General features: G+C 75.6%; 37 protein-coding genes (1 of these 37 running past the window's edge). 15 read left to right on the forward strand and 22 right to left on the reverse strand.

What is annotated here, in order from left to right; all coding sequences use genetic code 11:
• The first annotated feature begins 184 nt into the window (after positions 1–184).
• From AB0O91_RS20700 to AB0O91_RS20710, 3 genes are read left to right on the forward strand one after another with little or no spacing between them, the layout of a single operon-like run.
• Positions 185–1,075, forward strand: coding sequence for a MoxR family ATPase (locus tag AB0O91_RS20700; RefSeq protein WP_363435155.1), 891 nt, complete (start codon positions 185–187; stop codon positions 1,073–1,075).
• The gene (locus tag AB0O91_RS20705) at positions 1,072–2,496 is read left to right on the forward strand and encodes a VWA domain-containing protein (RefSeq protein ID WP_363435157.1); all 1,425 of its coding nucleotides are present in this window, start codon (positions 1,072–1,074) and stop codon (positions 2,494–2,496) included. The genes AB0O91_RS20700 and AB0O91_RS20705 overlap by 4 nt, the downstream gene beginning before the upstream one ends.
• A gap of 57 nt (positions 2,497–2,553) precedes the next feature.
• Entirely contained in the window at positions 2,554–2,931 is a 378-nt protein-coding gene (locus AB0O91_RS20710; protein WP_363435159.1) for a nuclear transport factor 2 family protein, read from the forward strand.
• A 141-nt stretch (positions 2,932–3,072) separates the two neighbouring features.
• Here AB0O91_RS20710 and AB0O91_RS20715 read toward each other — a convergent pair whose 3' ends face one another.
• Positions 3,073–5,286 carry an MMPL family transporter gene (locus AB0O91_RS20715; RefSeq protein WP_363435162.1) on the reverse strand — a complete coding sequence of 738 codons (2,214 nt, stop codon included), beginning with the start codon at positions 5,284–5,286 and terminating at the stop codon, positions 3,073–3,075.
• A gap of 258 nt (positions 5,287–5,544) precedes the next feature.
• Between AB0O91_RS20715 and AB0O91_RS20720 the strand changes: the two genes are divergently transcribed.
• Together AB0O91_RS20720 and AB0O91_RS20725 are read left to right on the forward strand one after the other, a co-directional pair.
• The gene (locus AB0O91_RS20720; protein WP_363435165.1) at positions 5,545–6,768 is read left to right on the forward strand and encodes a sensor histidine kinase; all 1,224 of its coding nucleotides are present in this window, start codon (positions 5,545–5,547) and stop codon (positions 6,766–6,768) included.
• On the forward strand, positions 6,765–7,550 hold the full coding sequence (locus AB0O91_RS20725) for a response regulator transcription factor (RefSeq protein ID WP_363435168.1): 786 nt from the start codon (positions 6,765–6,767) through the stop codon (positions 7,548–7,550). Before AB0O91_RS20720 ends, AB0O91_RS20725 begins: the two co-directional genes overlap by 4 nt.
• 3 nt (positions 7,551–7,553) lie before the next feature.
• On the opposite strand, the gene AB0O91_RS20730 is transcribed toward AB0O91_RS20725, so the two are convergent.
• The 3 genes from AB0O91_RS20730 to AB0O91_RS20740 all read right to left on the reverse strand — a co-directional run bounded on the left by AB0O91_RS20730 (position 7,554) and on the right by AB0O91_RS20740 (position 13,493).
• Positions 7,554–8,522, reverse strand: coding sequence for an alpha/beta hydrolase (locus tag AB0O91_RS20730; protein ID WP_363435171.1), 969 nt, complete (start codon positions 8,520–8,522; stop codon positions 7,554–7,556).
• Positions 8,523–8,685: 163 nt separating this feature from the next.
• Positions 8,686–12,171: a S8 family serine peptidase gene (locus AB0O91_RS20735; protein WP_363435174.1), complete on the reverse strand. Its 3,486-nt coding sequence runs from the start codon at positions 12,169–12,171 to the stop codon at positions 8,686–8,688.
• A gap of 467 nt (positions 12,172–12,638) precedes the next feature.
• The gene (locus AB0O91_RS20740; protein ID WP_363435177.1) at positions 12,639–13,493 is read right to left on the reverse strand and encodes a siderophore-interacting protein; all 855 of its coding nucleotides are present in this window, start codon (positions 13,491–13,493) and stop codon (positions 12,639–12,641) included.
• Positions 13,494–13,583: 90 nt separating this feature from the next.
• Between AB0O91_RS20740 and AB0O91_RS20745 the strand changes: the two genes are divergently transcribed.
• Positions 13,584–14,405: a TetR/AcrR family transcriptional regulator gene (locus AB0O91_RS20745; RefSeq protein ID WP_363435180.1), complete on the forward strand. Its 822-nt coding sequence runs from the start codon at positions 13,584–13,586 to the stop codon at positions 14,403–14,405.
• A gap of 16 nt (positions 14,406–14,421) precedes the next feature.
• On the opposite strand, the gene AB0O91_RS20750 is transcribed toward AB0O91_RS20745, so the two are convergent.
• Positions 14,422–14,619: a hypothetical protein gene (locus AB0O91_RS20750; RefSeq protein WP_363435183.1), complete on the reverse strand. Its 198-nt coding sequence runs from the start codon at positions 14,617–14,619 to the stop codon at positions 14,422–14,424.
• Between the two features lie 283 nt (positions 14,620–14,902).
• Between AB0O91_RS20750 and AB0O91_RS20755 the strand changes: the two genes are divergently transcribed.
• Together AB0O91_RS20755 and AB0O91_RS20760 are read left to right on the forward strand one after the other, a co-directional pair.
• Positions 14,903–16,195 carry a D-alanyl-D-alanine carboxypeptidase gene (locus AB0O91_RS20755; protein ID WP_363435264.1) on the forward strand — a complete coding sequence of 431 codons (1,293 nt, stop codon included), beginning with the start codon at positions 14,903–14,905 and terminating at the stop codon, positions 16,193–16,195.
• Positions 16,196–16,239: 44 nt separating this feature from the next.
• Positions 16,240–16,650 (forward strand): PPOX class F420-dependent oxidoreductase, encoded by a 411-nt coding sequence (locus AB0O91_RS20760; protein ID WP_363435185.1) that lies wholly within the window; start codon positions 16,240–16,242, stop codon positions 16,648–16,650.
• Positions 16,651–16,713: 63 nt separating this feature from the next.
• Here the strand turns inward: AB0O91_RS20760 and AB0O91_RS20765 are convergent, their stop codons facing one another.
• Entirely contained in the window at positions 16,714–17,664 is a 951-nt protein-coding gene (locus AB0O91_RS20765; protein ID WP_363435186.1) for a DJ-1/PfpI family protein, read from the reverse strand.
• Between the two features lie 103 nt (positions 17,665–17,767).
• On the opposite strand from AB0O91_RS20765, the gene AB0O91_RS20770 reads away from it, so the two are divergent.
• Positions 17,768–18,454 (forward strand): HD domain-containing protein, encoded by a 687-nt coding sequence (locus AB0O91_RS20770; protein ID WP_363435188.1) that lies wholly within the window; start codon positions 17,768–17,770, stop codon positions 18,452–18,454.
• 39 nt (positions 18,455–18,493) lie between these two features.
• Positions 18,494–18,895: an NTP pyrophosphohydrolase gene (locus AB0O91_RS20775; RefSeq protein ID WP_363435191.1), complete on the forward strand. Its 402-nt coding sequence runs from the start codon at positions 18,494–18,496 to the stop codon at positions 18,893–18,895.
• A gap of 22 nt (positions 18,896–18,917) precedes the next feature.
• On the opposite strand, the gene AB0O91_RS20780 is transcribed toward AB0O91_RS20775, so the two are convergent.
• Positions 18,918–19,403 (reverse strand): hypothetical protein, encoded by a 486-nt coding sequence (locus tag AB0O91_RS20780; RefSeq protein WP_363435193.1) that lies wholly within the window; start codon positions 19,401–19,403, stop codon positions 18,918–18,920.
• Positions 19,404–19,585: 182 nt separating this feature from the next.
• Here AB0O91_RS20780 and AB0O91_RS20785 point away from each other — a divergent pair, with 182 nt between their 5' ends.
• The 3 genes from AB0O91_RS20785 (at position 19,586) to AB0O91_RS20795 (ending at position 22,556) form a co-directional block, all read left to right on the forward strand.
• The gene (locus tag AB0O91_RS20785; protein WP_363435196.1) at positions 19,586–19,747 is read left to right on the forward strand and encodes a hypothetical protein; all 162 of its coding nucleotides are present in this window, start codon (positions 19,586–19,588) and stop codon (positions 19,745–19,747) included.
• Positions 19,744–21,993 (forward strand): heavy metal translocating P-type ATPase, encoded by a 2,250-nt coding sequence (locus tag AB0O91_RS20790; protein ID WP_363435199.1) that lies wholly within the window; start codon positions 19,744–19,746, stop codon positions 21,991–21,993. Before AB0O91_RS20785 ends, AB0O91_RS20790 begins: the two co-directional genes overlap by 4 nt.
• A 101-nt stretch (positions 21,994–22,094) precedes the next feature.
• Positions 22,095–22,556 carry a copper chaperone PCu(A)C gene (locus AB0O91_RS20795; protein ID WP_363435201.1) on the forward strand — a complete coding sequence of 154 codons (462 nt, stop codon included), beginning with the start codon at positions 22,095–22,097 and terminating at the stop codon, positions 22,554–22,556.
• 93 nt (positions 22,557–22,649) lie between these two features.
• Here AB0O91_RS20795 and AB0O91_RS20800 read toward each other — a convergent pair whose 3' ends face one another.
• Positions 22,650–23,501 (reverse strand): universal stress protein, encoded by an 852-nt coding sequence (locus tag AB0O91_RS20800; protein ID WP_363435203.1) that lies wholly within the window; start codon positions 23,499–23,501, stop codon positions 22,650–22,652.
• 329 nt (positions 23,502–23,830) lie between these two features.
• On the opposite strand from AB0O91_RS20800, the gene AB0O91_RS20805 reads away from it, so the two are divergent.
• Both AB0O91_RS20805 and AB0O91_RS20810 read left to right on the forward strand, forming a co-directional pair.
• Positions 23,831–25,534 carry a GAF domain-containing sensor histidine kinase gene (locus tag AB0O91_RS20805; RefSeq protein WP_363435267.1) on the forward strand — a complete coding sequence of 568 codons (1,704 nt, stop codon included), beginning with the start codon at positions 23,831–23,833 and terminating at the stop codon, positions 25,532–25,534.
• Positions 25,535–25,744: 210 nt separating this feature from the next.
• Positions 25,745–27,019, forward strand: a complete 1,275-nt coding sequence (locus AB0O91_RS20810) for a hypothetical protein (RefSeq protein ID WP_363435206.1) — start codon at positions 25,745–25,747, stop codon at positions 27,017–27,019.
• A 37-nt stretch (positions 27,020–27,056) separates the two neighbouring features.
• Here the strand turns inward: AB0O91_RS20810 and AB0O91_RS20815 are convergent, their stop codons facing one another.
• The 14 genes from AB0O91_RS20815 to AB0O91_RS20880 form a co-directional block, all read right to left on the reverse strand.
• The gene (locus AB0O91_RS20815) at positions 27,057–27,971 is read right to left on the reverse strand and encodes a hypothetical protein (RefSeq protein WP_363435209.1); all 915 of its coding nucleotides are present in this window, start codon (positions 27,969–27,971) and stop codon (positions 27,057–27,059) included.
• 80 nt (positions 27,972–28,051) lie between these two features.
• Positions 28,052–28,924 (reverse strand): 4'-phosphopantetheinyl transferase superfamily protein, encoded by an 873-nt coding sequence (locus tag AB0O91_RS20820; protein ID WP_363435212.1) that lies wholly within the window; start codon positions 28,922–28,924, stop codon positions 28,052–28,054.
• A 53-nt stretch (positions 28,925–28,977) separates the two neighbouring features.
• Positions 28,978–29,847, reverse strand: a complete 870-nt coding sequence (gene ddaH / locus AB0O91_RS20825; protein WP_363435214.1) for a dimethylargininase — start codon at positions 29,845–29,847, stop codon at positions 28,978–28,980.
• 66 nt (positions 29,848–29,913) lie between these two features.
• Positions 29,914–31,245, reverse strand: coding sequence for an MFS transporter (locus AB0O91_RS20830; protein ID WP_363435217.1), 1,332 nt, complete (start codon positions 31,243–31,245; stop codon positions 29,914–29,916).
• Complete coding sequence (locus AB0O91_RS20835) at positions 31,242–41,522, reverse strand: amino acid adenylation domain-containing protein (RefSeq protein WP_363435220.1); 10,281 nt, start codon at positions 41,520–41,522, stop codon at positions 31,242–31,244. Before AB0O91_RS20835 ends, AB0O91_RS20830 begins: the two co-directional genes overlap by 4 nt.
• 32 nt (positions 41,523–41,554) lie before the next feature.
• Positions 41,555–42,586 carry a TauD/TfdA family dioxygenase gene (locus AB0O91_RS20840; protein ID WP_363435222.1) on the reverse strand — a complete coding sequence of 344 codons (1,032 nt, stop codon included), beginning with the start codon at positions 42,584–42,586 and terminating at the stop codon, positions 41,555–41,557.
• A gap of 12 nt (positions 42,587–42,598) precedes the next feature.
• Positions 42,599–42,808: an MbtH family protein gene (locus tag AB0O91_RS20845; RefSeq protein WP_363435225.1), complete on the reverse strand. Its 210-nt coding sequence runs from the start codon at positions 42,806–42,808 to the stop codon at positions 42,599–42,601.
• A gap of 172 nt (positions 42,809–42,980) precedes the next feature.
• A complete protein-coding gene (locus AB0O91_RS20850) occupies positions 42,981–44,198 on the reverse strand; it encodes a cytochrome P450 (protein WP_363435228.1) in 1,218 nt (405 codons plus the stop codon).
• Positions 44,174–44,962 (reverse strand): thioesterase domain-containing protein, encoded by a 789-nt coding sequence (locus tag AB0O91_RS20855; RefSeq protein WP_363435231.1) that lies wholly within the window; start codon positions 44,960–44,962, stop codon positions 44,174–44,176. Before AB0O91_RS20855 ends, AB0O91_RS20850 begins: the two co-directional genes overlap by 25 nt.
• Positions 44,959–46,734 (reverse strand): non-ribosomal peptide synthetase, encoded by a 1,776-nt coding sequence (locus AB0O91_RS20860; protein ID WP_363435233.1) that lies wholly within the window; start codon positions 46,732–46,734, stop codon positions 44,959–44,961. Before AB0O91_RS20860 ends, AB0O91_RS20855 begins: the two co-directional genes overlap by 4 nt.
• 74 nt (positions 46,735–46,808) lie before the next feature.
• Positions 46,809–51,305: an amino acid adenylation domain-containing protein gene (locus AB0O91_RS20865; RefSeq protein WP_363435235.1), complete on the reverse strand. Its 4,497-nt coding sequence runs from the start codon at positions 51,303–51,305 to the stop codon at positions 46,809–46,811.
• A 40-nt stretch (positions 51,306–51,345) separates the two neighbouring features.
• The gene (locus AB0O91_RS20870; protein WP_363435237.1) at positions 51,346–56,073 is read right to left on the reverse strand and encodes an amino acid adenylation domain-containing protein; all 4,728 of its coding nucleotides are present in this window, start codon (positions 56,071–56,073) and stop codon (positions 51,346–51,348) included.
• Positions 56,074–56,238: 165 nt separating this feature from the next.
• The gene (locus AB0O91_RS20875) at positions 56,239–57,558 is read right to left on the reverse strand and encodes a glutamate synthase-related protein (RefSeq protein WP_363435240.1); all 1,320 of its coding nucleotides are present in this window, start codon (positions 57,556–57,558) and stop codon (positions 56,239–56,241) included.
• Positions 57,555–57,671, reverse strand: partial view of an asparagine synthetase A gene (locus AB0O91_RS20880; protein WP_363435243.1) — the final stretch only. Its footprint extends 876 nt past the window's final position; only the last 117 of its 993 coding nucleotides appear in the window; the start codon falls outside the window, past its right edge — the gene reads right to left on this strand; its stop codon occupies positions 57,555–57,557. The genes AB0O91_RS20875 and AB0O91_RS20880 overlap by 4 nt, the downstream gene beginning before the upstream one ends.

Raw genomic sequence — 57,671 nt, forward strand, 5'->3', positions numbered from 1 at the left:
GCCCCGGCCCGCCGCACGCCGCTCCACCGCGCCCACCGGAACCGCCGGGACCGCCACCACGAACCCCGCCAGGCAGCCCCATCCACCGCCCCGCCGGTCCCGCGACAAGCAAGTGACCGGCCGGTAGGGTGGCGCCGCACGGGCCCGACGGAACGGGCCCGGCGAACCGGAACGGGGCGGTCGGATGGCCAGCGGCAGCGACACCAACGGCGAGGGCACGGGCTTCTTCACCTCGGTGGCGGACACCGCCGAGCGACTCGCCGCGACCGGCTACCTGGCCTCCACCGCCGTGGCCACCACCGTCTTCCTGGCCGACCGGCTCGGCAAACCGCTGCTGGTCGAGGGCCCCGCCGGAGTCGGCAAGACCGAACTCGCCAAGGCCGTCGCCGAACTGGGCGCCGCCCGGCTGGTCCGGCTCCAGTGCTACGAGGGCATCGACGAGGCCCGCGCGCTCTACGAGTGGAACCACGCCAAGCAGTTGCTGCGGATCACGGCCGGCCGCGACGAGGGCTGGGACCAGGCCCGCGGCGACATCTTCGGCGAGGAGTTCCTGCTCACCCGCCCGCTGCTCACCGCCATCCGCGGCGAGGAGCCCACCGTCCTGCTGATCGACGAGATGGACAAGGCCGACGTCGAGGTGGAGGCGCTGCTGCTGGAGGTGCTCAGCGACTTCCAGGTGACCGTCCCCGAACTCGGCACCATCACCGCGACCCGCCGTCCCTTCGTGCTGCTCACCTCCAACGCCACCCGGGAGCTCTCCGAGGCGCTGCGCCGCCGCTGCCTCTTCCTCCACCTCGACTACCCGGACGCCGAGTTGGAGCGCCGGATCGTCCGGCTCAAGGTGCCCGGCCTGGACGACACCCTGGCCGCCTCGCTGGTCCGGGTGGTCGGCGCGCTGCGCGCCATGGACCTGCGCAAGGCGCCGTCCGTCGCCGAGACCATCGACTGGGCCCGCACCCTGCTGGCGCTCGGCGCCGACACCCTGGACGACGCGGTCGTCCAGGACACCCTCGGGGTGATCCTCAAGCACCAGGACGACGTCCGCAAGGCCGCCCGGAAGCTCACCCCGGCATGACCGCCCCGGGCCCCGCCGACACCGCCGCCCGCCTGACCGGCCTGGTGCGTGCCCTGCGCGGGCACGGCCTGCGGATCGGCCCGGCGGAGACGGTGGACGCCGCGGCCGTGCTCGACGTGCTCGGCTTCGCCGACCGCGAGCAGATGCGGGCCGGGCTGGCCGCCGCCCTGCTCCGCGCGGAGGGCCAACGGCCGGTCTTCGACGCCTCCTTCGACCTGTTCTTCCCCCTCGGAGTCGGCACCCCCGAGGCCGTGCGCCATTCCCCGCCGCCGGTGCCCGCCGACCCCGAGCCACCCCGCTTCGGCCGCCCGGACCCGCTGCGCGACCTGCTGCGTGACCGACTGGCCGCCGCCCTCGCCGCCGACGACCGGGCCGCCCAGGCCCGGCTGGCCGGCGAGGTGGTCGAGGCCTTCGGCCGCTACGGCGCCGGCAGCACCCCCGGCTCGGACGGCTGGTCCGCCCACCAGGCGCTCGGCCGGCTCGCCCCCGAGACACTGCTCGCCCGGATCCTCGCCGCACTGCGGCAGCAGGGCCCGGAGGACCTCTCCGACCGCGTCCTCGCCGACGAGATCCGCCGCCGGATCCGGGACTTCCGCGCCCAGGTCGCCGGCGAGGCCCGCCGCCGGGTGGCCGAACTGCGCGGCCCCGAACGGATCGCGGAGCGCGCCGTCGCCCCCACCGCGGACCGGATCGACTTCCTGGCCGCCGGCCGCGAGCAACTCGCCGAACTCCGCCGCACCGTCCACCCGCTGGCCCGCAAGCTGGCCACCCGGCTGGCCGCCCGGCGCCGCCGCGCCGCCCGCGGCCGGATCGACCTGCGCCGCACCCTGCGCCGCTCGCTCGGCACCGGCGGGGTGCCGCTGCGCCCGGCCCACCGGCTGCGCCGCCCGGCCCGGCCGGAGCTGGTGCTGCTCTGCGACGTGTCCGGTTCGGTGGCGGGCTTCGCCGACTTCACCATGCTGCTGGTCCAGGCGATGAGCGAACAGTTCAGCAAGGTACGGGTGTTCGCCTTCGTCAACCGCACGGCCGAGGTCACCGACCTGCTGCGGCGCGACCGGGACGACCCGGCCCGGCTGGCCGCCCGCATCCTCACCGAGGCCGCGGTGACGGGCTACCACGGCAACAGCGACTACGGCTCGGCGCTCGGCGACTTCGCCGAACACCACCTGGACGCCGTCGGCCCGCGCACCTGCGTGCTGGTCCTCGGCGACGCCCGCAACAACCACCGCGACCCCAACACCCAGGCCCTGCACCGGATCTCCGCCCGGGCCCGCCGGGTCTTCTGGCTCAACCCCGAACGCCCCGAGCTCTGGGGCACCGGCGACTCCGCCGCCCCGGCGTACGCGGAGGCCGTGGAGATGCACTCCTGCCGCAACGCCCGCCGCCTCGGCGAACTGATCGCCCGCCTGCTGCCCGTCTAGGGGACGTCCACCGTGAACCCGGGTCGGGCGCCCGCGAAACGGTGGTACTACTGGGGCATGCAGGAAGAGACCGCACGCTCCGCGATCGACACGTTCATCTCCGCGTTCAACGCCTCGGACGACAGCTATGTGACCGCCCTGCTCCCCCAGGCCCTGACCTCGGACGTGGTCTTCTGGGGGCCGCTGGGCCGCAGCGAGGGAATCGCGGCGGTCGAGCGGTTCGTGCTGGACCTCCGACGCCACCCGGCGGGGACCGGCACGATGGTGCGCTGCTCGGCGGTGGACATGCCCGACGAATGGGCCCGCTACCAGTGGGTCTTCACCACGCCCGACGGCGGCCCCCGTCTGGCCGGAACGGACGTCGTCCACCTGCGGCGGAACCTGATCGACCAGATCATCGTCTTCGCGGGCGAGATCGAGCCGTTCACCCCCTGAGCCGCCCTCCCGAACCGCTGTCCCGGGACACCCGCCGGACATTCGCCGAACACCCGACCGCCCCCGTACCCGGGAGCCGGGTGCGGGGGCGGTCGGGAGGATCACCGTTCGCCGGTGGGGATCACCGGACGCCGGTGGGGGTCACCGGACGCCGATGTGGTCCGGGGCCGGGCCCGGTGCGGCGACGGACGGACGGGCGGCGTGCGCCGGCGGGTTCGCCGGGGTCGGCCGCAGCGGCCACCACAGCGAGCGGCCGAGGAGGGCCGCCAGCGCCGGGACGGTGACCAGCGAGAGCACCAGGGCCGAGAGCAGGATGCCGAGGGTCATCGAGAACGCGACCTGCTCGCTGCCCGGGGTGGTGGCCAGCGTCGCGAAGGAACCGGCCAGGACGAGGCCCGCGGTGGCGACGGCCGGGGTGGTGTGCCGGACGGCGCGGGCCACCGCGCTGCGCACCGAGCCGGGCCCGTGCATCTCCTCGCGGATGCGGTCGGTGATCAGGATGTTGTAGTCGGTGCCGAGGGCCACCACGAACAGGAACAGCACCAGCGGGAGGGTGAACGAGACCCCGGGCTCGCCCAGGCCGTGCTGGAACAGCAGGGTGGCGGCGCCGAGGGTCGCGGCGAACCCGAGGCCGACCGCGATCATCAGGACGACCGGGGCGAGCAGGCTGCGCAGGAGCAGCAGCAGGATCAGCGCGATCAGGCCGGCGGCGACCGGGAAGACCACGCTCAGGTCCCGGTCGACGGCCTTGGAGATGTCGGCGAACACCGCCGCCGTCCCGCCGACGTGCCCGCTCGTCCCGGCCGGGGCGTGCGCGGCGACCGCGGCCCGGACCGGTCCGGAGGCCAGGTCGCGGGCGTGCTGGCTCTGCGGGTCGGCGTTCAGGAAGAGGTCGATCCGGGCGGCCCGGTGGTTGTCGGCGAGCACGGGCCGGCCGACCTGGCCGACGCCCTCGACACCGCCCAGCGCCTTGGCGAGGCCGTCGAAGCGGGCCGCGTCCAGGGTGCCGCCGTCCTTGGCGACGAGGTAGACCGTCGTCGGGTCGGAGACGCCGGCCGGCAGCGCGCGGGCGATCTCGGCGGCGGTGGCGGACGCGGACGTGGTGGTGTCGTTGCCCATGCTGTAGTCCATCCGGAGCCCGACCGTCCCGGCGGCCAGCGTGCCGAGCAGGGCGACGGACGCGAGCAGCAGGGCCAGCGGGCGGCGGGCGACGAGGTCGCCGAAGCGGGCGGCGACACCCGGGCGCGGCGTGTGCCGCACGCTGCGGGAGGGCCAGAAGATCCCGCGGCCGCAGGCGGCGAGCAGGGCCGGCATCAGGGTGAGGCTGCCCAGCAGCATGACCAGCACGGCGACCGCGATGGCCGGGCCGAGCGAGCGGAACTGGCCGAAGCTGGCCACGCCCAGGGTGGCGAAGGCGGCGACGATGGTCAGCGCCGCGGAGGTGATCGCGGTGCCCACCCGGCCGGAGACCTCGGCGGCGGCCTCCCGGGCGGGCTGGTCGGGCCGGGCGCGCAGCTGCTCGCGGAATCGGAACAGCAGGAAGAGCAGGTAGTCGACACCGATGCCGAGCAGCACCACGGCGATCAGGCCGGGGGTGGAGGCGTCCAGCTTGAACCCGGTGAGGGAGGCCGCGCCGGCCACCGCGCCGCCGGCGACGCCACCGACCAGGGCGACCGCGAGCAGCGGCAGCAGGGCGGCCAGCACGCTGCGGAACACCAGCACGTTGAGCAGCACGATCAGCCCGGAGAGCAGGGCGCCGCCCACGGCCGCGGCGGTGCGGTTGGCCTCGGTGGTGTCGGAGGCCTGGGCCAGGCTGCCGGTGAAGCCGGTGCGCATGTCGATCCCGGCGTACTGGGCGCGGGCCTCGTCGCGGAAGGCCCGGTAGACGCTCTGGACGCCCTCCTCCGAGGCGTTGCCCTTCATCTCGACGGTGAGCAGCTCGAACGTCCGGTCGGGCGCCATCGTGGCGGGGGCGATCCGGGGCGTCTGGGAGTGGTCGGGGGTCAGGAAGGCCGGCTCGTCCTTCTTCCGGGGCATGGTGACCCGCTGCTCGGCGAGCTTGGCGGCCCGGGCCTCGATCCGCTGCTGGTCGGCGGGGCTGAGCGCCTTGCCGTCGGTCCGGGCGACCAGCACGGTGACGGTGGTGGCATCGGGCTTGATGCCGAAGTCCTCCTCGGCGATCCGCAGCGCGGCGGCCGAGTCGTAACTGCGGGGCAGGAACTCCCCGGTCTGGGACTGGGTCACCCGGGACATCAGCATCGGGCTCAGGAAGGTCAGTCCCAGGCCCAACACCGCCCACAGGGCGATGACCTTCCACGCATGTCGCGTGGAGAATCCGGTCAGTGCGCGGATCACATTTCCTCCGGTCGGTGGACGCGAACGTCGGCCTCCGGGCCGGCGTTTCCGGCCCAGGTCAAGACCATCAGTCCCGGGGGTGCCCGGGCGTCCGGGCAGCGGACGATCCTCGTGGGGGCCACACTCCCCCCGCCCGGGCCGGGACCGGGACCGTGGTCCTGGTCCCGGCCCGCCCGGCTCGGCCCCGGGGAGCACGAACGGACCGCCGGGCCGATGCCAGAATGGGGACGTCAGCGCTGATCAGCAGGGAGGAACCGGATGAACGGGCGGCAGCGCCCCGAGGCGGCCGCAGGCACCGACGGGCCGCGGGAGGAGCGGTCGGACGGGCTGCCGTGGAACCGCACCGACGCCATGGTGGCCGTCGGAGCCGGCAGCCTCGACCTGATCGCCTGGATGCTCATCGGCAAGGAGCACGGCGCCGACGCCATGAGCGTGCCGGGCTTCGCCTTCTCCGTCCTGGCGGCCCTGCCGCTGCTGGCCCGGCGCACCCGTCCGGTACAGGTGCTGGCGGCCGTGCTGGTGCTCCGGGCGGGGGCCGACTTCTTCGCCCCCGGCGGCCAGCACTTCGGCGCGGCCCTGACCGTGGCCCTGTACTCGGTCGCGGTGGCCCGCTCCGTGCCGGTCACGGCCGCCGCCGCCGCGGTGACGGGCCTGGCCACGACGCTGAGCCAGCTGCGCTTCCAGGCGCCGCTCTGGCAGGAGCTGGTCCCCGGCCCCTCCGCCGCCGCGATGGTCGGTGCGGCGGGCCTGGCGGTGGCCCGCTGGCAGCGCGAGGTGGCCGCCAACCGCCGGCTGCTGGCGGACCGCGCCGTCGCCGACGAACGCCGCCGGATCGCAAGGGAGTTGCACGACATCGTGGCCCACCACATCACCACCATGCAGCTGATGGCCGGCGGCGCCCGCGCCAACCTGGGCGATCAGGAGGTGGTCCGGGACGCCCTGGTCACCCTGGAGTCCTCGGGGCGGCTGGCGCTGCGCGAGATGCGCCAGCTGCTGAACGTGCTGCGGGCCGGTGACGAGCCGGAGGCCGCCGCCCCGCCGCTGCCCCAGCCCGGCGCGGAGGACCTGGAGCGGCTGGTGGCCGAGTCCCGGCTGGCCGGGCTGCCGACCGAGCTCACCGTCGACGGGGCCCCGCGCCCGCTGCCGCCGACCGTCGGGCTGACGGTGTTCCGGATCGTCCAGGAGGGCCTGACCAACGCCCGCAAGTACGCCGGCCCCGCCCGGGCCTCCGTCCACCTGGCCTACCACCCGGACCGGGTGGTCGTCGAGGTGCGGGACGACGGCGTCGGCGGGCCCCCGCCGGAGGCCGCCGGCCGCGCCGGGTACGGCCTGCTCGGCATGCGCGAGCGGGTCGCCCTGCACGGCGGCACCCTGGCGACCGGCCCGCAGCCGGGCGGCGGCTTCGCCGTGACGGCCGAGCTGCCGCTGGCCACCGCCGAGTCGGCCGAGGCGGCCGTCCAGCAGGGGCAGGCGGTCCGATGACCGACCCGACGACCCCCGTGCCGCACACCGCCCACCCGGCGGACCCCGCGCAGGGCACCGCCCACCCGACGGATCCTCCGCAGGACCCCGGCGACCGCGCGATCAGGGTGCTGATCGTGGACGACCAGCCGCTGGTCCGCCGCGGCCTGTCGCTGATCCTCTCCCCCGCCCCGGGCTTCGAGGTGGTCGGCGAGGCCGAGGACGGCGCCCAGGCCGTCACCGCCGCCCTGCGGCTGCGCCCCGACGTCGTGGTGATGGACATCCGGATGCCCGTCCTGGACGGCGTCGGCGCGACGGCGGAGCTGTCCCGGGTGCTGCCCGGCTGCCGGGTCCTGGCGCTCAGCACCTTCGACATGGACGAGTACGTGGTGGCCGCGCTGCGGGCCGGCGCCCACGGGTTCCTGCCCAAGGACGTCTCCCCGGAGGAGCTGGGCTCGGCGATCCGCACGGTGCACGCCGGCGAGGCGGTGGTCGCCCCGCGGCTGCTGACCCGGTTGATCTCGGCCTACGTCCGGGCTCCCGTCACCGCCGTCCCGCCGCCGGTCGCCGAGGGGACGGCCGACCTCACGCCCCGGGAGGTCGAGGTGTGGCGGCTGATCGCCACCGGCCTCGACAACGCGGCGATCTCGCTGGCCCTGGAGATCAGCCAGTCCACCGTGAAGAACTACATCACCAGCATCTTCGGCAAGCTCGACGTCCGGGACCGCGCCCAGGCGGTGATCGCCGCGTACGAGTCCGGCCTGGTCACCGCCGGGACGGGCGGTGACCAGGCCGGCTCCTGAGGGTCAGCCCTCCAGGCCCTTCAGGAACTCCAGGAGCGCCGCGGTCACCTCGGCCGGGCGCTCCTGCTGGGTCCAGTGCCCGGTCTCCGGCAGCCGTACGTGCCCGCGCAGCTCGGGCAGCCGGCCCAGCAGGTAGGCCAGGGCCTCCGGCGGCACCATCGCGTTGACCAGGTCCTGGTCGCCCGCGATGTACAGGGCCGGCACCTCGACCGTGACCCCGGTGAAGGCGGCGAGCAGTTCGGCGTTGCGGTCCAGGTTGCGGTACCAGTTGAGCCCGCCGGTGAAGGCCCGCCCGCCGTGCGGCGCGTAGTCGGCCGTGAAGGCGTCGAGGTCGGCGTCGGTGAGCCAGTCCGGCAGCCGCTCGGGCTCGGGGACGGTGTCCAGCAGGGCCTGGCCCTCGGGGATGATCCACGGACGCGGCTTGCCGTCCGGCTGGAGGCCGCACAGGATGCGCCGCAGGCTGGACTTGATGTCGGCGGCCAGCTCGGCGTCGGCCCGGCCGGGCTCCTGGAAGTAGAGCTGGTAGAAGCCGTCACCGAAGTTCTCCCGGGCGGCGGTCAGCGGCGGCGGCCCGCCCACCGGCAGCGGCGGGACGCTCAGCCCGACGACCCCGCGCACCAGGTCCGGCCGCAGCGCGGCGGTGGCCCAGGCGACCGGCGCGCCCCAGTCGTGGCCGACCACCACGGCCCGCTCCTCGCCCAGCGCCCGGATCAGCGCGGTGACGTCGCCGACCAGGTGCAGCAGGGAGTACGCGGCCACGTCCTCCGGCTGGGAGCTGCGGGCGTACCCGCGCTGGTCGGGGGCGACCACCCGGTAGCCGGCCTCGGCGAGCGGCCCGAACTGGTGCCGCCAGGAGTACCAGCTCTCCGGGAAGCCGTGCAGCAGCAGTACCAGCGGCCCCTCGCCCTGTTCCGCGAGGTGCAGCCGGACACCGTTCACCTCGACCTGGCTGTGCTTGATCGCGTCGTTCAACTCCCGCTCCTGATCTGCTCGGTCGGATCCTCGCGTCCCTCCTGCCCGCTGAACGCGCCGGTCACTCCGGTGGGTTCCGGCCCCGGCCCGCACAAGCAGCCGAGGCCGCCCCGGAACTCCGGGGCGGCCTCGGCCGGTACCTGCGCGCTGAACTGATTGAGCGTCAGTTCACCGTGTAGCTGTACGGGATCGCCGCGAGCACCGAACCGGTGGTGCCGAGGCTGTTGTTGGCGGTGGCCACGAAGGTCGGGCCGGACACCAGGTAGAGCACACCCTTGACCGTGCTGCCCTTCGGGCCGGTCGGGGTCACGGTCACCTGCAGCGAGCCGGTGGTGCCGGGGGCGACGGTCACCGGGGCGGCGGCCGGGGCCGAGGCGTTGACACCGGAGGCGAACGGGTCACCGGTGCTGGAGGTCAGCGCCGGGTCGAAGGCCTGGGTGTGCGCGGTGGCGGTGATGGTGGAGGTGCCCTTCGGGGCGCCGGCCGGACCGAACGGGCCGATCTGCTGGACGAAGGTGCTCCAGGAGCCGGGGACGACCGGCTGCTCGGCGGTGCCCTTGTCGGTCACGGTCGAGATGGCCGAGCCGTTCTGGGCCTTCTTCAGGTCACCGAAGAGGTCCGGCGAGGCGGTGGTGGCGCTCAGCTCGATCTGCGCCGGCGTCGAGGACGCCGCCACGGCCTTGAGCTGGTCGGTGCCCGGGGGCACCAGGAAGCTCGGCACCGAGGAGGTCAGGCTCAGCGGCAGGTTGACGCTGGCCGAGGTCCCCTGCGGCACCAGCGGCAGGTCGACGCGCTTGTCGAGGCGGCCGTCGGCCGCGATCGACTGGGTGGCGACCGTGTTGTTGGTGTAGTTCACGTTGACGGTGACCGGCTTGCCGGCCGCCAGCTTCGTCTTGGCGTCGTTCGGCAGACCGGCCGCGGTGGCCTGGTTCTGGTTGAACGCGATGGTGCCGGCGAAGTCCTGGGCGAGCTCCTGGCCGCTGACCGGGCCGAGCACGTTCAGGACGAAGCGCCAGTGGCCCTCGGCCGGGTTGACCGTGGTGGCCGAGACGCCGTTGGCGGAGCCGGTGACGTTGCCCTGGGCGTCGAAGAGGGCGTTGCCCTCGATGTCGACCGGGGTGCCGTTCGGGCTGATCAGCGCGCCCTGCATGAACAGGTTCGCGTCCTTGGCGACGGTGACGCCGACCCGCAGGTCCTTCTGGCCCTTCGGGACGTCGAAGCCGTAGGCGAACATCTGGGTCGGCGAGGAGCCGCGGCCGTTGCCACCGGTGATGGTGCCGGTGAAGGCGCCCTGGCCGTTGGTGACCGGGACGAGGCTGCGCAGCACGACCGGGACGCTGGTGCTGTTGCCGTTCGAGCTGGAGACGACGACCGCCTCGCTGCTGTCACCGCTGGTGGCCGGGGTGGTGAGCTGGACCTTGAGGGTCTTGGTCTCACCGGGCTGCACGTCGGTGCTGCTCGGGCTCACCGCGCCGGCCGGGACCGCACGCTGGGTGGAGGTGCCGAGCTGGACGTCACCGGTGTAGCCGGCCTTGCCCGCCGGGGTGTAGAGGACCGCGGTCCACTCACCGGCGACCGGGTGCGGGACGTCCACCAGACCGAAGTTGGACGGCGTGGCGCCGCCCTGCGGGCGGGTGTTGGTCTCGAAGCGGCCCGACGGGTCGAGCAGCGTCATGCGGACCACGGGGCCGTTGGTGACCGGGTTCGGGCCGCCGTGCCAGGCGATCGACGCCGCGAGGCGGTCGGCACCGGCCGGAACCGTGAACTTGACCTGCTTCTGCACCCAGTCCGCACCGTTGGTGGCGTACTTGAAGGTGTCGGTGGAGGCCGAGTCCAGCTTGACGGTCTGCTGGTTGTTCGCCAGCGGAGCGAAGCTGCGGGTGGTGGCGCTCACCGTCTGCGGCTCGTCACTGGTGTTGGTGACGGAGACGTCGGTGGTGTGGGTCGAGCCCGGGGCGCCGGAGATGTTCACCTGGCCGGTGTTCACCACGACGGTGCTGGCACCGTCGGTGCCGTCGCCGTCGTCGTAGCCGCGGGCGGCCTCGACGGCGGCCCGGACGTTCAGCAGACCCGCGCCCTGCTCCTCGGCCGGGACGCCGAGGTCGGTGGCGGTGCCGGTGATGAACTTCTTCACCAGCGCCGGGGACGGCGAGTCGCCGCCGTGGGTGTCGCGGTAGGCCTGGATGACCAGGGCCGCGGCACCGGTGACGAACGGCGCGGCCTGGCTGGTGCCGCCGAAGGGCTGGATGTTCGCGCCCTTGCCGTTGTAGTTGGTGCAGTCCGCGTACTTGGTGGTGTCGGCGGTGCACAGCGCCCAGTCCGACTCGCCCGGGGCGACCAGGTCGAGGGTGCGGCCGGCCATGGTGAAGCCGCCCGAGGAGAGCGCGGAGATCCGGCTGTTGTTCCAGGTCCCGTTGGAGAACTTGGTGGCCGCGTAACCGGTCTGCTGGTAGTTCTGGTTGTCCGTCGACGCGCCGACCGAGATCACGTACGGGTCGGTGGCCGGGGTGCCGATGGTGCCGCTGAGGCCCGCGTCACCGGTGGAGACGGCGATCGTGACACCGGCCTTGACGGCCTGCTCGTTGAAGAGCGCGATGGTGTCGTGGGCGCCGCTGTCCGGGGTGACGTTGCCGCCGAAGGACTCGTTCAGCACGTCCACGTGGGCGACCCGCACCGCGTAGTCGATGGACTGCAGGATCGACGAGTTGGACATCATCTCGCCGCCGGCCTTCAGGGCGACCAGGTCGGCGTCCGGGGCGAGGCCGCGGATCTTGATGTTGCAGCCGGCCGGGAGCGGGTGCGCGGCGTTGACGAACTGCGAGACGTCGTAGGTCTGACGGCCCTGGGCGATGACCGCCGAGGCGTCGCCGAAGGCCTCGGCGCCACCGCTCGGCGCGTTCCAGCCCTCACCCGAGAAGTCCTGGTAGTCGACCACGGCGTGCGAACCGTCGGCCCGGATGAAGTCCGGGTTGTTCGGGTCGAGCGCGTCGGCGATGTAGGCGACCTTGACGCCCTTGCCGGTGGCCAGGTTCTCCACGCCGGGCTTGCCGTTGCCGGAGTAGGCGTGGACCGAGTAGAGGCCCTCGGGCTCCAGCAGCGGCTTGGTCGGGTCGGAGGGGCAGACCGTGTTGGTCGCGTTCTCCTGGACGCCCTGGCCGTTGCTGCCCGAAACGGCCTGCGACGAGTCGCCGGACGCGCCGGAGGTCGCGGCCGTGGCGTCCGCCTTCTTGGCCGCGGTGCTGGGCACCGGGGCGACCTGCACCTGGGTGTCCGCGACCACGGCGGCGACCGCCGGGTCGGACTGCAGCGACGCGCGCAGAGCCGGGCTGACGGTCGCCGAGAAGGCGTTGCCGACCACGAAGCTCTTGACGTCGGTACCGCCGCTGGCCTTGACCTTCTTCAGCAGCGGCGCCTGCGAACTGGCGGTCTTCTGCTGGCGGGCGCCGAGGTGGCCGTGGTCGGCCGGGGCGTCCGCGATCTGGTCCTTGAGGATCACGATCACCGGCGCCGGCGCCCCGTCCGCGGACGCCTGGGCGTTCTGCGGATCCTGGGCCGGAGCTGCGCTGGCGATGGTCCCGAGGCTCAGGACCATGGAAGCGGCGGTGACGGTGACGGCGGCTGCTAGCTGGGTCTTGCGCCAGCCGATCAATGGACATCCTTTCGTCTGATGAGACGTCAGGTTGCACGGCTGAGCGTACCCGGATCCTGGTAGGACGCGTGGTCGCTCCGGACCGCGCGTCCCGACAGCGGTCGCATTCCAGCGCATCCGCCACGACCACGACAAGGGGTTAAAACCCCATCAGAAAGTAAAAATGACCATCGGAAAGTAAAATACACAGTATAAATCCAGTCGGGTCCGCCCCTTTTTCACCGATCAGAGCCGGTCAGAGAACGGTGAGAACTGATCGTTCCCCCGGCAAAGAGCGACGATGGCGAACTCTGGCCACAGGCGGAACATCGCCATCTTCTGCCCACTTGTCGACATCGCGACCCCTCTTCCCCGTCGATCGGGGTCGAAACAGCGCACGACGGGGTGCAGCGGGGTGCCCGGCGAGGCGTACGGCGAGGTGCCCGGCAAGCAGAACGTCCGAACGGGCCGCAGAGTTCACCGGTGCGTCAGGAGTTCCCGGCCGGCCGCTCCCGGGCGTCCGCCAGGTCCTCGGCCGTCGGCGCGTCGTCCTGGGTCAGCCGGTGGCGCCAGTACCCGGTGAAGTCGATGTTCTCCTTCGGCACCCCCTCGCACTCGATCAGGCACCGGCGCATCGCCCGCACCGCCCCGGCCTCCCCCGCCAGCCAGACCAGGGGCTCGCCGCCCGGCAGCACGGTGTCCCGGAACTCCTCGGCCAGCAGGCTGCCCGGGGCCGCACCGTCGCGGTACAGCCAGCGCACCTCCAACTCGGCCGGGCTCACCAGCTCCTGACGCTCCGCCCGGTCCGCGACCTCGATCCAGAGGTACGCCCGCTCCCCCTCCGGCAGCGCCTCCAGCAGCGTCGCGATGGCCGGCAGCGCGGTCTCGTCGCCGGCCAGCAGCAGCCAGTCGACGTCCTTCCGGTCCCCGCTGAACGGCACCGCCGGGGCGTACAGCTCGGACGGGCCGACCATGCCGAGCCGGTCCCCCGGCGCGGCCCGCAGCGCCCAGGCGGCGGCCGGGCCGGTGTCGCCGTGCAGCACGAAGTCGATGTCGATCCGCCGGGTGCCGGGGTGCCGGCGGCGCAGGGTGAAGCTGCGCAGCACCGGGCGCTCGGCCTCGGGGATCGCCAGGTGGGCGTGGTACCAGCCCATCGGGTCGTCCTGCGGGGCGGCCAGCAGCGGCTCGCGCTGACCGGGGCGCGGGAAGCAGAGCTTGAGCTGCTGGTCGGGCGTGCCGCCCACGGTGTCGGCCAGTTCGTCGGCCTCGAAGGTGATCCGGGCGGTGCGCGGCGTGATCCGGTCGACCGCCACGACCTCGACGTAGCTGACGGGCAGTGTCATCGCGAAACCCCTTTGCGGTGGAGTCCTGATACCTTACGGCATAAAGAGTTGCTGTCGCGAGGATACTTTACGCCATAAGGAGATGTCGGGATGACCGTCTACGCCGGACAGGGGGACGCCCACCGCTCCCTCGCCCTGCTCTGGGGCCGCCCCGACGCACCGGACACCGGGCGCGGTGCGGGGCCCGGGCGCAGCGGCCCGAAACCGGGCCTGAGTACGGACGCGATCGTGTCCGCCGGAATCGCGGTGGCCGACGCCGAGGGAATGGCCGCCCTGTCGATGCGCGCCGTGGGCGAACGGCTCGGCCGCACCGCGATGGCGCTCTACACCTACGTCCCCGGCAAGGCCGAGCTGCTCGACCTGATGCACGACCGGGTGCTCGCCGAACTCCCGGGCGGGCCACCGCCGTCGGACGACTGGCGGGGGGCCGTCACCGGCTGGGCCGAGGAGCTCTACTCCTGCTACCTGCGCCACCCCTGGGTGCTCCAGGTCTCGCAGGCCCGCCCCGTCCTCGGACCGGCCGAACTCACGGCGATGGAACGGCTGTTGGAGGCGCTGCGGCCCGCCGCACTCGACCCCGGCCGGCTGCGCGGGGCGGTCGCGGCGCTCTGGCAGTTCGTCCGCGGGACGGCCGCCACCGCCGCCGACGCGCGCGGCGCGGCCGCCGCCACCGGCGTCGCGGACGAGGACTGGTGGCGGGCCCGGTCCGCCCGACTCGCCGAACTGGCACCGGACTTCGCCCAGCGCTTCCCGCTGCTGACCGCCCTGCAGAGCGCCGGCGGCGGGGCGCCCGGGGACGACGACCGGGCGGCCTTCCGGAGCGGTCTCGCGCTGCTGCTCGACGGGGTGGCGGCGGACGCGACGGCGACGGACGGGCCGCCCGGGGACGGGCCAGCGACGGACCGGCCGTGAGGCCGGCCGTCAGGGTCTAGCCCCGGCGGGCGGCCGGGATGGCGAGGAGGGCGCCGAGCACCAGGAGGACGACGTAGCCGACGGTCTCGTGGCCCTCCGGGACCAGGAAGCGGACGAATCCGAACAGCCGGAACCCGCCGAGGTGGGAGGCCAGCAGGCCGGAGCCGCCGCCCAGGATCAGCACGAAACCGAGGTAGCCGAGCAGGGTCTTCATACCCCCGAGCCTAGGAACCCCCGGCTGCCCGCCCAACCGACTTTCGGTGCGACCGCCAGGGACCAAAGTCGCGGCGCCCCACCCGTCCGGCCCGCCTCCGGCACCCGTTCGGCGTCCGTTCGGCGCTCCCGCCGTACTCCCTCCGGACGGAGCAGCAGGCACGGCGGCGCGGCGGCACCGCCGGTACGTTCGCCGTGTGCAGTCACAGCGTGTGCCGCAGAGACGCGTGCGGCAGAAGTCCCCGTCCGTCACCAGGGTCGCGGCCGCCTCCGCCGCCTCCGCCCTGGTGCTCGCCGCCGGTGCCCCGGTGGCCCTCGCCCAGGACGCCGCCTCCCCCGTCGGCGGGGAGCGGCTCGGCCGCCCCGCCGTCCAGGTCGCGCCGCTGGCCGGGGCGCCCGCCCTGCCCGCCGAGCTCAGCGGCCGCGCCTGGCTGGTCGCCGACGCCGGCACCGGCGAGGTGCTGGCCGCCCGCAACGCCCATGAGCCGCTGCCCCCGGCCAGCACCCTGAAGATGCTGTTCGCGGACACCGTGCTGCCCAAGTTCGACCGCTCCACGGAGCACCGGGTCGCCCCGGCCGAACTCGCCGAACTCGGCGTCGGCAGCAGCCTGGTCGGCGTCAAGGAGAACCTGCCGTACCGGGTCGAGGACCTCTGGCGGGGGGTCTTCCTCAGCTCCGGCAACGACGCCGTGCACGTCCTGGCGCACATGAACGGCGGCGTCCAGCAGACCGTCGGCGAGATGCAGGCCCGGGCCCGGTCCCTCCAGGCCCGGGACACCAGGGTGGTCTCCCCGGACGGCTACGACATGGACGGGCAGGTCTCCTCCGCGTACGACCTCACCCTGTTCGCCCGGGCGGGCCTGCGCAACGCCGACTTCCGCTCCTACTGCGCCACCCGCACCGCCCGCTTCCCCGGCGGCCTGGACAAGACCACCGGGCAGCGCACCGCCTTCGACATCGCCAACACCGACCGGCTGCTCGGCAAGTACCCCGGCCTGATCGGCGTCAAGAACGGCTACACCACCAACGCGGGCGCCACCTTCACCGGCGCCGCCGAGCGGGGCGGCCGCACCCTGCTGGTGACCGTGATGCACCCCGAGGCGCAGGGCAAGGTCTACGACGAGGCCGCCGCCCTGCTCGACTGGGGCTTCGCCGCCGCGGGCAAGGTCCAGCCGGTCGGGCAGCTGGTGGAGGACCTCGGGGCACCGCAGGCCGCCGGCGGTTCCGGCGCGCCGGCGCTCGGCGACCCCCGGGCCGCCGCCGCGGACGCCGACGCCGGGCTGCCGCCGTGGTCCCGCTCCCCCGTCCTGGACGGCGCGGACTCCGGCCTGGCGCCCGCCCTGTGGACCGGCGCCGTGCTCGCCACCGCCCTCGCCGTCTGGGGCACCGCCCGCACCGCCGCGCGCCGCCGCGCCGCCGCACCGGCCACGGCACCCCGCGGGCCCGAGCCGCTCGACGACGTCGCCGGAGCCACCGGAGCCACCCGGATCGGCGCCACCGGCGTGGGCGGCCGCCGCCGGCTCGCCCGGCGCACCCGCGCCCTGCTGCGCGGCACCCGCCCCCGTCGGCGCGCCTGACCAGGCCGGACCGCTCCGACCGGACAGGCCCTAGACTTCCGGCCATGACCACGCCCGACCCCGCCGCCCAGGACCGGCTCGCCCGGATCGTCGACCTCTCCGCCGGCAGCTACCTGCTCGTCACCACCTACAAGAAGGACGGCACCGCCGTGCCGACCCCGGTGTGGGTGGTCCGCGACGGCGAGGCCCTCGGTGTCTGGACCGTCGCGGACTCCTGGAAGGTCAAGCGGATCCGCAACCGCGCCGACGTCCTGGTCGGCCCCTGCGACGTCAAGGGCCGCCCGACCGGCGAGCAGTACCCGGCCACCGCCGAGCTGCTCGGCCCCGAACGCACCGCCGCGTACCGCACCCTGCTGCGCCAGAAGTACGGGCTGCTCGGCGTGCTCACCCTGCTCGGCAGCCGGCTGCGGCGCGGCGAGCGCGGCACGGTCGGCATCCGGATCACCCTGGCCTGAACCCGGGTCCGAGCCCGGGCCTGAGCCCGTCCCGGCCGCCCGGGCCCGCCGGCCCGGGCGGTGTCAGCCGGTGCTGCCGAACCGGCGGCGGTACTCGGTCGGGGTGGTGCCCAGGTGCCGGGCGAAGACCCGCCGCAGGGTCTCGTCGCTGCCCAGGCCGCTGTGCCGGGCGGCGGCGGTGCTGCCGTACCCGTCCAGCAGCAGCTGCCGGGCGCGGTCCAGCCGGACCCGCTCCACCCAGCGGGCCGGGGTGGTGTGCAGTTCGGCCTGGAAGAGCCGGGTCAGATGGCGGGTGCTGACGGCGGCGGCGGCCGCCATGGCGGGCAGGCTGTGGTCGGCGGCCGGGTCGGCCAGGACGGCGTCGGTGAGGGTGCGCAGCAGGTCGCTGCGGGCGGGCGGGGTGGCCAGCGCGGTGGAGAACTGGGACTGGCCGCCGGGGCGTTGCATGAAGACGACGAGTTCGCGGGCGATCCCCCGGGCGGTTCCGGCGCCGTGGTCGTGCTCGACGAGCGCGAGGGCGAGGTCGATGCCCGCGCTGATGCCCGCACTGGTGTGGTAGCGCCCGTCGCGCACGTGCAGGGCGTCGGGTTCGACCCGGACCAGCGGATGGCGCAGTCCGAGGGCCCGGGCGTGGCGCCAGTGGGTGGTGGCCCGGCGGCCGTCCAGCAGGCCCAGCGCGGCCAGGACGAAGGCGCCGCTGCACACCGAGGCGACCCGCTCCGCCCGCCCGGCCAGGCTCCCCGCGGCGGCGAGCAGGCCTTCGTCCGGGCCGGTGCTGACGAGGTGGTCGGCGCCGGCCACCACCAGGGTGTCCAGCGGCCCGACCTCCTCCGGGGCGACGGTGGCGGCCAGCGTCACCCCGTTGGAGGCGGTGACGGTGCCGCCGGTCGGGGAGACCAGGAGCACCCGGTACGGGTGGCCGAGCCGCCCGGACTGGTGCAGGACCTCCAGCGGGCCGCTGACGTCCAGGAGGGTCACGCCGTCGAAGACCAGGAAGGCGACCCGGCGCGTCATGTCCGGATCCGGGGGTCAGAGGTCTGTACGGACATGGCGACAGCCTAGCCCGCCGGGCGACGGTGGAGGGGTCCACCGAACGGCTCCCCGAGGAGATGACCCGATGACCACCGGAAGCACCGGAGCGCCCCGCACCGCCCGACCCGCCGGAACCGGCGGAACCGTCGCCGGCGTGCGGATCCCGGACAGCAGGCTGGCCCGCGAGGCCACCGAACTGGTCCGGGACGCGGCCCCGCCGCTGCTCTTCGACCACTCCCGCCGGGTGTTCCTGTTCGGGGCGCTGCGCGGCGCCGAGCAGGGGCTGGCCTACGACCCGGAGCTGCTGTACGTCGGGGCGATGTTCCACGACCTCGGCCTCACCGGGCGGTTCGCCCGCACCGACCAGCGGTTCGAGCTCGACGGCGCGGACGAGGCCCGCCGCTTCCTGACCGCCCACGGGATCGCCGAGGAGCCCGCCCACCGGGTGTGGACGGCGATCGCCCTGCACACCACCCCGGAGGTCCCGCTGCGGATGGCCCCGGAGATCGCACTGGTCACCCGGGGCGTGGAACTGGACGTGCTGGGCATCGGCTACCACGCCGTCAGCGCGGAGCAGCGGGCCGCCGTGGTCGCCGCCCACCCCCGGCCCGACTTCAAGAACCGCATCCTGGCCGCGTTCACCGAGGGGGTCCGCACCCGGCCGGACACCACCTTCGGCACCGTCAACGCCGACCTGCTGACGCACTTCGCCTCGGGCTTCGTGCGCGGCGACTTCGTCGAGGTGATCCGGGGCTCCGACTGGCCGGAGTGAGGCCCGCCCCGGCCGCCGGGCGTGGCAGGCTTGGCGGTCATGGAACAGGACGAGGCCGCGCCGCCGGCCCTGCTGGTGGTGGACGGCGCGAACGTGGTGGGCTCGGTGCCGGACGGCTGGTGGCGGGACCGGCACGGCGCCGCCGAACGCCTGCGGGACGCCCTGGTGGCGGTCGCCGCCCGGGGCGTGCCGGAGCACCCCGGCCCGCTGGAGGTGGTGCTGGTGGTCGAGGGCGCGGCCCGGGGCGTGCAGGGGGTGCCCGGGGTGCGGGTGGTGTCGGCGGACGGCAGCGGGGACGACCGGATCGTGGACGTGGTCCGCGAGGCCCGCGCCGGGGACCCGGCGCGGGCCTGCCTGGTGGTCACCGCCGACCGCGGACTCCGCGCCCGGGTGGGGGCGTTGGGGGCGGCCGTGACCGGGCCGCGGAGCGTCCGGCCCTGAGCCGACGCGGCCCCGGGCCGGTTCAGTCCTGGTGGTCCGGCCGGATCTGGAGGGCGGACAGGCCCCAGTGGATCGACGGGTCCGAGGTCTGCACGCCGAACAGGAAGTCCCGGCCCGGGCGGGCGGGGATCTCCACCGAGCCGACGCCGACCGAGTCCGCCGGGCACGGCACCGTGAAGTCGGCCGGGGCCGCCCCGGCCACGTGCACCTGGACCGAACCGCCGCCCCGGCAGCCGACGATGACGGTGATCGGCAGCGACTCGTCCACCGAGGCCGTCACCGCGCCGCCGTTCCCGATCCAGTCCGGGATCGCGAACATGGTGTCCTCGTCCGGGGTGGGCGGCAGGATCTGCCCCGTCCCCGGCCGGCCGTGCGACGGGTCCGGTCCGGGCCCGTCGGCCGGCCGGGCCGACGCCGTGCCGAGCAGCGCCGCCGACACCGTCAACACCCCGGCCGCCACGGCCAGTGCGCGGGCACCCGTGCGCTTCGTCGTCGTCCTCATCGTCATCCCCCCGGATGGTCGTGGTGCGTGCCGGTCCCCGGCACGTCACGTGATCGTACGACGCCGAACGGCCCGGGCGGGAGGGGCGTGACGAGCGCCACCCCAGGCGCCCCGGGCGCCCCGGGAACCACTCCGGTCCGCCGTCCGACTGCTGAGGGGTGAATGCGAAGTCGCCGGGTGTCCGGCCGTTGAGTGTGCTGGCGGGATTCGTCCTGCTGCTGGTGGTGGTGTTCGTGGTGGCGTACGCCGTGGGGCGGCAGGCCGGGCCGGTGGCGCCGGGGCTGACGCCGGGTCGGGGCGGCGGGGCGTCGTCCGGCGCGGGTGGGCACGACATGGGCGGCATGCGGTGAGCCCGGTCGCGGGAGCCGAGGCCGGGGCGCTGGTGTCCACCGATCTGACGGTCGGTGGGATGACCTGCGCCGCCTGTGTGGGCCGGGTGGAGAGGCGGCTCGGCCGGATCGACGGGGTGACGGCCGGGGTGAACCTGGCGACCGGCCGGGCCCGGGTGCTGCACCCCGCCGGGGTGTCCGTGGACGAGCTGGTCGCGGCCGTCGAACGGGCCGGCTACTCCGCCGCACCGGCGCCCGCCGGGGTACCGGCCGGGATCGCCGCCGAGGAGCCGGACGAGCGGTGGCGGCTGCTGGCGACGGCCCTGCTGGCCGTCCCGGTGCTGGTGCTGTCGATGGTGCCCGCGCTCCAGTTCACCGGCTGGCAGTGGCTGTGCTTCGGGCTGGCCGTCCCGGTGGTGACCTGGGGGTCGGCGGGCTTCCACCGGCGGGCCGGGCAGGGGCTGCGGCACGCCGCGGCGACCATGGACACCCTGGTCAGCCTGGGGGTGATCGCCTCCTTCGGGTGGTCCGGCTACGCGCTGTTCTTCGGCGGGGCCGGGCAGTTGGGGATGCGGATGCCGTTCTCGCTGACCGCCGACGGCGGCGGCACCGCACACGTGTACCTGGAGGCGGCGGTCGGCGTCCCGCTGTTCGTGCTGGCCGGGCGGCTGCTGGAGGGCCGGGTGCGGCACCGCACCGGGTCCGCGCTGCGGGCGCTCGCCGAGTTGGGCGCCAAGCAGGTGTGCGTCCGGGCGGAGGACGGCGAGGAGCACCTGATACCGATCGAACTCCTCTTGCCCGGGCAGGAGTTCGTGGTCCGCCCGGGAGAGCGCGTGGCCACCGACGGGGTGGTGGTCGAGGGCGGTTCGGCGCTCGACCTGAGCCTGCTGACCGGCGAGAGCATACCCGTCGAGGTCGGCCCCGGGGACGCCGTGGCCGGAGCCACCGTGAACGTCGGCGGGGCGCTGGTGGTTCGGGCCACGGCCGTCGGCGCGGACACCCAACTCGCCCGGATCACCGCCCTGGTGGCCGACGCCCAGGCCGGCAAGGCCCGGGCGCAGCGACTGGCGGACGCGGTGGCCGGGGTGTTCGTGCCCTGTGTGCTGGCGGTCGCGGTCTGCGTGCTGGGCTTCTGGCTCGGCGCGGGCGCGGCCCCGCAGGCGGCGGTGACGGCGGCGGTGGCCGTCCTGGTGGTGGCCTGCCCGTGCGCGCTGGGCCTGGCCACCCCGACCGCACTGCTGGCGGCCACCGGCCGGGGCGCCGAACTGGGCGTGCTGGTGCGCGGGCCGGAGGTGCTGGAGAGTCTGCGCCGGGTGGACACCGTGGTGGTGGACAAGACCGGCACGCTGACCACCGGCCGGATGGAGCTGACGGCGGTGACGCCCGCCGAGGGCCGCACCGAGGCGGAGGTGCTGCGGTCGGCCGGCGCCGTCGAGCACCGCTCCGAGCACCCGATCGGCCGGGCCGTCGCGGCCGCCGCCCGGGAGCGCTGCGGGGCCCTGCCGGCCGTGCGGGACTTCGCCGCCGCGACCGGCCTCGGGGTGTCCGGGACGGTCGAGGGCCGGGCGGTCCGGGTCGTCCGGCCGGACGGCGCCGACCTGCCCCCGGAGCTCGCCGAGGCGGTGGCGGCGGCCGGGGCGGCGGGCCGCACCGCCGTCCTGGTGGAGTGGGACGGCCGGGCCGCGGCCGTGCTGACGGTCGGTGACACCCTGCGCCCGGGCAGCTGGCGGGCCCTCCACCGGCTGCGCCGGATGGGTCTGGAGACCGTCCTGCTGACCGGTGACGGCCCGGGCGCCGCCCGCGCCGTGGCCGCCGAGCTGGGCATCGAGCGGGTGCACGCCTCCGCCTCGCCCGAGCGCAAGGCCGAGGTGGTGGCCGAACTGCGGGCCGCCGGACGGACGGTGGCGGTGGTCGGCGACGGTGTCAACGACGCGATCGCGCTGGCCTCGGCGGACCTCGGGGTGGCGCTGGCCTCCGGCAGTGACGCCGCGATCGGCGCGGCCGGGCTGACCCTGGTGCGCGGCGAGATCGAGGCGGTGGTGGACGCCGTGCGGCTGGCCCGGCAGACCCTCGCCACGATCCGGGCCAACCTGCTCTGGGCCTTCGGCTACAACCTGGTGCTGATCCCGCTGGCGGCCGTCGGGCTGCTGAACCCGATGCTGGCGGCCGTCGCGATGTCGCTCAGCTCCCTGCTGGTGGTGGGCAACAGCCTGCGGCTGCGCACCTGGGAGCCGGGCCGCGGCCAGCGCGAGGGGGCCCGGCGATGAGGCCGACCGACCGGGTACGGGCCGACCGTACGGGAACCGGCCTTACGGGAACCGGCCGCAGTCGCACCAGCCGTGGCCGCAGCCGGACCGGGCGGCTCGGAGTGGTCGGCCCGCCGGTCGGCGCGGTGGCCCTGGCGCTGGCCCTGCTGACCGGCTGGACGGCGGTCGGCGGCGCCGGGCGTCCCCGCCCGGTGACCGCCGGGGACGGCTGGCTGCTGCTCCCGACGGCGGGCGCGTCCACGGCGACCGCCGCCTTCTTCACGATTCGCAACCCGGGCGACGTGGACGACGAACTCATCGGCGCGGAGTGGGAGTTCGGCGGGCCGATCATCCTCAAGCGGCATCTGCACCAGGCCTCGGCGGGCCGCTGGGAGCCGGCCCCCGCCCTGCCCGTCCCGGCCCGGGGCGAACTGGCGCTGTCCCCCGAGGACGCCGACCTGATGATCGCCGCCCCGCCCCCGCTGCGGGCCGGACAGCAGGTGGGCTTCACCCTCACCTTCCGGCACAGCCCGCCGCTGCGCCTGACCGCCGTGGTGCTCCCGCCCGGCGACCGGCCGCGCTGAGCGGCCCGGTGGCGGCGGAGCCACCGGAAAGCCGACGGCCCGGTGCCGGCGGAGCCGTCGGGCTCCGCCGGCACCGGGCCGGTCGACCGTCCCTCACCCGTGCGGGACGACCGCCACCGGCGCCTCGGCGTGGTGCAGCGCCGCGTGCGCGACCCGGCCGAGCCTGGGCCCGAACTCGACCGCGCGGCCGCGCCGGCCGACCACCACCAGGGCGGCCCCGGCGGAGCTCTCCACCAGACCGCGCGCCGCGCCCAGCCGGACGTCCTCGACCACCGCGACCCCCGGGTGCCGCTCCCGCTGCCCGGCCAGGGCGAGCGACAGCAGCTTCGCCTCCAGGGCCTCCAACTGGTCCACCTCCGCCGCCGGGACGGCGCCGCCCGCGTAGCCGAACAGCGGCGGCAGGTCCCAGCCGTGCACCGCCCGGAGCCGGGCGCCGCGCAGCGCGGCCTCCCGGAAGGCGAAGGCCAGCACCTCCTCCTCGGGGGCGTGCGCGTCGACGCCGACCACCACCTCCGCGGCGCCGGGCGAGCCCGCCTCCCGCACCACGACCACCGGCACCGGGCTGCGCCCGGCCACCGCCATGCTGACCGAGCCGAGCAGCAGCCCGGCGAAGCCGCCGTGCCCGCGCGAGCCGAGCACCAGCAGGTCGGCGTCGGCGGCGGCCGCGACCAGCCCGTCCACCGGGGCGTCCAGGACGGCGTCGGTCTGCACGGCCAGGTCCGGGTGGTCGGCGCGGATGCCGTCGGCGGCCTCGGCCAGGGTGCGCTGGGCGGCGGCCGGCAGGTCGTCCGGCTCGGCGAAGGAGGAGACCCCGTCGGTGAGCCACGGCCAGGCGTGCACCAGCCGCAGCGACGCCCCGCGCCGCACCGCCTCCTCGGCGGCCCAGCGGGCGGCGGCGGTGCTCGCCGCGGAGCCGTCGATCCCGGCCACAACGGTTGACGTCATGAGAGTTCCTCCACTGGTTCGGCTCCGGCCGGGGTGCGCGCTGACGCCCCGTCCGTTCTGCTCCGCTCCCACCCTGTCCCCCGCCGGCGGCCCGCCGCCAGAGGCCGCAAGCCCTCCGCGCGCGGGACGAAAGACCCGCCCGTGGGAACCCTACGGGCGACCCCGCCCTGCACCCCGCCGACACCCGGGCACTACCGTGTGTACGGAGCATTCCCGCTGGTCGGACGGCCCCGCGCCGACCCGGCACGGCGGGCGGGGCCGGCAGGGCGCGAACGAGGAGGACAGCGGTGGGCGGAGCGGACGGCAGCGCGGCGGTCGGCGGCGCGCGGATGCCCCGGCTCCGCCTGGACGAGCTGCTGGAGGAGCTCCAGTGGCGGATCGACGCGGCGCGCGGCACCCAGAACCGGGTGCACAGCCTGCTGGAGGCGGTGCTCGCGGTCGGCCGCGAACTGGACCTCGCGCAGGCGCTGCACCGGATCGTCGAGGCCGCCGTCGACCTGGTGGACGCCCGCTACGGCGCGCTGGGCGTGATCGGGCCGGACGGGCACACCCTGTCGCAGTTCCTGACGGTGGGTCTGACCCAGGAGGAGATCGACGGGATCGGCCCGCCGCCCTCCGGCCGGGGCATCCTCGGCGAGCTGATCCACCACCCGCAGCCGCTGCGCTGCCCGGTGCTGTCGGAGCACCCGGCCTCGGTCGGCTTCCCGGCGAACCACCCGCCGATGCACACCTTCCTCGGGGTGCCGGTGCGGGTGCACGGCGAGGTGTTCGGCAACCTCTACCTGACCGACAAGCGCGGCGGGCTGGACTTCGACGAGGACGACGAGGCGGTGATCTCCACCCTGGCGGTCGCGGCCGGGGTCGCGATCGACAACGCCCGGCTGTACGAGGAGGCGCAGCTGCGCCAGCGCTGGCTGCGGGCGAGCACCGAGATCACCCGCAGCCTGCTGTCCGGCGCCCCGCGCCTGGAGGTGGTGGAGCTGATCGCCCGCCGGGCCCGGGAGATCTCCGGCGCCGAGCTGGCGGACGTCTCGGTGGCGCTGGCCGGGCCGGAGGAGCGGGCCGAGGAGCTGGCGGTGGAGGTCGCGCTGGGCGCCGAGCCCGCCGCGCGGCTGGGGGTGACGGTGCCGGTGGACGGCACCCTGTCCGGCGCCGCGTACGCCTCCGGCTCGCCGGCCACCAGTGACGAGCTGGCCGGCGACCCGCGGTTCCCGGGCGGTCCGGCGGGCCGCTTCGACGGGTTGGGACCGGCCGTCGCGGTGCCGCTGGGCACCGGTCCCGGGTACGGCCGGGGCGTGCTGCTGCTGGCCCGGGCGCAGGGGCAGCCGGCCTTCGGCCCGGAGGAGACCGGCCCGCTGCTGGGCTTCGCGGACCAGGCGGCGCTGGCCCTGGAGCTGGCCGAACGGCGGCGCGACGCCGAGCAGTTGAACCTGCTGGAGGACCGCGACCGGATCGCCCGGGACCTCCACGACCTGGCCATCCAGCGGCTGTTCGCCACCGGGATGACGCTGCAGAGCGCGGGCCGGCTGATCGAGAGCCCGGCCGCCGCCGACCGGGTCGCCCGGGCGGTGGCGGACCTGGACGAGACCATCAAGATCATCCGCTCCACCATCTTCGGCCTGCGCGCCCACAGCGAACCCGACCGCGGGCTGCGCGCCCGCGCCACCCGGGTGGTCACCGAGGCGCAGGGCCCGCTCGGCCTCGCCCCCCGGCTGAGCCTGGAGGGCCTGCTGGACACCGACGTGCCGCAGGACCTCGCCGAGCACGTGGTCGCGGTGCTCGCCGAGGCGCTCAGCAACGCCGCCCGGCACGCCCGGGCCACCCGGGTCGAGGTCACCCTGCGGGCGCTGGCCGGGCGGGTGACGCTCACCGTCACGGACGACGGGGTGGGCATCCCCGTCGGCGGGCGGCGCAGCGGGCTGCGCAACCTCGCCGAGCGCGCCGAACGGGTCGGCGGGGACTTCCGGTACGGCCCGGCGGACGAGGGCGGCGGCGGCACCCGGCTGGTCTGGGAGGCCCCGCTGGCGCCGTAGGGCGTCCGACACCGTGGGGCGTGGCCGACACCGCCGGGCGTGGCCGACGCCGCCGGGCGTGGCTGACGCCGTACGGGGGAACTCCAGCGCCACCCGGGCGCCGTAGCGGCGGCGCCGCCCCCGGGCGCCCCTAGCCTGCTCGCATCCCCCGAGTGCGGCGCCGAGCCTCCTGCCGTGCGCCCCGCCGAGCGTCGAGCACGAGGACGGCCGATGGCCCACGAGTCACCCGCGACCGCCGCCCCGCCCCCGGGCACCGCCGAGGTCCCGTCCGCGCCGCCGCCCAGCGGGCCGGTGACGGCGCTGCGGCTCGCGGTCGCCGCGGCCGGCGCGCTGCCCGCCGTGGTGCTGCGGCTGGCCGGGATCCACCCGGCGCCGGTCCCTTCCATGCTGCTGTTCGGCCTGGGCGTGCTGTCGGCGGCGCTGCTGCTGATGTGGGCGGCGGAGACCGCCCGGGCGGACATCTCCGGCCCGCTGGCCCTCGCCCTGCTGGCCTTCATCGCCGTGCTGCCCGAGTACGCCGTCGACCTCTGGTTCGCGTACACGGCCGGCACCCGCCCCGAGTACGCCGCCTACGCGGCCGCCAACATGACCGGCGCCAACCGGCTGCTGGTCGGTGTCGGCTGGCCGCTGGTCGCCCTCGCCGCCTACGTCGCCGCCCGCCGCAGCGGCGCCGCCCCCGGCATCGGCCTGCGCGAGCACCGCCGGATCGACACCGCCTTCCTGGCCGTCGCCGCCCTGGTGGCCTTCGTGATGCCGGCCACCCGGCGGATCTCCTGGGTGCTGTCGGTGGTGCTGATCGCCTGGTACGCCTACTACCTGTTCCGGGTCAGCCGGTGCAGCGAGACCGACGAGGAGGAACTCGTCGGCGTCCCGGCCCGGTTGGCGCTGCTGCCGGCCCGCCGCCGGCAGACCGTCACGGTGCTGGTGTTCGCGGCGGCCGCGGCCGTGGTGTTCGCCTGCGCGGAGCCCTTCGCCACCTCGCTGGTCGACGCCGGCTCCTCGCTCGGCATCGACCGCTTCCTGCTGGTGCAGTGGCTGGCGCCGCTGGCCTCGGAGGCCCCCGAGCTGATCGTCGCGGTGGTGTTCGCCTGGCGGCTGCGCGGCGACGACGGGCTGGGCGCGCTGCTCTCCAGCAAGGTCAACCAGTGGACGCTGCTGATCGGCTGCCTCCCGCTGGCCCACCTGCTGGGCGGCGGCCCGGCCTCGCTCCCGCTGGTCGAACGCCAGGTGGACGAGGTGCTGCTGACCGCCGCCCAGACCGTGCTCGCCGTGGTCCTGCTGCTCGACCTGCGCTTCCTGCCGTGGAAGGCCGGCCTGCTGTTCGCCCTCTTCGTCGTCCAGTTCGTGCTGCCCGGCGAGTCCTCCCGGCTGGTCCTCAGCTGGGTGTACCTCGGCCTGGCAGTGCCGCTGCTGCTCCTGCGGCTGCGCGAACTGCCGCCCACGGTACGGGCGCTGGCGGGGCGGATCGCGGGCGATCCGCACTGACCGGGGCGGCGTCCCGGCAGGACCGGCCGGGCCGGGCCTACCGGGGCAGCACCACGTGGACGAGGTAGGGCAGGACGGCGACGGCCCGCGGGTCCTGGTCCAGCAGGATGGCGGCCGGGGCGTGGCCCTGGGCGTGCAGGGCGTCGAAGGGGCGCGACCGGGAGGCCTCCGGGAGGCGCCGGACCCCGGCCGCGAGCTCCTGGTCCGGCCGGACGTCGGGCGCGGTCCGGCCGTCGCGGCGGAGCAGGCGCCCGGCGGCCCGGTGGACGGCCTCGGCACGGGTGGTGCCGGTGGCGATCACGGTGCCCGGGAAGGGGTCGAGGCGCAGCGCGCAGGCGGGGACGGAGAGCAGCTCCGACAGGTCGTGCCCGAGCGGGACGCCGCACGGACGCAGCGCCCCGACCGCACAGGCCGTGCAGTCGGCCGGATGGCAGCCGCCGTCGCAGCGCGGCGCCAGGTCCGCCCGGGGGACCCGCACGCCCGGGTCGGCCAGCCGCTCCGCGAGCAGCGCCTCGCACTGCTGGGCGAGGCCCTCCTCCAGGGCCCCGAGCCAGGTGAGGCCGGCCGCCGCCCCGACCGGGGGCCGGCCGACCGCGGGGACGTCGCCGAGCGGGATGCGGCGGAGTTCGCCGGTCAGCAGGTCCATGCCCCAGACGGCGGACGCGCCGCCCGGCCCGGTGCGGCGCAGCCGGTCGGCGGCGTGCGCGGCCAGCGCGGTCAGCACGGCGTCCAGCCGCTCCTGCCGGGGGTCGCCGGCCGTCCCGGGGAGGTCGGGTCGGAGGGGCCCGGGACCGGGGAGGCCGGCGCGGGCCGCCGCCGCGGCGAGCACCGGATGGGCCGCCGCCCGGGCGAGCACCTCCTCACCGTCGACCGCAGCGCCGCCCACCACGGCGACGAAGGCCGCCCGGACCTCCGCCTCGGTCGGGGTGTGGGTGAGCTCCTCGGTCGTCATCCTCGGCCGTTCCTCTCCTGGGTCGCTGCCGACAGGAACGTCGGTCCAACAGGTACGTCGGTGCCGACCGGTCCGTCGGTTCATGGAAGCAGCGGCTGATATCCGGTCGATAGATTCCTGATCGACGGGACCGCCGGAACGCCGGACGGGCCGGCGGCCGAGGGGTCCTGACCGTCCGGCGGGAGCGCCGACCGGGGTGCGGCGTACGCGAGGGCGGCCGCGTACCCCGGGGGCACCGCGAGGTCGGCCAGGGTCCAGCCGGGGAGGCCGGTCGGGCGGTCGCCCGTCCCGACGTAGGCGAGGGAGGGATCGACCCCGAGACCGGTGCCGATGCCCTTGAGGTACGCCTCCTTGCGGCACCAGCAGCGGCCGAACGCGGCCAGCCGGTCCGCCTGGTCGGCGAGCCGCGCCAGTTCGGCGGTCTCCCCCGGGTGCAGGGAGTCCGCGAGTTCGTCGGCGACCTCCGGCTCCGGCAGCAGTTCCACGTCCACCCCGACCGGGGTCGGTCCGACGGCGAACAGGACGAGGTCCCCGCTGTGCGAGAGCGAGAAGTGCAGGTCGGCCCCCGGTACGGCCGGGCGGCCGTGCGGGCCCGCGCAGAGCGGGCAGGGTTCGCGGTCCAGCACCACCTCGGCCGGGTCCAGGGCGAGGTAGGCGCCGAGCAGTCGGCGCAGGCCCAGGTGGGCGGCGGCGTACCGGTCGCGCTCGGCGGCGATCCGCAGTTCCTCGTGGCGCCGGCGCTCGGCCGCGTCCAGCACCCGCCGGGCGTCGCCGATCACCGCCCGGTGCTCGCTGACGGTCAACTGCCAGACGTCGGGCAGTCGGTCCGGACGGTACAGGGCGGCGGGCAGCGGGCCGGGCGGGAGCGGCCGGGGGCGGCGGACGGATACGGCGGTGGCGGTGGCGGCGGCCGTGGAGGTGGAGGTGGAGGTGTCGAGCAGGATTGCGGGCATCTAGGCCTCGGAGTTCGGGTCGTCGGTGGCCTGCGGCGGGGTGGCGGGGGCGGTCAGGCGCCGGCCGGGCGGGGGCGGATCTCCAGCGTGCAGCACTTGGCGCTGCCGCCCCCCTTGAGCAGTTCGGACAGGTCCAGCCCGATCGGCCGGAAGCCGCGGGCGCGCAGCTGCCCGGCGACACGGGTGGCGGCCTCGGGCAGGATCACGTGGTAGCCGTCGCTGACCACGTTGAGGGCGAACACCGCGGCGTCGTCCTCGGTCACCCGGATCGCGTCGGGGAACAGCCGCTCCAGCACCGCCCGCCCGGCCGCGGAGAACGCCTCCGGGTAGTACATGACCTCGTCGCCGTCGAGCACCGCCAGCGCGGTGTCCAGGTGGTAGAAGCGCGGGTCGACCAGCTCCAGGCCGATCACCGGCCGGCCGAAGAACTCCTGGGCCTCGGCGTGGCTCTCGGGGGTGCTGCGGAACCCGGTGCCGGCCAGCAGCAGGCTGCGGGTGGCGAGGAAGTCGCCCTCGCCCTCGTTGACGTGGACCGGGTCGTGCACCTCCTGGTAGCCGTTGGCGCGGAACCACTCCAGGTAGGCCGGCCCCTCGGCCGCGCGCTCGGCGTTGCGGAACCGCGCCCCGAGGACCTTGCCGTCGACGATCGTCGCGCCGTTCGCCGCGTAGACCATGTCCGGGCAGTCCGGCAGCGGCTCGATCAACTCGACGGTGTGGCCGAGCTCCTGGTGGAGCGCCCGGAGCTGCTCCCACTGGGCGACGGCGAGTGCGGTGTCCACCGGCTTGCCGGGGTCCATCCACGGGTTGATGGCGTAGGTGACGTCGAAGTGGGTGGGCCGGCACATCAGGTAGTGGCGGGCCCGGGGCGTACGGGTTCCGACCGTCCGGCTCTGCGGCCGGGTCAGGGTCCGGGTCTGGGTCATGGCGGGACTCTCGATTCGGTGACGGGCCGACCCGCGGTCGGCGGTGGGGAGTTCGGCGCGGGCCGGTCAGTCGCGGCGCGGGCCGGGCAGGTCGCGGGCGGTGCGCACCGGGCTCGCGAGCAGGAGCAGGCCGGCGGCCAGCAGCACCCCCGACATGATCCAGATGGTGGGCCGGGCCCCGAGGGCGTCGCCCAGGAAGCCGCCGAGCAGTGCGCCGACCGGGATCGCACCGTAGCCGATGGTCGAGGTGCTGGCCCGCACCCGGCCGAGCAGCGCGGGCGGCGTGTAGGTCTGCGAGAAGGTGCCCGAGATGACGTTGCCCGCGACCACCGCGCAGACGGCCGCGCCCCAGGCCAACGCGCCGACCGCGACCGGCAGTTGCCGACCGGAGAAGGGCAGCAGGAAGATCAGCGGGGCGACCGTCAGCAGGCACGCCAGCAGGCCGTGCGCGGTGCCCAGGCGGCGGGCGATCCGGGCCGCGACGGCCGCGCCGGCCAGCCCGCCGACGCTGACCACCGCGAACACGGCGCCGACCGCCCCGGCCGACAGGCCGACCTCGCGGACCAGGAAGACCGTCTGCACGGCCTGGATGCCGTTCAGGGCGAGGTTGGCCAGCATGCTGAAACCGGCGAGGGTGCGCAGGTAGCGGTCGCCCGCGACGAACCGCACCCCCTCGGCGATCTCCCGGCCGAGCGCGCGCCGCGCCGCCGGTGCGGGCGGCTCCTCCCGCACCTCCAGGCGGCTCAGGCAGAACAGCGAGACCAGGTAGGAGACCGAGTCCAGCAGCAGTCCGGTGGCGGCGCCGAAGGCCTGGGCGACCAGGCCGGCCACGCCGGGCCCGGCGACGTCGGCCGCCGCCTCGCCGCCGCGCAGCTTGCCGTTGGCCTCCATCAGGTCGGGGGCCTCCACCACGGAGGGCACCAGCGCGCCGTACGCGGTGGAGAAGAAGACCTTGGCCGCGCCGGACAGCAGGGCGACCAGCACCACCTGGGTGACCGTCAGCACGCCGAACCAGGCCGCCACCGGCACGCTGCCGAACAGCAGCGCGAGCGCCACGTCGCACACCAGCATCACCCGGCGGCGGGGCCAGCGGTCCACCCAGGCGCCGGCCGGCAGGCCGATCAGCAGCCAGGGCAGCCAGGCCGCCGCAGTGATCACGCCCATCGTCAGCGGGGAGGCGTCCAGGAGGACCACCGCGACCAGGGAGAGCGAGACATGGCCGACGGCGGTGCCCAGGCCGCTGGTGGTCTCCCCCCACCACAGCCTGCGGAAGCCGGGTTCGGCCCACAGGCCCCACCGGCCGCGGCCGCCTTCGGGTGCGGGTGCGCGTTCCGGTGCGGGTGCCGGTTCGGATGCGGTCTGCTCCGGCGTGGCCGCCGGTGCGCTGGTGGCGGTCATCGCCGCTCTCCCTCGATCGGAGTGGACATCGGGGTGGACACCGGGGCGTCCGGGGCGTCCGGGGCGCCGGGGGCGTCCGGGCCGGACAGCCGCTTGGCCACGGCCTCGGCGTACTCGGCGAGCGGACCCGGCCGGGTCAGCGCGCCGTGGGTGCAGGGGAGGCGCAGGTGGTCGAGCTGCCCGGTGACGTGCGAGCGCCAGGCGCTCTCGTACGGCCAGCCGGCCGGCTTGTCGAGGGTGGCGCCGACGAACAGCGCGTCGCCGTCGAAGACCCCGGGGGTGTGCGCCCGCAGCAGTGCCTGGTGGTCGGCGAAGACCCCGGGCAGCGCCGACGCGGCCGGGCCGAGCATCGCCGCCAGCGCCTCCTGGCCGGTGGCGTCCAGGCCGAGCGAGGCGAGCAGGTCCGCCCAGTCGTCCCGGGGCTCGGCCGGGTCGGGCTCGGCCAGCAGGCCCGCGATCTCCGCTGTCGGGTAGCCGTCGACCAGGGTCAGCGAGCCGACCTCCGCGCCCTCCGCCCGGAGCCGGACCGCCATCGCATGGGCGACGACCGCGCCGAAGGACCAGCCCAGCAGGTGGTACGGCCCGGACGGCTGGACGGCGCGGACCTCGCGCAGGTAGTGCGCGGCCATCGCCTCGACGCTGTCGGGGGTCGCGCCGCGCAGGCCGGGGGCCTGGAGGCCGTACACCGGGTGGGCGGCCTCCAGGTGGCGCAGCAGCCCGGAGTAGACCCAGCTGACGCCGGCGGCCGGGTGCACGCAGAACAGCGGGGCGGCGGCGCCGCCGGTGCGCAGCGGCAGCAGCACGTCGAGCGCGTCCTGCGGGTGTTCCGCGTCGGCTTCCAGCCGGGCGGCCAGTCCGGCCGGTGTGGGGCATTCGAAGAGCGTGCGGATGCCGAGGTCGGCGCCGAGCACCGCCCGCACCCGGCTGAGCAGCCTGGTCGCCAGCAGCGAGTGGCCGCCGAGGTCGAAGAAGCCGTCGTCGACCGAGACCGTGTCCAGTCCGAGGGCCTCGGCGAAGAGTCCGCAGAGCAGTTCCTCGCGCGGGGTGCGCGGCAGACGGCCGGCCGTGCTGCCGAACCGGGGCCGGGGCAGCGCCTTGCGGTCGAGCTTGCCGTTGGCGTTCAGCGGCAGCGCGTCGATCATCATCACGGTCGCCGGGACCATGTAGGCGGGCAGTTGCCCGGCGGCGAAGGCGCGGACCTCGCCGCCGTCGGCGCCGCCGGTCGCGTAGCCGACCAGCCGGTCCTGCTGGGCCACCACCACGGCCTGGGCGACCCCGGGGTGGCGGAGCAGCGCGGCCTCGACCTCGCCGAGTTCGATCCGGAAGCCGCGGATCTTCACCTGGTCGTCGGTGCGGCCCAGGTACTCCAGGACGCCGTCCTCCCGGCGGCGCACCAGGTCGCCGGTGCGGTACATCCGCTCACCGGCCGCGAACGGGCAGGCGACGAAGCGTTCCGCGGTCAGGGCCGGGCGGTTGAGGTAGCCCCGGGCCTGGCCGGTGCCGGCCACGTACAGCTCGCCCGGCACACCGACCGGGACGGGCTCCAGCCGGCCGTCCAGCACGTACACCCGGGTGTCGTCCAGCGGGGCACCGATCGGCACCCGGCCGGTGTCGAGGTCGGGGAGGGCGACGGCGTGCGCGGTGGCGGCCGTGGTGATCTCGGTCGGGCCGTACAGGTTGCGGACCGACAGCCGGGGGTTGCGCTCCAGCACCCGCCGCATCGTGGCGGCGGACGCGGTGTCACCGCCGGTGGCGAGGACCCGCAGGTCGGCGAAGGTCTCCGGCGCCTCCTCGGTGACCAGGTCGAACAGGCCCTTGGTGAGGAAGAGCGAGGTCACCCGGTGCCGTTGCACGGCGGCCCGCAGCCGGGCCGGGTCGAGGTCGCCGGGCGGGGCGACGACGACCGTGCCGCCCGACAGCAGCGGCACCCACAGCTCGTAGGTGGCCGCGTCGAAGGCGTGCGGCGAGTGCAGCAGCATCCGGTCGGGCCGCTCCCCGGACCAGCGGTGGTCGACGGCGAAGGCGGCCACGTCGTGGTGGGTGATCGCGACGCCCTTGGGCAGTCCGGTCGAGCCGGAGGTGTACATCACGTAGGCGAGCTGCTCCGGGTGCACCGACGGAAGGTCGGACGCACCCTCGGCGAGGGAGTCGGAGGGCCGGAGCACCCGCACGCCGGTGTCGAAGCCCAGCTCCGTACGGTCCGTCAGCAGCACCCCCGCACCGGTCTCGGCCAGCACCCAGGCCAACCGCTCCGGCGGCAGCGTCGCGTGCAGCGGCACGTACACCCCGCCCGCCCGCACGATCGCCAGCGTGGCCACCACCACGTCCACCGACCGCTCCAGCAGCATCGCCACCGGCGACTCCACCCCGACACCCGAGTCCACCAGCTGCCGGGCCAACCGCTCCGAGAGCCGGTCCAACTCCGCATAGGTGTAAGAGACTTCGTCCGACACCACGGCCACCGCCGCCGGCGTCCGGGCCACCTGCGCCGCGAACGCCACCGGCAACGACACCGCCGGCACCCCCCGCGAGGTGGCGTTCCACCCCACCAGCAACCGCTCCCGCTCCACCTCCCCCAGCAGGTCCACGGCACCGATCCGCACCCCCGGATCCGCCGCCACCTCCCCCAGCAGCCGCACCAGACCCGCCACCAACCGCTCCACCGTCGACCGGTCGAACAGGTCCACGGCGAAGTCCAGCGCGCCGTCGAGTCCGGCGGGGGCGCCCTCCTCGGTGAAGGACTCCGCCATGATCAGGTTGAGGTCGAACTTGGCGGAGCGGACGCCGAGCGGCTCGGGCACGGCGGTGAGTCCGGCGAGCCGCAGCTCGGCCTCCTCGTTGTTCTGCAGGGTCAGCATGACCTGGAACAGCGGGTGCCGGGTCATCGAGCGGGCCGGGTTGAGCTCCTCGACCAGCCGCTCGAAGGGCACGTCCTCATGGGAGTGGGCGTTCAGCTGCACCTCCCGCACCCGGGACAGCAGTTCGGCGAACCCGGGATCCCCCGAGGTGTCGGTGCGCAGCACCAGGGTGTTGACGAAGAACCCGACCAGGCCGTCCAGCGCCTCGTCGAACCGCCCCGCCGTCACCGACCCGATCGGCACGTCCGTCCCGGCCCCGAACCTGGTCAGCAGCGCGGCCAGCGCCGCCTGCAGCACCATGAACAGCGTCACCCGCTGCGAACGCGCCAACCCGGCCAGCGCCGCGTGCAGTTCGGCGTCCAGGGCGAGGGTGACGCGCTCGGCGCGCCGGTCCCCCGCGGTGGCGGGGCGCACCCGGGCGTAGGGCAGCTCCAGTTCCTCGGGGCTGCCGGCCAGGGTCTGCTTCCAGTGGGCGAGCTGGCGGGCGGCCAGGCTGTCCGGATCGTCCTCGGCGCCGAGCTGGTCGCGCTGCCAGAGCGCGTAGTCGGCGTACTGCACCGGCAGCGGCGCCCAGTCGGGTGCCTCCCCCGCGCAGCGGGCCGCGTAGGCGGCCGTGAGGTCGCGCAGCAGCGGCGCCATCGACCAGCCGTCGCCGGCGATGTGGTGCAGCACCACCAGCAGCACGTGCTCGCGCTCGCCGAGCTCGAACAGGGTGGCGCGCAGCGGCAGTTCACCGGCCAGGTCGAAGGGCCGCCAGGCGGCCGCGGCCAGCACCCCGGACAGGTCCGCGGCCAGGCACTCCAGCGCGTCGAGCCGCAGCCGGACGCCCTCGGCCGGGCGGACGTGCTGGCACGGCACTCCGTCGGTCTCGCCGACCACGGTGCGCAGGCTCTCGTGCCGGACCACCACGTCGGTGAGTGCGGCCCGCAGCGCCTCACGGTCGAGCCGGCCGTGCAGCCGCAGCGCGAACGGCAGGTTGTACTGGGCGCTCGGGCCCTGGATCCGGTCCAGCAGCCACATCCGCTGCTGGGCGAAGGAGAGCGGCAGGGTGTCCGGGCGCGGGCGGGCGGCGAGCGCGGTGCGGCCGCCGGCCGCGGTGTCCAGCCGGGCCGCGAGCTGGGCCACGGTCGGCGCGTCGAAGACCTCGCGCAGCTCCAGTTCCGCCCCGAGCACCGTCCGGATCCGGCTGATCAGCCGGGTGGCGAGCAGCGAGTGGCCGCCGAGGTCGAAGAAGCCGTCGTCGGCCGAGACCGCGGCCGGGTCCAGCCCGAGGACCTCCGCGAACAGCCCGCGGAGCAGTTCCTCCCGCAGGTCGCGCGGCGGCCGGCCGGCGCCCCGGGCGGGGAGCACGGGCCGCGGCAGCGCCCGGCGGTCGAGCTTGCCGTTCGGGGTCACCGGCAGCGCGTCGACGACCACCAGGGCGGCGGGCACCATGTACTCGGGCAGCCGGGCGGCCAGGTGGGCGCGCAGCGCGGCGGTGTCCACGGTGGTGTCCGCGGCGCCGTCCCCGCCGTCCGCGCCGTCCTGCGGCACCAGGTACCCGACCAGCCGCTGGTCCCCCGGGGTGTCCTCGCGCAGCACCACGACGGCGTGCGCGACCCTCGGGTGGCCGGCCAGGGTGTTCTCGATCTCGCCGAGTTCGACCCGCAGGCCGCGGATCTTCACCTGGTCGTCGGCGCGGCCGAGGAAGAGCAGCGCGCCGTCCCGGCCCCAGCGGGCGACGTCGCCGGTGCGGTACATCCGGCTGCCGGCCGGGCCGTACGGGTCGGCGACGAAGCGCTCGGCGGTCAGCCCGGGGCGGTTGAGGTAGCCGCGGGCCAGCTGGTCGCCCGCGAGGTAGAGGTCGCCGGGCACGCCCGGGGGCACCGGGCGCAGGTCCGCGTCCAGGACGAGGACCCGGGTGTTCCACACCGGCCGGCCGATCGGCACGTGCGGGTTGTCGGTGTCGTCCCGGCAGGGCCAGGCGGTGACGTCGACGGAGGCCTCGGTGGGCCCGTAGAGGTTGTGCAGCGGCACGTCGAGCAGGGCGAGGAAGCGGTCGCGCAGGTCGGCGGGCAGCGCCTCGCCGCTGCAGAACACCGCGCGCAGGCCGGTGCAGCCGGCCGCCGCGGGCTCCTGCACGAAGACCTGGAGCATCGACGGCACGAAGTGGGTGACGGTGATCCGCTCGCGCCGGATCAGCTCCGCGAGGTAGGCCGGGTCGCGGTGGCCGCCGGGGCGGGCGAGCACCATCGTGGCGCCCTCCAGCAGCGGCCAGAAGAACTCCCAGACGGAGACGTCGAAGCCGAACGGCGTCTTCTGGAGCACCCGGTCGGCCGCGGTGAGCCGGTACTCGTGCTGCATCCAGGCCAGCCGGTTGACGATGCCCAGGTGCGGCACGGCCACGCCCTTGGGCCGGCCGGTCGAGCCGGAGGTGTAGATCACGTACGCGGGGTGGGCGGGCAGCAGCGGGGCCGGGCGGTCCGCGTCGGTGACCGGCGCGGCGGAGTGGGCGGACAGGTCGAGGTCCTCGTAGCGCAGCACCCCGGCGGTGCCGGCCGGGACGGCGGCGCTGCTCGGCCCGGTGGTGAGCACCATGGCCGGGGCCGCGTCGGACAGCATGTGGCCGATCCGGTCGGCCGGGTACTCGGGGTCGACCGGCAGGTAGGCCGCGCCGGTCTTGAGGACGGCGAGCAGCGCGACCACCAGGCCGGGCGAGCGCTCCATGACCAGGGCGACGGTCCGCTCCGGGCCGGCGCCCAGGCCGAGCAGCAGCCGGGCCAGCCGGTTGGCGCGGGCGTCCAGTTCGGCGTAGTCGAGCCGCTCGTCGCCGCAGACCACGGCGGGGTGCCCGGGGGTGCGGGCGGCCTGCGCCGCGAGCAGGGCGGGCAGCGTGGCGGGGGCGACCGGGGCCGCGGTGTCGTTCCACTCCTCCAGCACGCGGCGGCGCTGGGCACCGTCGAGGATCTCGACGGTCGCCACCGGGCGCTCCGGGTCGTCGGCGACGCCGGCCAGCAGCCGCACCAGGGCGGCGGCGAGGCCTTCGGCGGTCTCCGGGTCGAACAGGTCGGCCGCGTACTCCAGGACTCCCCCGACCCCGGTCGGCCGTCCGTCGGCGCCGTGCCGCTCGGCCAGGTTGAGGGTCAGGTCGAAGGCCGTGGAGGAGAACTCGGTGGGCTCGAACTCCGCCGCCACGCCGGGGAATGCGAGGGCGGCGCCGGTGGTGTTGTCGAACGCCAGCATCGCCTGGAAGAGCGGGTGGCGGCCGCTCGCGCGGGCCGGGTTGAGCTCCTCGACCAGGCGCTCGAAGGGGACGTCCTGGTGGGCGTAGGCGGCCAGGCTGGCGGCCCGGACCCGGGCCAGCAGCTCCGCGAAACCGGGGCGGCCGGACAGGTCGACGCGCAGCACCAGGGTGTTGGCGAAGAAGCCGACCAGGCCGCCGAGGGCGGCGTCCGCGCGGCCCTCGACGGGTGCGCCGAGCGGGATGTCCTCACCGGCGCCGAAGCGGCCGAGCACCGCGGCGAACGCGGCCTGGAACAGCATGAACGGGGTGACGTGGTGGGCGCGCGCCAGCGCCGTCAGCCGCTCGTACAGCTCCGGGTCCAGCTCGACCGGCACGGTCCCGCCCCGGTAGGAGGCGACGGCGGGGTGCGGCCGGTCGGTGGGCAGCGCCAGTTCGTCCGGCAGACCGGCCAGGGCCTGCCTCCAGAAGCCGAGCTGACGGGAGAGCAGGCTGTCCGGGTCGGCGGCCTCGCCGAGCAGGTCGCGCTGCCAGAGGGTGTAGTCGGCGTACTGGACCGGCAGCGCGGCCCATCCGGGGGCGCCGCCGGCCAGCCGGGCCCGGTAGGCGGCGGCGAGGTCGTCGAAGAGCGGGCTCAGCGAGGCGCCGTCCCCGGCGATGTGGTGCACGACCAGGACCAGGACGTGGTCCTCGGCGCCGCGCGGGATCAGGTAGGCGTGCAGCGGCACGTCGGCGGCCAGGTCGAAGACGTGGCCAGCGGCCTCGGCGACGGTGCGGCCGCCGACGGTGAGCAGCGGACCGGCCGGGGCGTCCAGCACCTGCTGGTACGGCTCGCCGGCGACCGGGCGGAAGACGGTGCGCAGTGCCTCGTGGCGCAGCACCACGTCGTGCAGGGCGCGGTCGAGGGCGGCGGCGTCCAGCGGGCCGCGCAACCGCAGGGCCAGCGAGATGTTGTGCATCGGGCTGGGGCCCTCGAGCTGGCCGATGAACCAGAGCCGCTGCTGGGCGGAGGAGAGCGGCAGCCGCTCCGGGCGGTCGGCCCGGCGCAGGGCGGGGCGGGCCGTGGGGGTGGCGAGCCGCTCGGCGAGTTCGGCGACGGTGGGGGCCTGGAAGAGGTCCGGGATGGTCACCTCGGCGCCCAGCACGGTGCGGATCCTGGTGACCAGGCGGCTGGCCAGCAGGGAGTGGCCGCCGAGGACGAAGAAGTCGTCGTCGACGGTGATCGAGTCACGGCCGAAGACGCCGGCGAACAGCGAGCAGAGGATCTGTTCCTGCGGGGTGCGCGGGGCCCGGCCGCGGCCCTCGGCGGCCAGGTCCGGGGCGGGCAGCGCCCGGCGGTCGACCTTGCCGTTGGCGTTCAGCGGCAGGGCGTCGACCACCATGACGTGCGGGACCATGTAGCCGGGCAGCCGGTCCCCGGCGTGGGCGCGCAACTCGGCGGCGAGGTCCGGCCGTTGGCCGTCGGGGGTGCGCTGGTCGGGTGCGCAGTGGTCGGGGGTGCAGTAGGCGACCAGGCGCTTGTCGCCGTCCTCGGTGCGCACCACCACCACGACCTGGCCGACGCCGGGGTGGCGGCCGAGCACGGCCTCGATCTCGCCGAGTTCGATCCGGAAGCCGCGGATCTTCACCTGGTCGTCGGTGCGGCCCAGGTACTCCAGCAGGCCGTCCTCCCGGCGGCGCACCAGGTCGCCGGTGCGGTACATCCGCTCACCGGCCGCGAACGGGCAGGCGACGAAGCGTTCCGCGGTCAGGGCCGGGCGGTTGAGGTAGCCTCGGGCCTGGCCGGTGCCGGCCACGTACAGCTCGCCCGGCACACCGACCGGGACGGGCTCCAGCCGGCCGTCCAGCACGTACAGCCGGGTGTCGTCCAGCGGGGCACCGATCGGTACCCGGCCCGCGGTGTCGGCGGCGGTGATGTGGTGGAAGGCGGCGAAGGTGGTGGTCTCGGTGGGACCGTACCCGTTGCCGAGTGCCAGCTCCGGGCAGGCGTCGAGGACCCGGCGGACCATCGCCGGGGCGGCGGCGTCACCACCGGTGGTGACCGCGCGCAGCCCGGCGAAGGTCTCCGGCGCCTCCTCGGCGACCAGGTCGAACAGGCCCTTGGTGAGCCAGAGGGCGGTGACGCCGTGGCGCCCGACCACCGCGCGCAGCCGGGCCGGGTCGAGGTCGCCGGGCGGGGCGACGACGACCGTGCCGCCCGAGAGCAGCGGCACCCACAGCTCGTAGGTGGCCGCGTCGAAGGCGTGCGGGGAGTGCAGCAGGACGCGCCGGTGGTCTTCGGTCCAGCGGTGGTCGGTGGCGAGGGCGACGACGTCGTGGTGGGTGATCGCGACGCCCTTGGGCAGTCCGGTCGAGCCGGAGGTGTACATCACGTAGGCGAGCTGCTCCGGGTGCACCGACGGAAGGTCGGACGCACCCTCGGCGAGGACGTCGGAGGGCCGGACCACCCGCACGCCGGTGTCGAAGCCCAGCTCCGTACGGTCCGTCAGCAACACCCCCGCACCGGTCTCGGCCAGCACCCAGGCCAACCGCTCCGGCGGCAGCGTCGCGTGCAGCGGCACGTACACCCCGCCCGCCCGCACGATCGCCAGCGTGGCCACCACCACGTCCACCGACCGCTCCAGCAGCATCGCCACCGGCGACTCCACCCCGACACCCGAGTCCACCAGCTGCCGGGCCAACCGCTCCGACAGGGCGTCCAACTCCGCATAGGTGTAAGACACTTCGTCCGACACCACGGCCACCGCCGCCGGCGTCCGGGCCACCTGCGCCGCGAACGCCACCGGCAACGACACCGCCGGCACCCCCCGCGCGGTGGCATTCCACCCCACCAGCAACCGCTCCCGCTCCACCTCCCCCAGCAGGTCCACGGCACCGATCCGCACCCCCGGATCCGCCGCCACCTCCCCCAACAGCCGCACCAGACCCGCCACCAACCGCTCCACCGTCGACCGGTCGAACAGGTCGGAGGAGTACTCGACGGAGCCGGTGAGCCCGTTCGGGGCGCCGTCCGCCGTGAGGGCCTCGGTCATGCCGATGTTGAGGTCGAACTTGGCGACCCTGATCCCGAGCGGCTCGCCGTCCGCCGTCAGGCCGGGCAGGTCGAGGCGGGCCTCCTCGGTGTTCTGGAGGACGAACATCACCTGGAACAGCGGGTGCCGGGCCGTGGAGCGGGCCGGGTTGAGCTCCTCGACCAGCCGCTCGAAGGGCACGTCCTCATGGGAGTGGGCGTTCAGCTGCACCTCCCGGACCCGGGACAGCAGTTCGGCGAACCCTGGGTCCCCCGAGGTGTCGGTGCGCAGCACCAGGGTGTTGACGAAGAACCCGACCAGGTCGTCCAGCGCCTCGTCGGACCGCCCCGCCGTCACCGACCCGATCGGCACGTCCGTCCCGGCCCCGAACCTGGTCAGCAGCGCGGCCAGCGCCGCCTGCAGCACCATGAACAGCGTCACCCGCTGCGAACGCGCCAACCCGGCCAGCGCCGCGTGCAGTTCGGGTTCGATCCGGAACGCCAGCGCGTCGGCGCGGGCGCTCAGGGCGGGCGGCCGGGGGCGGTCGAAGGGCAGCGTCAGCTCCTCGGGGCCGCCGGCCAGGACCTCCTTCCAGTGGGCGAGCTGCCGCGACAGCAGGCTCCCGGGATCGGTGTCCTCGCCGAGGATGTCGCGCTGCCAGCGCGCGTAGTCGGCGTACTGCACCGGCAGCGGCTCCCAGCCGGGCGCCTCCCCCGCGCACCGGGCGGTGTACGCGGTGGCGAGGTCGCGCAGGAACGGGCCCTGCGACCAGCCGTCGCCGGCGATGTGGTGCAGCACCACCAGCAGCACGTGCTCGCGCCCGCCGAGCGCGAACAGGGTGATGCGGATGGGCAGTTCGCCGCTCAGGTCGAAGGCCCGGGCGGACGCCGCGTCGAGCAGGGCCGGGTAGCCGGCCGGGTCGGCGGTGCAGTCGACGATGTCGAAGGCGAGATCCGTGGCCGCGGTGGCGGCCGGTACCACCCGGGGCTCAGGGACCCCGGCGACGGCCGGGAAGACCGTCCGCAGGGCCTCGTGCCGGGTGACCACGTCCGCGGCCGCCGCCCGCAGTGCGTCCCGGTCCAGCGCGCCGTGCAGCCGCAGGGCGAACGGCAGGTTGTAGAGCGGGCCGGGCCCCTCGATCTGGTCGACCAGCCAGAGGCGCTGCTGCGCAAACGAAACCGGGATCACGGATCTGTCCTTACGTCACTGTGCGGGAGGGGTCACACCGGGAGGGCGGCGGACAGGGCGGTGGCGGGCAGGGCCGCCGGCGCGACACCGGGGCGGCAGGCGAGGAGGTCGACGGGCTCGCCCATCACGACGGCGATCCTGCGGTCGCCCGCGAAGGGGTCGCGGCCGTGCGAGGTCGAGACGTTGTCGACCAGCAGCAGGTCGCCCTGCTGCCACGGCTCCCGTACGGTGGCCTCCTCGTAGGCCCGGTTGATGCCCGCCACCTCGTCCTCGGTGAGCGGGACGCCGTCGCCGACACCGGTGTTGAAGGGCAGGCCGTCCGGGCCGAACTCCTCGGTGAGGGCCTCGCGGATGACCGGGTCCAGCGACCACTCGCTCCAGAAGGCCATGTGGTTGAACCAGACCTCCTCACCGGTGCCCGGGTGGACGACGGTGCCGGGGCGCAGCTGGCGGGTGCGCAGCCGGCCGTCCTCCAGCCACTCCCAGCCGATGTGGTTCTCGGCGCAGTAGGCCTCGACCGCGGCCGGGTCCTCGGTGGCGAAGGCGGTGCGCCAGTCCAGCGAGACGTACTCGGAGTAGGTGCGGGTGAGGGTCCAGCCGGTGGCGCGGACCCGCTCCAGGATCGAGGCCGGGAGGTTGGCCAGGACCTTGCGGCAGTCCGCGACCGGGGTGGCGCCGCCCTCGGCGGGGGCGGTCAGGCAGGCGAACAGCAGCATCCCCGGGAAGGTGAGGGTGTAGCTGTTCTCGTTGTGCATCCGGATCGCCTGGTTCGGCGGCAGGTCGGTGGAGGAGGCGACGCCGTTGCCGAAGTCGCTGCGCGGGGTGGCCTTCTCCCGGTACGGGGTGGGGTTGGGGAGCAGGACGTCGCGGACCGCGGCGACGTCCTCGCTGGTGGCGACCGGCAGGCCGCGCAGGAAGACCGCGCCGTGCTCGGCGAGGGCCTGCGCGATCTGCCGGTGGTGGCCGCGCAGCCAGTCGACGGCGGCGGTCATGTCGGCGATGCCGGGGATCCGGGTCAGCGCCGGGCGGCCCGGCTCGATCTCCCAGTGGAGTGTCTGCGCCATCGTCCCGGGCCCTCAGCCGGCCAGCGCGGCGACGAGGCTCGCCGGGCGGATGTCGGTCCAGTTCTCCTCGATGTGGGCGAGGCAGGCCTGGCGGGTGGACTCGCCGAAGACGGCCGTCCAGCCGGCCGGGACGTCGATCCAGCTCGGCCAGAGCGAGTGCTGGTTCTCCTCGTTGACCAGGACCTGGTAGGTGGCGTTCTCGTCCTCGAAGGGGTTCGACACGGGTGGTTCCTCCATCGGGTGGGCGTGCGATGCACGGTGGACTGCTGGTGGGGTGGGCGGGCGCGGTGCCCGCGGGGCGGGTCGCGCGGGGCGGGCGAGCCGTCCGGGTGTCTCCAAGCTATCGGCGGGGTCCGCCGCCGCCCGGCAAGAGTTCCGGCAACTGGGCGGAAGTTCAGCGGGCGATCAGGCGCACCGGGAAGCGGTCCAGGCCGAAGTTGATGATCGAGCGGTTGTACTGCACCGGGCCGGTCTGCTCGATCCGCTCGACCCGGGTCAGCACGGCCTCGAACAGGGCGGTCAGCTCGGACTTCGCGAGCGGCGCGCCGATGCAGTAGTGGGCGCCCAGCCCGAGCGCCAGGTGCCGGTTCGGGGACCGGTCGAGCAGGATGTCGTGCGGGCGGTCGAAGACGGCCGGGTCGCGGTTGGCCGCCCAGGTCCAGACGACCACCCGCTCCCCCTTGCGGATCGGCTGCCCGCCGAGCTCGGTGTCCCGGCTGGCGACCCGCAGGGTGTGCAGGCCGACCGAGGTCCAGCGCAGCAGTTCGTCCAGCGCGGCGCCCATCTCGGCCCGGCCGCTCTGCAGCGCCTCCCACAGCCGGGGCCGCTGGACGACGGCCAGCAGGCCCATCACGGCCGTGTGGCGGACCGTCTGCACGCCGCCGACCACGATGTTGTCCAGGTTGAGCACGACGTCCTCGACCGGCAGCAGCCGCCCGGCGACCCGGTAGGTGGCCATCGTGCTGATCAGGTCGTCGCGCGGGTCGGCCCGGCGCTTCATCACCTGGTGCATCAGGTACGGGATCAGCCGCTGGTGGCCGGCCCGGCGCTCCTCGGCGGTCCGGCCCAGGAAGGCGTCGTCGCAGACCTTGACGACCATCTCGCGGTCCTGCTCGGGGACGTCGAGCAGGTCGCACATCACGGTCAGCGGCAGCGGGGCGACCACGTCGACCAGGTCGACCTCGCCCTGCCGCACCGCCCCGTCGACGATCCGGGTCGCCAGGTCGACGATCCCGGCGCGGGTGCCGCGCACCCCGCTCGGCGAGAAGAACGGCACCACGGGGGCCCGCAGTTCGCGGTGCCGGGGCGGGTCGGTCAGGGCCATCATCCGACCGGCGCCGACCGGCGTGTTGCCGGCGCCGGCGCCGAGCAGCGAGCCCTCCTCGGAGCTGTAGGTGGCGGTGTCCCTGAGGACCTCCGCGGCCAGGTCGTAGGAGAGCACCGACCAGACCGGTCCGTCGGTCGCGGTCAGCGAGCGCTGCACCGGGGCGGCGCTGCGCAGCGCGTCGATCAGCTCCGGGGCGTCGGGGCGCTCCCACAGGGCGGGGTCGCTCAGGTCGGGGGCCGCCGGGGCGGCCGGGGCGGGGATCAGATCGAGAGCGGGCGCAGCCACGGCTCCTCCTTGCCGGTACGGGCGGGCTCGCGCCCGATGATCGAGGTCAGGACGTCCACCGGGCCGGGCTGTTCCACGGTCGCCAGCAGGTGGCCGCCGGGGACGACGGCGAGGCCGAAGTCCCCGCTGGTGTGCCGCGCCCAACCGGCCAGCCGGGGGGCGTCGAGCATCGGGTCGGCGTCCCCGGCGATCGCGTAGAGGTCGGCGGCGAGCGGCGGCTCGGCGCGGTGCCGGTAGGTGTCGCGGACGGTCAGGTCGGTGCGGATGGCGCTCAGTGCGAGATCGCGCAACTCCGGCGCGGATTCGACGAGTTCGCCCATGCCGGCCAGGCGCAGCAGGTCCTCGGCGGTGCGCCGGGGCGGGGTCGGGCCGGCCCAGTCGGCCGGTGGGGAGGCCGAGGCGGCGACCACCGCGTCCGGGCGCTGCCCGGCGGGCAGGGCCCGGGCCACCTCGTAGCCGAGCAGCGCGCCGAAGCTCTGCCCGTAGAAGCCGAACCGGCCGTTCAGGTGCGGGCGCAGGGCCTGCACGACGTCGGCGACCAGCCGGTCGAAGGTGGCGGGCATCGGCTGGCGGCCGCGGCCGCCGCGGGCGGGCATCCGCAGCGCCCAGACCTCGGCCGCCGGGGCCAGCGCGTGGCCGAGCGGGGTGAAGGCGGTGGCGTCGCCGCCGGCGTGCGGGAAGCAGAACAGCCGGTACGGGCGGTGCTGCTGCGGGGCGGGCACGAACAGCCAGTCGCCCTCGATCCGGGGGCGGGGGCCGTTCACCGGGCGCCCGCCCCGCTGCCGACCAGGGCCGGGCGGCGCGGCGCGCCGGCGCGGGTGGCCCGACGCACCGACTCGGTGAAGTCGGCGAGGTCGCGGGAGTCGAGCAGGTGGCGCAGCTGGATCTCGATGCCGAGCTTGCGGCGCAGCACGTGGGTGACCCGGAGCGCGGCGAGCGAGTGCCCGCCGAGGCTGAGGAAGTCGTCCTCGGGGCGCAGGTCGGTGCGGCCCAGGACGGTCCGCCACACCTCGGCGACCTGCTCGGCGACCTCGTCGGCCCCCTCGGCCCCGGCGGCCGGGCCCGCGGTGGGCTGCGGCGAGTGCGGCGCGGGCAGGGCGGCGTGGTCGACCTTGCCGTTCGGGGTGAGCGGCAGGGCGTCCAGGACGACCACGGCGGCCGGGACGAGGTGCACGGGCAGCAGGGTCCGGGCGTGGGCGAGGACGGCGTCGGCGTCCGGCGCCCCGGGCCCGGTGGTGGTGACGTAGCCGACCAGCTGCTGGTCGCCGTGCTCGGTGCGGTGGACGGTGACGGCCGCCGCGGGCACCTGCGGGTGGCGGGTGAGGGCGGCCTCGATCTCGCCGGGCTCGATCCGGAAGCCGCGCAGCTTCAGCTGCCGGTCGGCCCGGCCGCCGAAGCGCAGGGTGCCGTCCTCGGCGTACCGGGCGAGGTCTCCGGTGCGGTACATCCGGGCGCCGGGGGTGAACGGGGAGGCGACGAACCGTTCGGCGGTCAGGCCGGAGCGGCCCAGGTAGCCGTGGGCCAGGCCGGGCCCCTCGACGTACAGCTCGCCGGTGGCGCCGGCGGCGACCGGGCGCAGCCGCCCGTCCAGCAGGTGCAGGCCGACGCCGGGCAGCGGGCCGCCGAGGTGCGGCGCCGGGCCGGTGATCCGGGTGGCGGTGGAGTCGACCGTGCACTCGGTGGGCCCGTACAGGTTGAGGGCGTCGAGGCCGCCGGAGACCAGCTCCGCCCAGGTGCGCTCCGGGACCGGCTCGCCGCCCATGAACAGGCGCACCCGGCGGGCGCCGAACGGCTCGCGGAGCAGTTCCCAGTGCGAGGGGGTGAGGTCCAGGTCGGTCACGCCGTGCTCGTCGAGCAGGGCGACCAGCCGGGCCGGGTCGGTGCGGGTCTCCCGGTCGATCACCACGACGGTGTCGCCGCGGCAGATCCGGGCCCACTGCTGCACCGAGGCGTCGAAGGAGACGCTGGCGCTCCAGCCGACCACCCCCGGCTCGGCCCGGTAGAGGTCCAGCCCGGCCAGGCCGGCGAGCAGCGCGGCGACCCCGCCGCGGGTGGCCTGGACGCCCTTGGGGGTGCCGGTGGAGCCGGAGGTGTGGATGACGTAGGCGGCGTCCTGCGCGGTGACCGCGGTGTCCGGGCCGACCGGGCCGGTGGCGTCCGGGGCGAGCACCGGCACGCCGTCGGCCAGCGGCACCCGGCCCTGGCCGGCCGTCAGGAGGAGGGAGATGCCGGCGTCGCCGGCCATGAAGGCGAGCCGCTCCGCGGGGTAGTCCGGGTCGAGCGGCACGTAGGCCGCGCCGGCGCGCCAGACGGCGAGCAGGGCGACCACCAGGTCGGTGGTCCGGGGCAGGTGGACGCCGACCCGGTCGCCGCGGCCGATGCCGTGGGCGCGCAGCGCGCCGGCCAGGGCGGCGGTGCGCCCGGCCAGTTCGGCGAAGGTCAGCGCGCCGTCGGTGCCGCGCACGGCGGTCCGCCCGGGGGCGGCCTCGGCGGCGGCCAGGAACGCGGCGAGCGGGTCGGTCTGGCTGGTGGTCATGCGGGGTGCTTCCTCTCGGGCGGGGTGCGGGTTCGGGTGCGGTCCTGGACGGGTGGCGGGGCCGGTCGCGGGGCTCATCCGGCCGCTCCCGCCGCCACGGGTGCGGCCGTCGGCGCGGTGGTCACGGCCGCGTCCAGTTCGGCCAGGGCCGCCGCGTAGGCGTCGATGAAGGTCTCGGCGAGCGCGTCCGGCACCACCGACCGCTGGTGGTCCACGGCCAGCAGCACGCGGTCGGAGACCGGGTCCTGGATCAGCGAGGCGCCGAAGGCGAAGCTGTTGGGCTCGTGCCGCATGGTCGGCTCGCAGCCGATCCGGCCGTCCACGATCCGGGCGTCGCTCAGCTGCCCGAGCGCGTGGAAGCGCAGGAAGCCGAACTGGCTGTCCAGCCGGGTGCCCGCCATCAGCCGGGCCAGCCGGGCGATCGGGACGCGGCGGTGCGGCATCATCTCCAGCTCCTCCCGGTGCACGGCGCGCACCAGGGCGAGCGGGTCGCCCTCGACGGGCTCGGCGACCAGCGGCACGGTGTTGAGGAACAGCCCGTACACCTCGGTGCCGCCGCGGCGCTCCAGCCGGCCGTTCATGGCCAGTCCGGTGGTGACCCGCTCGCGGCCGGTGATCCGCTGGAGCGCCCGCAGGTGGGCGGCGAGCGCCACCGACTTGACCGGGACGGCGGCCGCGTCGGCCACCCGGCGCAGCTGGCCGGGGGCGTCGGGCAGGACGCGTTCCACCGTGCGGGCCAGCTCGTGGGTGGAGCCCGCTTCCTCCCAGAGCTCGCCGCTGACGCCGTCGAGCTTGGCGCGCCAGTAGGCGAGCGCCTCGGGGTCGTCGGCGGCGGCCTGTTCGACCGCGACGAAGTCGCGGAAGGCGGAGCCGGGCGGCGCGGTCGGCGGGGCGCCCGGGTCGGCGGCCAGCGCGGTGTGCCGCTCCAGGAGTTCGGTGAGCAGCGAGGTGAAGCTCCAGCCGTCCAGGATGGCGTGGTGCTCGGAGACGGTGAGCTGGAAGGACGCGTCGTCGAGCCGTTGCACGGTGACCCGGAACAGCGGCGGCTCCATCAGGTCGAAGGGCGTCGAGCGGTGCTGCTCGAAGACGGCGGTGATCCGCGCCTCGTGCTGCTCCTGCGGAACGCCGCGCAGGTCCTCGAAGCCGACCGGGGGCGGCAGTTCGCCGTACACCAGCTGGAGCGGCTCGCGGTAGCCGGAGAGGTCGAGGCCGGTGCGCAGGACCGGGTGGCGGCCCATCGCCTCGGCGACCGCGCGGCGGAACGCGTCCTCGTCCAGCGGGCCGGCGATCCGGTAGCTGTTGACGTTGTGGTAGCTGTCGGTCGCCCCGGCGATCTCCATGTGGAAGACCATGCTGAGCTGCATGGACACCATCGGGTAGGCGTCCACCACGGTGGCCGGGAGTTCGGCCCGCACGTCGGCGTCGACCAGGGCGAACGGCCCGGCGGCGCCCGCCGGTTCGGTCACCGGCCGGGCCAGCGGGGCGAGGGCGGCGATGGTCGGGGCGTTGAAGACGTCCCGCAGGGTGACGGCCCAGCCGCTGTCGTGCAGCGCGCCGGCCAGCTGGACGGCCCGGATCGAGTCGCCGCCGAGGTGGAAGAAGTCGTCGTGCACGCCGATCCCGCTGACGCCGAGGACCGTCGACCACACCTCGGCGAAGCCCTGCTCGGCCGGGGTGCGGGGGGCGACGTGGCCCGCCTCGGCGCGCGGCGCGGCGGGCGCGCTGGGTGCGGGCAGGGCCCGGCGGTCGACCTTGCCGTTGACGGTCAGCGGCAGGGCGGCCAGCACGGTGACGCTCGCCGGGATCATGTAGTCCGGCAGCGAGCGGGCGAGGAACTCGCGCATCCCGGCGGGCTCGCGGCCGGTGACGTACGCGGCGAGGCGCTGGTCGTGGACGGTCACCACGCAGCCGTCCACGTCCGGGTGGGCGGCCAACGCGGCCTCGATCTCGCCGAGTTCGATCCGGAAGCCGCGCAGCTTGACCTGGAAGTCGGCCCGGCCCACGTACTCCAGTCCGCCGTCGGGCAGCCGCTTGGCCACGTCCCCGGTGCGGTACAGCCGGGCGCCGGGGGTGGCCGCGTACGGGTCGGCGACGAAGCGGGTGGCGGTCAGCCCGGGGCGGGCCCAGTAGCCGTGGGCGAGGCTGCCGCCGCCGATGTACAGCTCGCCGGGCACGCCGACCGGGCAGGGCCGCAGCCAGTCGTCGAGCACCACGGCGCTCAGGTGCGGCATCGGGTCGCCGATCAGGCTGCGCTCGAAGCCGTCCGGCCCGTCGATGTCGTGGGTGGTGACGTGGACGGTGGTCTCGGTGATCCCGTACAGGTTGCAGACCCGGGCCCGGGGCCGCGGCTCCAGGGCGTACCAGCGCTCCACCACCGCCGGGTCCAGGGCCTCGCCGCCGAGCATCACCTGCTTCAGCGCGGGCAGCGCGCGCGGGCGCCGGCGCAGGGCGGCTTCGAGCTGGCGCAGCGCGGACGGGGTCAGGCAGAGGAAGGAGACGCCCTCCTCGGCGAGGAGGTCCGCGAACTCCTCCGGCGAGCGGCTGGTGACGTACGGGACGACGACCAGCCGGCCGCCGTGGTGCAGGGCGCCCCACAGCTCCCAGACCGTCCAGTCGAAGGCGTAGCTGTGGAAGAGCGTCCACACCTCCTGGCCGTCCGGCGGGGTGAAGGCGAAGTGCCCGGCCCCGGCCGCCATCAGCCGGCTGACGTGCTCGTGGGCGACGGCCACGCCCTTGGGGCGGCCGGTGGAGCCGGAGGTGAAGATGATGTACGCGGTGTCCGCCGGGCGCACCGCCAGGTCCGGGCGGGTGGCCGCCTGGGCGGCCAACTCCTCGGTGCGGACGGCGGGTTCGAAGACCTGCCAGGGCCCCTCCGGGACCCTCTCGGGCCGGTCGGTGAGCACCACGGCGACCTCGGTGTCGCCGAAGACGGCGGCCGCCCGGTCGGCCGGCGCGGTGAGGTCCACCGGCACGTAGGCGGCGCCGGTCTTGAGCACGCCGAGGACGGACACCGGGATCGCCTCGGTGCGGTCGAGCAGCAGGCCGACCCGGTCGCCGGGGCGCACCCCGCGGGCGATCAGGGCGTGCGCCAGCCGGTTGGCCCGCTCGTCCAGCTCGCGGTAGCTCAGCGCGACGGCGCCGCAGCTGACGGCGGTACGGTCGGCGTGGGCGTCGACGGCCTCCTCGAACAGCCGGTGCAGGCTGCGCCCGGCGGGGACGTCCACCGGCCCGGCGGGCGCGGCCGGCCCGGCGAGGGCGCGCACCGTGCGGTCGGGCTGCTCCAGCGCGTCGGCCAGCAGGGCCCGCCAGTCGTCGCTCATCCGGCGCACCGTGTCGGTGTCGAACAGGTCGGAGCGGTACTCGACCTCGCCGCGCAGTTCGCCGTCGTCGTAGACGGACCAGGTCAGGTCGTACTTGGTGGTGCCGTTGGAGTGCACCCGGCGGTCGGCGTGGACCGGCCCGAAGCGCAGCGGGGCGCGGTTCTCGGCGTGCGAGCCGAACACCACCTGGAACAGCGGGGTGTGCCGGGTGGAGCGCTCGACACCGAGGTGGTCGACGACGGTGTCGAAGGGCACGTCGAGGTAGCCGTACGCCTCGAAGGCCTCGTCCTCGACCCGGTGCAGCAGCTCGCGGAAGGTGGTGCGGGCGCCGAGCCGGATCCGCAGCGGCAGCATGTTGACGAAGTAGCCGACCAGGTCCTCGAGTTCGGGCCGGTCGCGGGTGGTGACCGGGGTGCCGATCACTAGGTCCTCGGCGCCGGTGTACCGGTTCAGCAGGACGGCGAAGGCGGCCAGCTGGACCATGAACGGGGTGACGCCCTCGGCCTCGGCGAGCGCCCGCACCCGCTCGGCGGTGCCGGCCGGCAGGCCGAAGGCCTCGGTGCGGCCGCGGTGGGTCGGCACCGCGGGGCGGGGCCGGTCGGTGGGCAGTTCGAGCAGTCCGGGGGCGCCGGCCAGCCGCTCCTTCCAGTGCGCGAGGTGCTCCCGGTAGGAGGTGGCGGCCTCCTCGGCCGCGTAGTCGGCGTACTGGGCGGTCAGTTCCGGCAGCCGGGGCGGGCGGTGCTCGGTGAGCGCGGTGTAGACCTCGGCGAGCTCGGTCTCGAAGACGTCCGCGGACCAGCCGTCCCACACGATGTGGTGGACGACCAGGACCAGGGTCGCCCCGGCGTCGGAGCGGAGCAGCAGCGAGGCGCGCAGCAGCGGCCCGGCCTCCAGGTCGAACGGGGCGGCCGCCTCGGCGGCGGTCAGCTCCTCGGCCCGGCGGTGCTGTTCGCCGTCCGGCAGGCCGCGCAGGTCGGTGACGCCCAGCGGGATGTGCAGGCTCTCGCGGACCAGTTGGCAGGGGCCCTCGGGGCGCAGCTCGAAGGTGGTGCGCAGGGCCTCGTGGCGGGCGACCACGGTGTCGATCGCGTGCTCCAGGAAGGCCGGGTCGACCGGGCCGCTGAAGGTGAACACCCAGGGGATGTTGTAGGTGGCGGCCTGCGGGTCCCACCGGTCCAGGAACCACAGGCCCCGCTGGAGCCCGGAGACCGGGGCGACCCGGGCGACGGCCGTGTCGGTGGCTGAACTCACTGTTCTCGTACCTCTCTCGTGCGTGTGCGGTCGGCGGGGGTCAGCGCTGGAGGAGCTGTTCGGCGATGGCGCTCGCCGTCCTGGCCCGGAACACCAGCTGCGGGAGGACGCGGGTGCCGGTCGCGCGGGACAGCCGCATCGCCAGGCGGACCGCCGTCAGCGAGTTGCCGCCGATCCGGAAGAAGTTGTCGTGGCGGTCGACCTGCTCGGCCTTGACCACCTCGCGCATCGCGTCGAGGACGAGGCGCTCGAGGTCGGCCGTGCGGCCGGCCTCCGGCTCCCCGGCCCCGGCCTGTTCGGACGGCGCCCCGGCGGGCGGGACGGTCCGGGTGACGGGTGCCGGGGCGGGCAGGGCGCGGCGGTCGACCTTGCCGTTGGCGTTCAGCGGCAGCGCGTCCAGCACGTCGAGGGTGGCCGGGACCATGTGGGCCGGCACCTGCTCGGCCAGGCAGCCGAGGATGGACTCGGTGTCGGCGTCCGGCCCGGTGGTGACGACGTACCCGGCGAGCCGGCGGTCCCCGGTGGCCGTCTCGTGGACGGTCACGGCCGCCTCCCGGACGTCGCGGTGCCGGGTGAGGAGGTCCTCGATCTCGCCGGGCTCGACCCGGAAGCCGCGGATCTTGATCTGGTCGTCGGCCCGGCCGGTGATCTCCAGCAGGCCGTCCGCGGTGCGGTGGCCGAGGTCCCCGGTGCGGTAGAGCCGGCGGCCGTAGCCCCCGTGCGGGTCGGCGACGAAGCGGGTGGCGGTCAGCCCGGGCCGGCCCCAGTAGCCGAGCGCGAGGCCGTCACCGCCGGCGTACAGCTCGCCGGTGACCCCCGGCCCGACCGGCCGCAGCGCCTCGTCCAGCACCAGGACGCCCTTGCCGGCCAGCGGGCGGCCGATCGGGATGGACCCGGCGGCGGCGTCCTCCGGGCGGGCGGTGTGGCAGGTGGTGAGGCCGAGGCTCTCCACCGGGCCGTAGCCGTTGGCCACGCGCAGCCCGGGGAACCGCTCCAGCGCCTTGCCGACGTGGGTGACCGAGGCCCGCTCGCCGGCCGTGAAGGCGGTGTGCAGCCCGGCGTAGACGTCCGGGAACTCCTCCAGCAGGAAGTTGAACAGGCTGGCGGACAGCTGGAGTTGGGTGACGCCGTGGCGGCGGGTCAGCTCGACGATGGCCTCCGGGTCGGGCCGCTGGCCCGGTTGGAGCACGCAGACGCCGCCGAACAGCAGCGCGCCGTACAGTTCCAGGGCGAAGGCGTCCCAGGAGACCGGGGCGCACTGCAGCCAGACCTCGCGGGGGCCGAACCGGGCGTAGTCCTGGCCGAGGTAGGTCGTGGTCAGCGCGCGGTGCGGGACGGCGACGCCCTTGGGGCGGCCGGTCGAGCCGGAGGTGAACATCACGCAGGCCAGGTCCGCGCCGGTGACCGGCACGTCCGGGGCGTGGTCGGGGGCCCCGGCGAGCAGGTCGGCGACGGCGTCCAGGTCGACGTGCTCGCCCGGCCAGTCGAACGGGACCGCCGCGCCGCGGTGGGTGACCAGGTGGCGGGCCCCGCTGTCGGTGGCGGCCGCGGCGAGCCGCGCCGCCGGGAAGTCGGGGTCGAGCAGGGTGTACCCGGCGCCGGTCTTGAGCGCGGCGAGCAGGGCGACCACCAGGTCGAAGCCGCGCTCGACCAGGATCGCCACCACGGTGCCGCGGCCCACGCCCCGGCCGGCCAGGTGGTGTGCCAGCCGGTTGGCGCGGCGCTCCAGCTCGCCGTAGGAGAGCTCCGCGCCCTCGGCGATCAGCGCCACGGCCCCGGGGGTGCGGGCGGCGGCGGCCTCGAACAGCCGGTGCACCGGGGCCGCGACGGCCGCGGCCAGGGTGCCGAGCCAGGCCTCGCACAGCTCCTCGACCGTGGCCGGCTCGAACAGGTCGGAGTCGTACTCGAAGCGCCCGGTGAAGCCGGTGCCGCGGTCGTCCACCGAGATCGACAGGTCGAACCGGGAGACGCCGTGCATGTGCAGCTCCCGGGTGACGGCCATGCCGTCGAGGGAGAGCGGGCGGGAGTCCAGCGCGTGCATCTCCAGCACGACCTGGCAGAGCGGGTTGCGGTCCTGCGGCGGGTCGGCGACCACCCGGTCCACGATGGCGTCGAACGGGACCTCCTGGTTGCGGTAGGCGCCGATCGAGACGTCCCGGGCCTGGCGCACCAGGTCGAGGAAGTCGGTGTCCGCGCCGACCCGCAGCCGCAGCGGCAGCAGGTTGACGAAGTAGCCGATCATGTCGGCGAGTTCAGGGCGGTTGCGGACGTTCACCGGGGCCCCGATCACCAGGTCCGGCGCGCCCGAGCGGCGGTGCAGGGTCATCGCCAGCGCGGCCAGCAGGACCATGTACGGGGTGGCGTCCTCGCCCCGGGCCAGCTCCCGGACGGCCCGGGCCACCGGCTCCGGCACCGCGAAGGAGTGGTGGGCGCCGCGGAACGCCTGGAGCTCGGGGCGCGGGTGGTCGACCGGCAGCACCTCCGCCTCCGGGGCGTCCGCGAGCTGCTTCTCCCAGTAGGCGAGCTGGCCGCCGACCGCGGCGCTCACCGCGGGCTCCCGCTGCCAGGCGCTGTAGTCCGCGTACTGGGCGGCCGGCTCGGGCAGGCGGTGCGGGCGCCCGGCGCGCAGCGCCTCGTACGCCTCCTTGAGCTCGCGCTCCAGCACGGCCAGCGAGCCCTCGTCCCAGACGATGTGGTGCATGACCAGCACCAGCACGGCCCGCCCGGAAGGGACGCGCAGCAGGTGGGCGCGGAGCAGCGGGTCGGTCTCCAGGTCGAACGGGGTCCGGGCGGCGGCGGTGATCAGCCCGTCGAGGTCGGCCTCCGCCGCGTCGGCGACGGTGAACGGCAGCTCGGTCCGCTCCCGGACCACCTGGAGCGGCTCCTCGTCGCCGAACACGAACGCGGTGCGCAGGCTCTCGTGCCGGGCCACCACGGTCTCCAGGGCGGCGCGCAGCAGCTCCGGCTCCGGGGCGCCGTCGAAGCGGAACACCCACGGCACGTTGTAGGTCGGCGCGCCCGGGTTCCACTGGTCGAGGAACCACAGACCGCGCTGGAAGCCGGAGAGCGGCGCCTCGGTGCGGCCGGTGCGGGTCAGCGCGGGGCGCTGCTCGCCCTCCGGGGTGGTCACGGCGACGGCGAACTCGGCGAGGGTGGGGGCGTCGAAGATCGCGTACGGGGAGATCAGGCCGAACACGTCGGCGACCCGGCCGACCACCCGCACCGCGGTGAGCGAGTCGCCGCCGAGGTGGAAGAAGTTGTCGTGGGCGCCCACCCTGGCCACGCCCAGCACGTCGGACCAGACGGCGGCGAGCAGCTGCTCGGCCTCGGTGCGCGGTGCGACCCAGGCCTCCTCACCGGCCGCGGCCTCCGGGCCGGGCGCGGGCAGCGCGGCCCGGTCGATCTTGCCGTTCGCGGTCAGCGGGAAGGCGTCCAGCACGACCAGGGCGGCCGGGACCATGTGCTCGGGCAGCCGGTCGGCGAGGAAGTCCCGCAGCTCGCCGGGGGCGGGGGCGGCCCCGGGGACGGCGGTCAGATGGGCGGTCAGCCGCCCCTCGGGGGCGGTGACCACGCAGGCGGCCACCGCCGGGTGGGCGGCCAGGGTCTGCTCGATCTCGCCCGGCTCGATCCGGAAGCCGCGGATCTTCAGCTGGTGGTCGGCGCGGCCGAGGAAGACCAGCGGGCCGTCCTGCGCGTCCCGCCGGACCACGTCGCCGGTGCGGTACATCCGGGCGCCGGCCGGGCCGTACGGGTCGGCGACGAAGCGCTCGGCGGTGAGCCCGGTGCGCCCCCAGTAGCCGGAGGCGAGCAGCGGGCCGCCGATGTACAGCTCGCCGGCCGTGCCGGGGGCCACCGGCTCCAGCCGGTCGTCCAGCACGTACAGGGCGCGCTCCCCCAGGGCGTCGCCGATCGGCACCAGGACGTCGGCGGCGGTGAGCTCCCGGACGGTCGAGGTGATCACCGTCTCGGTCGGGCCGTACGCGTTGATCAGCGGTACCCCGGTGGCCTCGCGCCAGGCGGCGGCCGCCTCCGGGTAGAGCCGGTCGCTGCCGGAGATCATCAGCCGCAGCGAGGCGGGGACGGCGGCGCCGGCCCGGACGGCCGTGACGATCTCCTGGAAGTAGCCGGCCGACAGGTTGGCGACGGTCACCCCCTCCTCGGCGAGCAGGCCCAGCAACTCGCCCGGGGCGAGCAGCGCCTGGCCGGGGACGACCAGGCGGGCGCCGGTGGTCAGCGCGGTGAGGACCTGCTCGACGGCCACGTCCACGGTGGGGCGGGCGAGTTGCAGCACGGTGTCCGCGGCGGTCGTCCCGAAGGCCCGGACGGCCGCCCGGAGGTGCTCGGCGAGCCGGTCGGCGCCGACGTGGACTCCCTTGGGGCGCCCCGTGGTTCCGGAGGTGTAGATGAGGTAGCCGGCCCCGCCGGCCGGCTCCACCGGGGTGTCGGAGCCGGTCAGCACGCCGTCGGTCAGGAAGGCGGTCGCCCCGGCGTCCCGGGCGATGAACGCGTTGCGCTCGGCGGGCGCCCCGGCGTCCAGCGGGAGGTAGATCCCGTCGGCCCGGAGCACGGCGAGCAGCCCCACCACCTGGTCGACCCGGTCGCGGGCGGACACCGCGACGACCTGGCCCGGGACGATCCGCCCGGCCAGGGCCCCGCTCAGCCGGTCGAGTTCCGCGTAGTCGAGGCTGCGCTCCGCCCCCCGCACCGCGGGGCGGTCGGGGTGGCTGCGCACCGCCGCCGCGAAAGCGTCTGTGATTCCGTGTGACATGGTTCTACCCCGCTGGGTGAAGGAGTTCGGAAGGGGGACGGAGGCGGCGTCGGTCGCCGCTGCCACCGGGCGACTCGGTCGGCCGGGGCGGAATTCGGTGGAGCGGAAGTCGTTGGGGCCGACGGCAGTTGGGCGGACGGCGGTGGGGCGGACGGGGTCCACGCGCTACGGCGTGCCCGGGGCCCAGAGGTCCTCCGGGCCCAGCTCGGCGGCCGAGTACTTGCCCAACGCGCTGGCCAGCAGCCTGAGTTCGGCGGCCATGCAGTCCAGCAGGCGGATCAGGCCGCGCTCCGGGTCCTCCGCCACGGCGAGCAGCGCGGCCCGCCCGAGGCCGACCGCCCGGGCGCCCAGCGCCAGGCACTTGGCGGCCCGGACGCCCTCCCAGATCCGGCCCGACACCAGCAGGCAGGGGACGGGGTCGGCCGCCAGCCGGCCCAGGCAGGCGGCCAGCGGCAGGCCGACCTGGGCGGTGAAGGCGAGCGGCGCCCAGCCGGTGCCGCCCTCGGCGCCGTCCACGGTGACGGCGTCGGCCCCGGCGTCGGCCGCCACCCGGGCCGCCTCGGCCACGTCCCGGCCGGGGTGGAGCTTGACCCAGGTCCGGGCCCTCGGGAAGTTGTTGCGCATCAGCCGGACCTGCTGGCGCAGGATCTCCGCGGTGAAGGTGCCGGGACTGCTGGAGCGCAGCACGTACGGCCCGTCCAGCAGGTCCGGGTCGAGACCGTAGCGGCCGTCCAGCCGGGCGGCCTCCGCCGCGTCCAGCACGGTCATCCCGCCGAGCCCGGGCTTGGCGCCCTGGCCGGTCTTCAGTTCGAAGCCGAGCCGGCCGGAGTCCAGCAGGGCGCGGGCGGCGGGGTCGCTGTAGACCAGGTTCCAGACCTCGGCGTCGGCGTCCTCGGTGCTCTGCTGGACGGTCACACCGCCGAGCCCGTCCGGCAGTTGCTCGGTGTAGGCGCGCAGCCGACCGAGCAGCGAGCGGGAGGCGTCCTCGTCCGGCCGGCCGTAGCCGTTGACCGGTACGACGTTCTCCCCGATGACCATCGGCACGCCCAGCGCACCGGCCTGGCGGCTGAGCGCCAGGCCCGGGTCGCCGCCGGCGGCGCGGGTGGAGCCCAGCGCCGACACGTACACCGGCAGCGGCGCGGCGAAGCCGCCGATCGTGGTGGCCAGGTCGACGTCCCGGTACATCGGCTCCCGGCCCAGGTCGATCAGCTTGGCCAGCCGCCGGGGCATGAAGACCGGTGGCACCAGGCGCAGTTCGTCCAGTCCGTCACCGGCGGGCGCGGCCCCCGCGCCGAGCAGCACCCGGCCGTAGGCCTCGGCGGGCGGGAAGGCGGCGGGCGCGCCGAGCCTGGCCCGGCGGCGGACCTCCGGCTCGGGGAAGCCGGGGGCGGTGGCGGTGTCGGGCGCGGTGGTCGGCCGAAGGGTGGTGGTGGCCGGCTCGACGGTGGGGGTGGCCGGTTGAAGGGTGGGGGTGGTCGGGGTCACGGGGAGACCACTCCCGGCAGCTTCGGGAAGGCGCTGGCCTGCCAGGCCGACTCGCGGCCCGCGATGTAGCGGGTCAGCCGCTCGACGCCGATGCCGAAGCCGGCGCTCGCCGG

The sequence above is a fragment of the Kitasatospora sp. NPDC089797 genome (genome assembly GCF_040684795.1).
Taxonomy (GTDB): Bacteria; Actinomycetota; Actinomycetes; order Streptomycetales; family Streptomycetaceae; genus Kitasatospora.

What these genes read in the sequence shown, in the direction of transcription:
- AB0O91_RS20765 (WP_363435186.1), bottom strand. Translation starts at nt 17,664, where the DNA reads ATGACGCGCCGGGTCGCCTTCCTGGTCTTCGACGGCGTGACCCTCCTG.
- AB0O91_RS20775 (WP_363435191.1), top strand. Translation starts at nt 18,494, where the DNA reads ATGGAACAGGACGAGGCCGCGCCGCCGGCCCTGCTGGTGGTGGACGGC.
- AB0O91_RS20820 (WP_363435212.1), bottom strand. Translation starts at nt 28,924, where the DNA reads ATGCCCGCAATCCTGCTCGACACCTCCACCTCCACCTCCACGGCCGCC.
- AB0O91_RS20830 (WP_363435217.1), bottom strand. Translation starts at nt 31,245, where the DNA reads ATGACCGCCACCAGCGCACCGGCGGCCACGCCGGAGCAGACCGCATCC.
- AB0O91_RS20805 (WP_363435267.1), top strand. Translation starts at nt 23,831, where the DNA reads ATGCCCCGGCTCCGCCTGGACGAGCTGCTGGAGGAGCTCCAGTGGCGG.
- AB0O91_RS20870 (WP_363435237.1), bottom strand. Translation starts at nt 56,073, where the DNA reads ATGTCACACGGAATCACAGACGCTTTCGCGGCGGCGGTGCGCAGCCAC.
- AB0O91_RS20780 (WP_363435193.1), bottom strand. Translation starts at nt 19,403, where the DNA reads ATGACGATGAGGACGACGACGAAGCGCACGGGTGCCCGCGCACTGGCC.
- AB0O91_RS20815 (WP_363435209.1), bottom strand. Translation starts at nt 27,971, where the DNA reads ATGACGACCGAGGAGCTCACCCACACCCCGACCGAGGCGGAGGTCCGG.
- AB0O91_RS20740 (WP_363435177.1), bottom strand. Translation starts at nt 13,493, where the DNA reads ATGACACTGCCCGTCAGCTACGTCGAGGTCGTGGCGGTCGACCGGATC.
- AB0O91_RS20710 (WP_363435159.1), top strand. Translation starts at nt 2,554, where the DNA reads ATGCAGGAAGAGACCGCACGCTCCGCGATCGACACGTTCATCTCCGCG.
- AB0O91_RS20700 (WP_363435155.1), top strand. Translation starts at nt 185, where the DNA reads ATGGCCAGCGGCAGCGACACCAACGGCGAGGGCACGGGCTTCTTCACC.
- AB0O91_RS20745 (WP_363435180.1), top strand. Translation starts at nt 13,584, where the DNA reads ATGACCGTCTACGCCGGACAGGGGGACGCCCACCGCTCCCTCGCCCTG.
- AB0O91_RS20800 (WP_363435203.1), bottom strand. Translation starts at nt 23,501, where the DNA reads ATGACGTCAACCGTTGTGGCCGGGATCGACGGCTCCGCGGCGAGCACC.
- AB0O91_RS20720 (WP_363435165.1), top strand. Translation starts at nt 5,545, where the DNA reads ATGAACGGGCGGCAGCGCCCCGAGGCGGCCGCAGGCACCGACGGGCCG.
- AB0O91_RS20840 (WP_363435222.1), bottom strand. Translation starts at nt 42,586, where the DNA reads ATGGCGCAGACACTCCACTGGGAGATCGAGCCGGGCCGCCCGGCGCTG.
- AB0O91_RS20750 (WP_363435183.1), bottom strand. Translation starts at nt 14,619, where the DNA reads ATGAAGACCCTGCTCGGCTACCTCGGTTTCGTGCTGATCCTGGGCGGC.
- AB0O91_RS20810 (WP_363435206.1), top strand. Translation starts at nt 25,745, where the DNA reads ATGGCCCACGAGTCACCCGCGACCGCCGCCCCGCCCCCGGGCACCGCC.
- AB0O91_RS20705 (WP_363435157.1), top strand. Translation starts at nt 1,072, where the DNA reads ATGACCGCCCCGGGCCCCGCCGACACCGCCGCCCGCCTGACCGGCCTG.
- ddaH (WP_363435214.1), bottom strand. Translation starts at nt 29,847, where the DNA reads ATGACCCAGACCCGGACCCTGACCCGGCCGCAGAGCCGGACGGTCGGA.
- AB0O91_RS20770 (WP_363435188.1), top strand. Translation starts at nt 17,768, where the DNA reads ATGACCACCGGAAGCACCGGAGCGCCCCGCACCGCCCGACCCGCCGGA.
- AB0O91_RS20725 (WP_363435168.1), top strand. Translation starts at nt 6,765, where the DNA reads ATGACCGACCCGACGACCCCCGTGCCGCACACCGCCCACCCGGCGGAC.
- AB0O91_RS20760 (WP_363435185.1), top strand. Translation starts at nt 16,240, where the DNA reads ATGACCACGCCCGACCCCGCCGCCCAGGACCGGCTCGCCCGGATCGTC.
- AB0O91_RS20860 (WP_363435233.1), bottom strand. Translation starts at nt 46,734, where the DNA reads ATGACCACCAGCCAGACCGACCCGCTCGCCGCGTTCCTGGCCGCCGCC.